Source organism: Undibacterium sp. RTI2.2 (assembly GCF_035018705.1).
Taxonomy (GTDB): Bacteria; Pseudomonadota; Gammaproteobacteria; order Burkholderiales; family Burkholderiaceae_D; genus Undibacterium.
On record NZ_JASJXN010000004.1, the window covers coordinates 1 to 53666 of the forward strand.

Sequence of the window (53666 nt, forward strand, 5' to 3'; positions counted from 1 at the left end):
TGCGGGAGTAGCTCAGTTGGTAGAGCGCAACCTTGCCAAGGTTGAGGTCGAGAGTTCGAGACTCTTCTCCCGCTCCAGATTTTGAAGGGAAGCAGAGCTTCCCTTTTTTATTCAGTTATATGCTGAATAAAATTTTAGTAAGATTAACCGCGTTTTAATGTAAATAATTTAACTGGCGTCAGCAAGTAAAAATTATTTGAATTAGAATAGCAACCCTTGGCGGGGTAGCAAAGAGGTTATGCAGCGGCCTGCAAAGCCGTTTAGAGCGGTTCGATTCCGCTCCCCGCCTCCAGAATTTACTTGTTAAATCAAGGACTTAGCCCACTTAACCAGTGGGCTATTTTTTTTGTTTCATCGAAAAAAGTTCAATTAAATCCACCTAAAGTCAGCTAAAAACAGTGTTTGGGGTGGCATGCCACCCAACCAAAAGCTCATTGGTCGTCAATGCGGGTTAAAAAGAGGAACGAAAATCATGGCTACAAAGCGTAAGCGAGGAACCGGCTGGGAGTACATCGTCAAACGTAAAGGCTTGCTGCCAAAACCGTGGAGCAGAACTTTTCAAGATGAAGTCGAGGGCGACGAGTTTGTCGCAAAGCTTGAGGCGCTTTTAGACGCCGGTATCGTGCCAAAAGAAATGCTGGATGACGAAAAGTCCTACAAACTTGTTGGCGACGTCATCAGGGACTATCTAATCGCGTCCTCAGTCAACGATTCAGATAAGAAGCTCCTCAATGTTGTATATGCCCGAATCGGCGCTTATAGGCTCTCTGAGGTCAACTACACATGGGTTGAAACATGGATTTACACCATGAAGACGCAGCTCAATTTAAAACCAGGCACAATTCGCCATCATGTAGGTGCTTTGGCGCGATGCTTTGATTGGGCTGCAAGAAAAAATGTTTCGCAGCTAATGACCAATCCTATCAGAATGCTTCCCAAAAATTACGCTCAATATAACGATAGCGACGCAATCGCGGCCATTGCCAATAATGACGAGTATGTAAAGCAGGAAGATGATGAACGCGACCGCCGCTTAGAGTCTGGCGAAGAGAAACGGATTCGTGATGTGCTAGACCGAATTAAGAGCGACAACAAAGAGCGTCCGTTTGCTTTGCCATATCAAGCGGCGTTGGAGTTGCTATTTGACTTGGCGTTGGAAACGGCGATGCGTATGCGTGAAATCTATACTCTAAATATTCATCAAATCGACTTCCAAGAAAAAACAATTTTTCTCTATATGAAGAAGTCAGATTATGCGACTAAGGTCAAAAAGCTTAAGCGCCAAATCCCGCTGTCTTCTGTGGCCATTCCAAAAATCAAAGAGTATATGGAAATTGTGGCCAGACAAGAGCGCGGTATGGCGGGATTTAATTTTGATTCTGGTCGCTTATTTCCTTGGGCTGGCGTCGATGAATCAGAGCGAAAGTTTGCTCAAATTACTTCGCGGCTTTCTGGGCAGTTCACTCGCATATTTGTTGAAGCAGAGTGCTTCGATCTAAAATTTCATGATTTGCGCCATGAAGCCACGTCAAGGTTTTTCGAGCGGACAAAGATGACCGAGTCCAAGATTATGAAAATTACTGGTCACAGCAGTAGTCGAATGTTAGCCCGATATACTAATTTGCGCGGAAGCGAACTAGCTAAAGAAATGTGGTGATTAATATTGGCTTAAATCAGGCAGAGGTTTTCTAGTCTTTACTTTTGACTTTGACACGCTGGGCATAATGTTAGAGACTGCCGCGTCCAAATCTTGCGATACGGTCGCTCGTGCGCGCCGCTCTCTGACTTGCTTACGCACTTCCGCTTGGAGATATTCTACGAGGTCATTCTCTAAGAAGACCCACTCGCGACCGATCTTCGCGCCAGGCAATTCACCACTTCCGGCGAGTGTTAGCGCATGTGTTCTTCCAATGTTTAAAAAAGCCGCAGCTTCGTCAATTTCAAATGTTTTCATATTCCTCTCGCCAACCTGCGAAAGGTGCAATCTTATACAAAAATCCAAGTTATAACAAGTCAGTGCTGACTGATTTATAAAAAGATATGGTTAAAAACATGTTATTTATAATGCGTACTATTACGTAAGTAGTGTAAAAAGACTATTATTTATTTTTGTGGTGAAGTAGACTCAGAGCAAGTTACAAGGTGTAACAATTGACAATTGGTAAAAAATAAACGTGTCATAATTTTTGGTATAAAATTAAAACGAAAACATCTTTTCTAGGCAGCGAATTAAAAAATGAATAAAAAAAAAGGCACTTAATTTAAGTGCCAAATTATTTGAAGTTTAGTAGCGGTCATGAAAATAATTATTTAAGCCTAATTTTTCAGTGCATTTTTTTGGTGACGCTGACTAATCTTTTGAAAAGCTTTTGCTAAAATTTCATGATCTTCCTTGTCTACAAGTCTTGTTTCCTGAATATTAAGATCGCGAACGAGCGCCACAAGATCAAGTTCGTATTTGGTCAAAACGGGTTGCGACAGAATGTCATTTTGAATGGTATTCCAAGTGCCAGGTTCGTATTCCTGCATAACAAGACGATAAAGATAGAGCTTTTCTACGTTAAGCGCTTTTGCCATAAGCGCAATTTTATCAAGCGGGAGCTTACTGGCTCCTTGCTTGATCATTGTGATCATATTTGGCTTTGGGAATCCAACTTCAGAAGCGATTTGCTTTTGGGTCTTTCCGGATATTTCAATTCGGTTGCTGATAAATTCCGCAACGGTAAGTGGAGCAGAGGCAGAGTTGCCTGCATTGATTGATGGATCGGAATCGACGGGAATGTTTGTAGTCATACGGCTCTCCTAAATTTAATTAACGATTTGATATTTTGTTGCCTCGTTTGCATTATAGCTAAAGAAATAAGTCTATGCTTACTTACTTGGGTGATAGTTTAGCAAAAAAAACGAAAATTTAATAATTTTTTATAGCGATTGTATATATATCCAACTGTTTCAATGACGGACTAATAAGACACCTGCGGTAAGACATCAAAGAAATAAGTATAAAAATCACTTTAAAAATAAGTAAGCGCTGAGCTATAATGCAAATGCGTAATTAAGCAAGCAATCTAAAAGAAAGGTACAGAAATGTCGGAGAATATCGGAGCAAGTATGAAAAAAATCACGCATGAGGAATATACAGATTTATATACGGATTCAAGTCTTACAGAAACGATGAATTTAGGTAAGGTTGTCGTGCATCGGATACGTCACGATAAATTAGGCGACGTTACTATTATGATGACGTCCGATGCAGTTTGTGGAATTATCAGCAACAACTAAATAATCAAAGCAGCCCGTGGCTGCTTTTTCTTTGTCAGGCAACATTACAATTATAGATTGCGCATCCTAACTAGCGTCTTTATAATAGCTTTAATCAGTCAACGCTGACTTAATCTAAAAAGGGGAAACTAAATGGATGAGCAAATCCACATTATTCGTGAAGCTGTCGTAAGACTTACTCAGATGTTAGCAGGCAAGGGGATTCAAGTAACGCAGTGCGGAATCAGCGCATACGTAAAATCCGATCACACTGGTCGTCCATTCTTAGTCAATCTTCCTTACATACCAGACAACGCCAAGCGTGACTTGATCGATGCTATTCAAGGCTTCTTGGATCACGAAGTCGCTCATATTTTATTTACTGATTTTGCCGTCATGGGTAAGGCTGGCTCAAATGGCGGCCTGCTGAACGCCGTTGAAGACACTCGCATCGAGCGCGAAATGGCTAAAAAGTTTCAAGGTTCGGCACTTAATCTTGAAAATACTGGAAAATTCTTTCTCGACAAATACGTAACGCCGCGTCTGGCTGAAGCGCGTAAAGCTGGCGACACTAATGCAGAAATTGCTTCACTGATGGTTCCGCTCATTCGTGCTATGTCGGGTCAGGCAATCTTCAAAGAATTTATGAAGACGAACATGGGTCCGATTCAGGACGTGTACGACAAAATTAAAGACCTGACGCCAAAGCTTGAAACCATTAAAAGCACAACAGAGGCTCTGGAAATGGCGAAAACAATCTCGAAGCGTATTAAAGAAGAAGAGCAGCCAGAAAATGAAGAGGCTCCATCTCCGCCAATACCGATGCCAAAACCTAAAGCTAAACCGCCGTCATCAAGCAAAGAAAAGCCAGATGACACGGAAGAGAAAAACGAGGACGAAAAAGAAAACGATCCGAACGAAAGTAAGCCTGACGCAGAAGCGGACGACGGTAGCGCTGGAGACGGCAAAGGCGATGATGACTCTGGCGAGGACAGTGAAGACGGCGTATCTGCTTCCGCACCGTCAGATGGCGATGGAGATGACGAAGGTGACGGAGACGACGACCATTTTGCAGAAGCAGATGGGGGAAGCCTTACAAGTGGAGGGAAAGTCGATATTGCTAAATCTGCGGCAGCGCTTTGGAAAGCTATAGACAAAGAAACCTCCAACGACTACGACAAGTCCGTATCGGCGGCAATTACTGATTCTGCCGCAGCGACAGCAAAAGAAGCCGACTACCTGATTTATACCAAAGATAAGGACGTTGTTGAGAAGCTGCATATTGGCAGAGACTACAAAGACACTATGCTGACCACGTTGGAAGATAAGGTCAACCACATGGTCGGCCCATTGCAGAAAGACCTTGAGCGCGCCATCGCATCACGTTCGTTATCTTCTTACACTGCCGGACATCGCAGCGGTCGTCTTCATTCAGCAAATTTGGCGCGCTTAGCTTTAAATGATGATCGTGTATTTCGCCGTAAGCACGAAGCGACAAGCAAGGACGTTGCGGTTGAGCTGGTTGTGGACTTATCAGGCTCTATGCAAGGCGAAAAAATCACTATTGCGTCGCAGGCGGCTTATGCACTGGCTAGCGTTTTAGAGCGCATTGGTATCAAGAGCGAGGTGATATGTTTCACTACCGGCGAAGCATCTGCGGATGTCAGCACATTAACTGCCGAGCGAATAAAAATTGGACGAAGTTTTAGTCGCTATGAATCGCTGTATATGCCCATTTTAAAAGGCTTTGATGAGCGCATGACAACGGAAGTGCGTAAGCGTTTCGCCTGGGTTCCTAACGTCGATGGAATGATGAATAACAATGTCGATGGCGAGTCTATTGAAGTGGCTGCGCGCCGCCTGCTATCTCGTCGCGAGTCCGGCAAGATCATGATGGTGTTGTCTGATGGTGCGCCTCATTGCGCTGGGGAAACTCGCACATTGCCAGCGCATTTAAAGCGCGTCATCAAGGATGCAACCAAGTCGGGCATCAATGTTATTGGCATCGGCATCGACTCTCACGAAGTCCAGAAATACTACCCGAAGTATTTGGTTTTGAAAAATGTCGCCGACTTGCCGACGGTAGTAATGAAAGAGTTGCGTGCCTTAATTATTAAGTAATTAGGCTACTTTTAAAATAAGTCATGACTGACTTGTTATTCCTGACTTTCATCAGTATCATTGAATCTGTTGAACGAGAAATCATCTTTAAATTAATGGTCAAATGACCGGAGGAAATATGAGCGATAAAATCGAATGCCAACTGTGCAAATCAAAAGAACATTCCATTCGGACACATCTTGCGAAGGCTCATCCTGGCGTTACGCTGGAAGAGTACAAGTCGAAGTTCTCAGATGCGCCGCTGTTGTCTGAGGTGGCGAAAGACCTCATCAAGAAGAAGCAAGCTGAAAAAGCAGCCGCAGCTCCAGCAGACGAGACTAAGGTCGAAATGAGCGGCACTGCCGCCTCAGTTACTACACTGATGCCAAAAGGCGCGATCGTCAAGAGGCCACTACATGAAGTTTTTGACTTGGGTAAAGCGACTGCGGCAATGTCTTCACGCGGCGAACCTATTCCTATTTCGGTATTGACGCCTCACAGTCATCAAAATATGGTGCCGGAAATCTCCGACAACTATGTGTACGACATTGACGAATTAAAGAATGTGATTCTGGCGCAAGAGCTGAATATTCCATGCTTAGTATGGGGTCACAAAGGTTCAGGCAAATCAGAATTGCTGGAACAGGTCTCCGCACGAACCAATCGTCCATCACTGCGCATTCAACATACGGTAAACACTGAAGAAAGCCATATTCTTGGTCAATGGACTGTCAAAGGTGGCGAAACGAAGTTCGAGCTTGGTCCTCTGCCTGTTGCGATGATGAACGGCTGGACCTACTGCGCCGACGAATATGATTTTGGTATGCCATCTGTTCTCGCTGTGTATCAGCCAGTATTAGAAGGTAAAGCGCTCGTCATTAAGGAGGCGCCAGAAGAGTTGCGTGTTATTAAACCGCACAAAGACTTCCGCTTTGTCGCAACTGGTAATACGAACGGTTCCGGCGACGAGACGGGTCTGTATCAGGGAACATTGATCCAGAACAGCGCTAACTATGACCGTTTCGGCATGGTGATCAATAAGAAATACATGGACAAAAAAGCTGAAAGTCAGATCCTTCAGAACCATTGCAAGCTGACGCCGGCCGACGCCGAAAAGATGGTCGAGTTTGCCTCACTGGTGCGCGTTGCTTATGACGGCGCAAAAATGAGCGACACTATTTCGCCTCGCACTTTGATCTACGCAAGCCGTATCGGTGTGATGCGCGGCTCTTTCCGTCAAGGTCTCAACTTATCCTTTATCAGCAAGCTCACGTCACTTGATCGCCAAGTTGCCGAAGGTCTCTCCCAGCGTGTATTTGGCAGCTAAATTATGCATCCGACAATCGAGTTTAAAGATCATGTCGGTCTGGTCCACTTGCAAGCTAAAAAAGGCTTCAAGTGGGCAGATGGGGCTAAAAGTGGTCTGACCTATGATGACATGTTCCAGGAAGCGTCAGTGGCATTTGTAATGGCGAAAGAAGGCTTTAATCCAGATTTGGGTATCAAGTTCTCTGCCTATTTTTCGCAAGTGGCGTTTTCGCATTTCAGAAGAGCTATAGGGCAGATGACTGGCGTAAAAAATCTGAACCCTGAGCAGAAGCAAGAAATCGAGGCTTTAAAAGAAGAGAACCAGCGTCGAGCTGCCGCCGCCTTACCTCCATTGATGGGCTGTAACTATGGCATCAAATCGACAAACTTCTCTGAAATAGGCGCCGAAGATGAGAGCTTTGAGGGTTTTGAATCAACGATTGATTCTGGAATGGATACACCTGAGCAAATTCTGGAGTTCCATCAGATTGTTGAACAGTCTATCGAACGCTTGTCACCAATTGCGCAACTGATCGTGGAATGGTTACGCGACCCGCCAGCGCAATTGATCGCCGAGCTTGACTGTCAGATAGCTCACGCTGACCAAATGGAAGAGACGGGCAGCAGTCAAGCGGCTTGGCGTTTTCGAGAAGGTCTAAGTATTAGTAAGGTTGGCAACTTCTTGCAAATGCTTGGCGATATTCCAAGAGGCAAGTTGGTATTGGCAGAAAACGAACTGCTAAACGTAGTCACGGATATTGAAAAGGCGTATCGATATGGAAGTTGAATTGTTGAAAAGCGTGGCGCCAGGTTGTTTCGGGTCAGCAAGCGTGTATGGATCAGATTCTAAGACATGCAAAGCTTGTATGGCTTTTGAAGAATGCGGCGAGCAATCAATCAAGACGCTGGAGTCGATTCGCGCACAGATTGACGTTCGTGACTTGCTGGCTCGTCACTCCAAGACAAGAAGCTTATCGAATATGCAGCCTCCCAATGTCAGTCAGCCTGTCGACTCTTCACCTATTCCAGTTAAGCAGCCAAAACAACTTGCTTCGGTGATAGAAAGAAAAACGCCAACGCAGCGCGTTAATTTTCATATCAGCGAAACGGACTTGGGCGTGCTTGCGCGTATGGAGCAAGCCAGTACAAAAGTCGCTAAGCAGGCGTTGGTTTTATGCAAGCAAGACAAGATCAACGAGTGTCGCAGCCAGCTACCTAAAGGTGTCAATCCCTTTACTGAGAGCGGGCCACGTTTCTTTCGTATCGCATGCGACATGCTGATTAGTGGCGGGTTCACGAAAGCGTCTTTGAAAGCAAAGTTCATAGAGGAGCTTGGTTGGAACGAAGGCACCGCAGGGCCTCATGTTGCCTTAACTGTAGGGGTATTAAACGGCTTTGGTATCGTCAAAGTATCGTTGCCTGACCTCTTTATTCTTAATCCAGAACTCAGTCGATAAACTACAGACTGAGCGCAACAACCACAAAGGATTCTTTAATGGATATATCTCATGCCTTGAGTGTAAGAAGCGACTTCTCAATTGGCAAATCATTACTCCAGGTCGATCATATCGTTGACAGTGCTAAGCTGCATGGATATGAGTCTGTAGCTATTTGCGACAACATGTCACTGCATAGCATGGTGGATTTTGCTAATCGCGCCAATAAAGCAGCGATTAAGCCAATCATCGGCTGCGTTTTACGCGTCGTGAATGACCCGACATATCGTAAGCCAGCAAAATCGACTGGCATTAAAGAGCTACCTAACCGCATGGTGACGATTAAGGCTTACGCCAAAAACGAAAAAGGTATTTCATCGTTGATGAAGTTGCTTTCTAAGGCGAACAGCAAAGAATATTTTTACTACTACTCACGCGTTGGATGGGATGACGTTTTAGATCTCGAAGGCGTTGCGATCACAACCGGCGACTTTGAGAATTTGTGGCATCACGAAAATGCACATGATATTTTGGCGAAACTAATAACTCGCTTTGGTCGTAACGATGTCTTTGTCGAGCTAGTACCAATCAATACGCCACTATTTGATACGCTGAATGAGAAGGCGCTACGCTCAGCAATCACGCATAAAGCGCAAACGCTGGCGACCTATCCTTTCTTATACCGCGATGATGCAGACGCGTCCACGCTAGACGTTCTCAATGTCATTACAACGCAAGAGAAAATGTCTACCACGTATCGTCCTAAACAGTTCATTAAGGACTTCGGCTTCAGACCGCCTCTAGCAATTGCGAAGCGTGTGTCTGAAATGGCAAAGCGTATTGTCACACATTACAAATTTGCGCCGACAGAAATAGCCCCATTAGTACGTGAGTCCGTCACCAACATTGGCGTGTTTGCAGAAAACTGCAATTACAGTTTTAAGAAACAGCCAGTGTCTTTGCCACTAATGGCAGCAAATGAATTTGAGGCACTGGGCAAGAAGTGTATTGAGGGCTGGAAGCGTCGTTTCTCACGTCCGGTTATGGGCTATCTTCCAGACGCGTCTATTCTTCCTGTGTACAAAGAGCGCTTGTCCTATGAGTTGTCGGTCTTGAAAAAGATGGGCTTCGCTGGCTACTTCTTGCTCGTGGAAGACTTAGTTATGTGGGCAAAAAGCAATGACATTATCGTGGGTCCCGGACGCGGTTCAGTAGGTGGTAGCTTAGTCGCATACTTAATTGGCATTACTGATGTAGATCCTATTCGCTTTAATTTGCTCTTTGAGCGCTTCATCAACCCAGAACGCCAAGATTTACCCGATGCCGACTTAGACTTTATGTCCACGCGTCGTCATGAGGTGATCACATATTTGGCGACCAAGTATGGCACCGATCGCGTTGCTGGCATTTCAAACTTTTCTACACTGGCGTCTGCCTCCGCATTGCGTGACGCCGGACGCGTACACGATATTTCAGCGCTTGATTTATCAGCGACGAAGCTAGTGCCTAAAGAGCATGGCATTTCATTTACGCTGACTGAGGCGGCAAAGGTCGTGCCGGAGCTTGAGCGCTTTCGTGACACGCATACGAATATTTGGAACCACGCATTAAAACTAGAAGGCGTTATGCGTTCATTCGGTAAGCATGCTGCCGGTGTTGTTGTTGCTGGTGAGCCGCTGATTAATCGCGCCGTAGTTGAGACACGCGAGTCGGATGATGGTGTTCCAGTAGTCAATTGGGATAAACGGGTTGTCGAGGATTGGGGCTTAGTCAAGATGGATATTTTGGGCTTATCCACACTCGACGTATTGGAAATAGCTCGACGTTACATTAAAGACCGTCATGGCGTAAATGTAGTTTATTCAGAGCTGCCTCTGGAAGAGAAAGACATTATGGATTCTTTTGGTCGAGGCGACACAACTGGCGTGTTCCAGTTTGAGTCGGGCGGCATGAAGAAGCTATTACGTGATTTGGCAACGGGTGGGCGACTGACATTTGAAGATATAACAGCGGCGACCGCTCTGTATCGGCCTGGTCCGATGGACTCTGGCTTGATGGAGGATTTTATTCAGATTAAGCAGGGTAATAGAGACCCATATTACGACCATCCAAATATGGAAGCCGCTCTAAAAGACACTTACTCTGTGATCGTTTATCAGGAGCAAGTAATGCAAGTGGCGGTTGATCTTGCAGGCTTTACTAAAGCAGAAGCGGATAACCTTCGTAAAGCAATGGGCAAAAAAGACAAAGACAAGATGGCGGCAATGCGCGATCAGTGGATTGTTGGCTGTAAGTCAAAGTCAGGACTCAATGAAGTCGAGTCAAGTAATCTGTTTGACAAGATCGAAGCCTTTGCTGGCTATGGCTTTAATAGATCACATGCCGTCGAGTATTCCTGTATTTCATACTGGACGATGTGGGTTCGGGTTCGCTATCCGGCTGAATACTTCGCCGCATGCTTATCAATTGTCGCAGATGACAAGCTAACTGGCTTAGTTAATGACGCTCGCGAATATGGCATTGAAATACTGCCGCCAGACGTGAATAAGTCCACAGACCGATTCACGATTCCTGATGATAAGCATTTGCTTGCGCCGTTCTCGTCGGTAAAGGGCGTATCTGAGAACACCGCCAAAGCGATCATGAAGCTGCGGCATGACGCTCGTGAGGTCTCACTCGATGCGAAGGGTAAGAAGGTGTTTGGCGCACGTCTGGGTCGCTTTGAGTCGTTTGAACATTTCTCAACCTTGGCAGCAACTAAAGGATCGAAAGTGAATGTCGCTGTCGTGGCATCGCTAGAGAAGGTAGGAGCATTTGCCGCAATCGAGAAAGGTTTGCCAGCAAGGCATCCTGACCGTCGCCGCGACCAGACAGAACTCATGCCAGGATTAATCATCGACGCCGTTAAAGCAGACCGGACGACAGACGTGACGGACAAGTTCGTGCGAGCCAAAATCATTCACTTAGTTCAGGACTACCGCTCTTGTAATGGCTGTGATTTAGCAGACCAGCCTCATCCGGCGATTCGTTTGAAGTCGAATGTTAAGTTTATGGTCGTCTCGGACTGCCCTTCATGGCAAGAGGAGAAAGCGGACAAGCTTCTCGAAGGTGAGTCAGCGGAGTTTGTGAAAGCGGCAATCAAAGCGGCAGGGTTGTCTCCTGGCGATGGCTACTTTACGACGTTGGTAAAGGCAAAGAAGAGCGAGAAATTTCTTACTAATGCGCAACTTAATGGATGCTCTCAATTCTTTGACCGTGAACTAGAGCTGATTAAACCGGCTGTAATCGTAGCGTTAGGATCGGCAGCAATCAAGCGGCTCGTGCCGGGCATTAAAGGCAGCACTGCGGAGCTGGCGGGTAAGGTGATCTATGACTCTAAGCTCAACGCATCGATTGTGTGTGGCATTAATGCGCAGCAAATCATCTTTGATGAAACTAAGTTAGACATTTTGCAAGCTGTATTTGAAAAAGTTGCCGATATTATTTCTTAAAATAGTAAGTCATGACTGACTATAATAGTAACACGTTAATTTTAACCGTATAACCCATTAGGAGATCGCTATGGCGACAAATGAAGCTTTGATACAAGACGACGAACTGGACGCGTTAATGGCCGAACTCGAAGCAGAGACAGCGGATATGGTCGTGCAGCCGGTAGTGAGCGCGGCTCTCGCACCAGTATCGACACCGGAACCGGAAGTCGTTAAATCTGAGCCAGAGCCGGTAAAGCCCGTTGTGGCTCAGACAGAGAAAGAAGCACCTTGGGAGGATAAGACGCCAACCAATAGCGAAGACGATCTGGAAGCAATGTTGGCAGAAATAGACGCGCAGCCAGAGGAGCCAAAATTGGCTTCGGCTCCCGCACCTGAACTGAAAGAGGTGGTTGCTCCACCTGTTGAAGCTGAAAAGAAAATCCAACTCGTAACAACGACACCGGCTGCAAAAGTTGCGGCGTCAGAGCCAGTTGCAACATCAGCAACATCAGCAACGCCAGCACCTAAAGCCACATTGAAGCATTACATTGATGCGGATCGTTTTGCGCGTGATATGAAGATATCGGAGACGACATTGGATAAAGCAATGATGGAGCAGGCTTCTTTACGTGCTTATCACGGATCGGAAGCCGCTTATGCAGAGGCACAGCATGCTCGTGTAAAGCGACGCTTTGAGGTGAAAGAGGCAGAGTTGTATGCAAAGCACCGTCGTGCCTTCGCAGAATCAGGCGAAAAAGCGACAGAGCGCATGATCGAAGTAGCGGTCAAGCTCGATCCTAGCTGGATTGCTGGCGTCAACACAGTCGTCGAGGCAGAAACTGTCGCCGCAATCTGCAAGACATGTTCTTTGAGTTTGAATGATCGCCGCGACATGATTATTCAGTTGGGCGCTGATCGTCGGGAGGAGGGCAAGGGCGCCGCCCGAATTTTGGCCTCTGCTAACAATTATGACGACACTCGTCAGCGCGCAATGGATGCGGCTCGTCAATTACAGAACGCAGGTTAAATATCCCAAGTGACTTATTTTCCTCTAAAAGTAAGTCACCGCTGAGCTATAATAAGTAAGCTGAACGACGAAAGTCTAAAAGCAATCCTCTCACTATCACCACACTACGAAAGACTAAAAATGGATATTAAAAAACTTCAAGAATTAATGGCTCAGAAAAAAGCTTCAATGAAAAAAGCAGAAAAGACCGTCAAGGTTGCTTCTGGCAAGAACCGCATTCGTTTGCTGCCAGGCTGGCGTAAAGGCGAAGAATACGTGTGGTTTCATGACTTCGGTCAACACTTCATTAAAGATGCCGCAGATCAAATTAAGGCAGTTTATCTGTGTACTGACGCCACGTTTGAAAAACCTTGCGAAGTTTGCGCTGCGTTGGCGACTGCACAACACGCCATTACAGATGATGCGACGGCCGAAGTTCTGGCAAAAGCAAAGGCTTCTCGCACTGTGTTGATTAACGCGCTGATGCTAGATAGCACAGAGCCAAATACACCCGTCATTCTGGAATTGAAGCGTGGTGTGTTCGGTCAGTTGGTTGACATCGTGGAAGAGTGGGGCGCAAGCGTACTCGATCCAGTTGAGGGCAAAGAAATCGTCATTACTCGCGACGGTAAAGGCTTGAATACAAAGTATTCGGCTCAGATTAGCCCGAAACAGTATCAAGTGCCAGCCGCTTCATTGATGAAGTTGAATGACTTGGACGCTTACGTTAAGCAAGAGTCCGATGAACAGCAACGTCGTGCAATCGCCGCAGTCAACAGCGTTGCAGGTTTCTTGCCTTCACCAAGCGATATCCCTGCCACGTCACCTTCTCGCTTAGCGCCAAGCTCCCGTCCTGCCGCTTCGACGGATTTTGACGACGTGACTGAGTTCACAGAGACTCGTGCCAGCACTTCCAGCGCTGACGCAGACATTTCTCTGGACTCTGATCTGGACGCATTGTTGAGCGATTTAGGCTAATCGGTAGCGTCTGCACAGGGTCGGTTCCTTAACGGGTTCCGACCCTTTTCAATTCAAGAGCAAGGAGAGGCTATGAGCCACACATTATTGATCGACGGTAACTCAATTGGCTATGCAGCGCAATCGGCAGTCAGGTTGACATCGGGCGGAATGGAAACGCAAGCAGCGTTCGGCATCATTAAGACGGTGCGTGAGTTACGTCAAAGTTACCCAAAATTTACACCATTGTTCCTCTGGGACGGTCGTGCTGACTGGCGCTTTGCGCTGCATCCGGCATACAAGTCAAACCGCGATAGCGATCCAGAGAAAGTGCGTAACAAAGAAGCTTACGCTAAGATGAGACCTTACATCGCTCGTCTATTGCGCCACTTAGGTGTGCGTCAAATGACGGCAACCTTTCATGAAGCGGACGACCTAGCTGGCTACTTCGTACAGAAGCTATCGTCCGATCCAGAAAATCAAATTGGCTTAATCACCGGCGACCGTGACTGGTTGCAGTTGGTGCGCAAAAACGTGTTTTGGCGTGACATGCGTGACGACAGTCGCCTGATTACCGCTAAGAACTTCTACGACAAAACAGGCTGCAAAACGCCATTCGCTTTTCTCGAAACCAAGATTCTTGAAGGCGATACCTCCGACGTGATCTCAGGCGTGGGTGGGATTGGTGCGACAGGTGCGCCAGAGTTCATCGCTGAGTTCGGGAGTGTGCGCGAGTTTTGGCGTCGCTGTGACAGCGGTGAGTTCGTTCCCAAGTACAAAAACCATAAGAACCTCTGGCAAGGCACTAGCCCGATCACGTTAGAGGAACACATGGGCCAGTTTCCAGCTAATGACGGCAGTGTCGATGAAAAGGTCTACGCCAAAAGCCAAAAAAAGCACCGTGACGCTTGGATAGGTCAGGGTCGCTCGATTTACAAGCGCAATTTCCAACTGATGCAATTGCTTCGCGTCACACCGCCAGAAAAGAAAGACACACAAGTCGATCCTGGCAAATTCGATGTGAGGGCTTTTGCCTCTGTTTGCGAGGAGCTTGCATTCACTTCCATCTTGAGAAATCTCGATGAATTCACTTCCTTCTTTAAAGGTTAAATATGTCCTCAGTTAAATCCAAACCTACCGGTTCCGTCTCTGACTTAATCAGCGCGCTCGACGCTGCATTAGGAGCGAACGACGCTAACGCATCTGTCACGCAGTTCATTGACACCGGCTACGCGCCACTCAACTACGCTATCTCAGGTCGCTATGACGGCGGTCTGCCGTTCGGTCGTATGGTTGAAATGTTTGGCGAGTCATCCTCTGGCAAGACCGCACTGGCAACTGAATGGATGGTCGCGGCTCAGAAAATGGGCGGCGTGGCTGGCTTTATCGATTGGGAGCGCTCATTCGACGTGGGTCTGGCAGAAGGGTTCGGTCTGAACGTTAATCGCCCTTACTGGCTCTACAACAAGGCTGAAACATGGGAAAGCGGTAATACGTGGGCGGCGAAGGCGTGTCGTGCGATTCGCGCCTCTAAAGCTATCCCGGATGACGCGCCAATTCTGTTCGTATTCGATTCAATCGCGTCCGCTATTCCAATGTCGATGCTGTATGACTCAAAAGGCGCCAAGCGTGAAATCGAGTCCTTCACCATGAATGACACGTCGGCGCTGTCTCGTGTGACGTCAACTACTTTGAAAGTCATGGCGCAATACTGCGAAGAATACAACGCCACGTTCTTATACCTGAACCAGATTCGTCTGAAAATCGGCGTAGTGTTTGGCGATCCACGTACAACGCCAGGTGGTAAGGCGATGGAGTATTACGCAACGAACCGCCTGTCACTTGGTCGCGAAAAGATCATGCAAGCCTCTGCCGGCGGCAAAGAGTTTGTCGGTCAGAAGATCAATATTGAAGTGACGAAGTCCAAATTGACTAAGCCTTTCAAAAAGTGCGCGATTCGCATGGACTTTGATGAATTGGGCGTGGCGCGTTTTGACCCGACTTACTCTTTGGTTGAGTTGCTTCTGGAAAAGAAGAAGCTGGTATCTCCCGCCAATGGTTATGTCACATGGGATGGAAAGCGCCTGTCAAAACGTGCGATGGCTGAGCTGATCGATAAAGAAGGTCGGATTGGTGAATTGAACGCGATGTTAGAACCAGAAGCAGAAGATTCCACGCTGCCGGTCTAGCCCAAGTGGAAGTTCTCTCTACAATGTGACTGACAGTGTTGTCACATTATGGAGAGAACTATGCAAGTACAAGTAATTGGATTTATTCCACCAATGAAAGGTCTTGAGGATTCATTTAACACCTTTCGTCTTGGTGGAGCATTAGCAAAACGCCTTGAGGTAGGACATGAAGTGCTATTGATGGACGAAAAGACAAAGATAGTCTTCGGCAGGGCAGAAGTAAAAGAAGTGGTAACGGGAACCTTGGGCGAGCTTTGTTTGGTTCATGCTCACAAAAATCATTTAGAGATTAGTAACGAAGAAAGTGGCGCCTCAGAGCGCTTGTTTAAATATTTACAGCGCGTGTATGGACCTCACATCGCCACTGCGACGAAAAAGGCATGCGTTCTATATCTGAAAAGGCTTGAATAATGGGACTGAAACTAACAGACACGCTTGATTTTGGAAAACATAAAGGCAGCAAGATCGAAGACGTCTATAAAGCGGACGCTGGCTACCTTGTTTGGCTAAGACAGGAGCGACACAGTAAGAACGGCGAGACAAAGTTCTTCGCTCCTGAAATGCATATCTTATTGGATGACTGTATTAGAAATTCAAAGTCTCTTCGGAGTAAATACTCGGTATGGGAAGTGACCGTGCCGGGTATTGAGATTGAGCCGAGCGTCGAAGTGCAGGCGGCAAGATCCTTATCGGCACAAGCCTATCAAGAGCAATGGGGCGTCTACTAATGCCCTCCAAGCGTGAGAAGCATAGCGTCAATGGCAAATTGCTTGGCGTCTGGTATGAAAGCGCTGACGGCAAGAAAATGTATCTTGCGCATAGAACGCAAAAGCAGGTCTATCGCGAGCGAAACGCTTGGTGTATGGATTTGTCTATTTTAGAGCGCGCTAAGCTGCGTGGCGTGACTGCGATCGGAGTAGTGCGCAAAGAAGGTGGCCAGCGTCTTGTTTGGCTTACTCATATCAATGACTTTTACGATTCGCCGCATAGCTTCAGCATCTTTCACGGCTCAAGACAATTAGGTTTGCCAATGAAGCGATTTAGAATTGATCCTCTTCGTAGTGAAGTTGTGATCAATGTTGCCGTGAAAATTAGATAGTCAGTCCTGACTTACTTAACTATAATATTACTTTATAGAGAGGTAAAGAATGATTCTAACAACAGCGGCGTTATGCCTCGCAATTAATATTTATCAGGAGGCTCGTGGAGAGCCAATTCTGGGCCAGTATGCCGTAGCGTCAGTCACGATGAACAGAGCGAAAGAGCCTGATAAAGTTTGTAAAACCGTATTAGCAAGAAAACAGTTTTCGTGGACGACCAAGCTTGTTAAGGGCGAACGACTCTTAAAAGCAGGCGAGCCAAAAGATAAAGATGCATGGAGAACGGCGCAAATCATCGCGAAAGTAACGCTCGAAGGTCGCATGATGGATATGACCAAAGGCGCTACTCATTACCATGCAGATTACGTGCGACCGTATTGGTGCAGCTCGATGAAGGAAACGAACGTGCTAGGTCGTCATATTTTTTATAAAGTAAATCAGTCACAACTGACGTATATAGGAGCAATATGAAACCTTATGGAGTTATATCTGATACACACAATCACAATTGGTCAGCTTTTGGCGTTGTGAATGCGGACGGCGTGAACAGTCGTCTTCGTTTTACCTTAGACGAAACTAAGCGCTCAGCCGAAGAAGTGAAGAACGCCGGTGGCAACACTCTGTATCACGGCGGTGATTTGTTTCATGTTCGCGGCTCTATTGCGCCAAGCGTATTAAACCCGACGCTTGACTGCTACAGCGAGATTATCAAGTCAGGCGTCAATATTGTGATCAATGCCGGTAATCATGACTTGGAAAGCAAAACGGCAGCACGAGTGTCGTCTGCTATTACGGCGCTTGAAGGCATCGGCTGTGTTGTGATTAATTCGCCTTGTTATTACTTGGATGACGTAGTGGTTATTCCCTGGATTCAGGACTTGAACGAACTCAAGCGCTTGATCGAACATGTTGACCCTGCCGACCGTCCTCATTGCGACTTGCTATTACATGCGCCGATCGACGGTGTCATTCCTGGCTTGCCTGATCACGGTCTCAACGATGCGTATCTGTCGGGTCTCGGCTTTCGCCGTGTTCTCTCTGGTCACTACCATCATCACAAGCAAATGGCCGGCGAAGTCTATTCAATCGGCGCGCTCACACATCAAACATGGGGAGACGTTGACACGAAAGCTGGGTTTCTGATCGTCACTGAGAGCGAAGTGAAGTGGTTCGCCACACATGCACCGTCATTTGTCGAAATTGATGGCTCAACCGATCCAGACGAAATCCCATTGATCGTTGATGGCAACTTTGTGCGCGTTCGTATCGATAACGCTAAAGCGTCGGATGTGGAGAGCATGCGTCAATACATGATCGAGTGTGGCGCAAAGGGTGTCAACGTGCTGCAAATGACATCTGCCGCGATCACCGCACGAGCTGGCGGCACAACGCTGAAAGCTGGCGTAACGGTAGAGGCAAGCATCAATGATTTTGTGAATGCGCAAGCCTTCAAAAACAAAGCAGCGGTTGCGACTTTGTGCCAAGACATTTTGACATCTGTACGGAGTGCAGAGGCATGACAAAGGGCGAAGAATTTGACGCATGGGTGGACGAGTTCGAAGAGACGCTTTTGTGCGATTTTGGAATTGACGTCGATGACACCGGCTTATCGCATGAAGAGTTGCTTTGCATGGCGGACGAACCGGCGTATCAAGCAGTGGCTCGCTTTGCAGAGAAGCGCAACTTAACCAACAAAAATGAAGGACGCTTTCTATGAACATTACAAAATTAAATATTTGCAACTTCCTGACAATCGGCGAAGCGAGCTTTGATCTGGATGGTCGTGGCTTGATGCTGATTCAAGGTGAGAACGAAGATGACACGAGCGCGAAGTCAAACGGCGCTGGTAAGTCTTCCATTGTTGACGCGCTGTGTTGGGCGCTCTATGGCACGACCGCTCGTGAAGTCACCGGCGATGACGTAGTCAATGAGACTGCCAAAAAGAATTGCAGCGTCAGCGTGGTTCTGGAAGACGGCGATGACGCCTACACCATCAAACGTTACCGCAAAGATAAGACGATGAAAAATCAACTTATCGTCCATCGCATCCCTAACTATGGTGTCGCTGTTGATCTGTCTAAAGGCACAGACAAAGAAACACAGGAAGTCGTGAATAAGATTATGGGTTGCAGCCTTGATGTATTTGTTGGCTCAATCTATGCCGGTCAAGAAAAGATGCCAGATCTTCCCAACATGACCGACAAGCAATTGAAGCTCTTGATCGAGGAAGCAGCCGGCGTTGAAGAGTTGGCGACAGCATACGCAGAAGCGCGGACTCGTTCCACACAAGTCAACTTAGAGCTGTTAGGCGCAGAGACAGAAGCGAACGTACTCACTGCTCAATTGGCGACCTCAGAAGCGGGTCTGCTCAAGGCGCAGACGGACTTTGATCAGTTCGAAGCGAACCGCAAGGATCGTGCGCGTGAAGAGTTAAAAGCGGTATCGCCGATACAAGACAAAATTAACGAAGAAAAAGCGAAGGTCGCCTCAATTGATGCGCCAGCTTTATCAAAGCGTAAGACAGAGCTGGAGTCGATTCTGGCAAAGCGTAACGTTGAAGAGCAAGGCTTGCGTGAACTCGCTATCGCTGAGCGCAGTATCAGCGACAAGGTAACGCGATTTAGATCCACAACCGAGATTGAGAAGGGCGCCCTCAAACGCCAAGAAGACTCTATCGCGTCGATCAATTCACAGGTAGGGACGCCATGCGGTTCATGTGGCAAGGTCTATTGTGAACACGATCTGGAAGAGGCGGTCAATGCGCGTAACGCGGCGCTTACCTTGCAAAAGAAATCGTTGCTACAAGCCGCCACAGGGCTGCGTGACGCGTTAGCCGAGCATGAGGTGGCAAAAGCGAAGGTCGCGACATTCCAAGCATCGATGTCTGACGTAACGGCGGTGTCCGAAGAAATGCGCAAAATCGACACGCAATTGCGCCTTTCGACCATGTTTGATGAGGCGCAAGCAAAGTTGTTGGCTGCAATTGATGAGGTGAAGAACAGAGCGAAGACGAAAATGTCTGAGCCGAACCCCTGGAAGAATCTGATCGAGACGCAAGTGGAACAGATTGAAGCGCTCAAGGTAAAAATTCACAATGTCCAAACTAGCATCGCGACTTTAGAAGACAAAGCCGAAGTGTATATGGACGCAGTCAAGGTATTTGGACCTGCTGGCGTTCGCGCTCACATTCTCGATACAGTCACGCCTTTCTTGAACGACAAGACCGGCGAATATCTCGATGCATTGTCAGATGGCAATATTCACGCCGTCTGGTCAACCTTGTCGCGTACAAGTAAAGGCGATATGAAAGAGAAGTTCAACATTGAAGTCACCAATGACAAGGGCGGCAAGACTTTCAAGTCAATTTCTGGTGGTGAGAAGCGCAAGGTGCGTATCGCTACCGCAATGGCATTGCAAGACATGGTTGCATCACGCGCAGCGAAGCCGATCAACTTATTCATGGCGGACGAGATTGATCACGCATTGGATGAGCCGGGCTTGGAGCGTTTGATGACTGTTCTGGATAAGAAAGCCAAAGAGCGCGGCACGGTTCTGGTGGTCAGCCATAACAGCTTGTCGGACTGGATCGACTCGGTCATTACGATCAAGAAGACTGGCGGCATTTCAACCGTATCAGGAGCAAACGAACGTGGCGTCATTCTCTAGCGCGCTAGAGGCGTTATTGAATACGCCAGGCATGTCAACAGATTCGTCTAAATACAAAGCTCTTCTTGGCGGCAGCAGGGTGGCGTCAATGTTGGCGCCAGAGAAGCTTCGTGGCGTAACAGCAGACTTGGCAATTGTTGATGATCTTTTAAACTACAAAGGAAAGAATGTGGATTTAGAGCAAATTTCAAATGAGCTTTCGGAAAATCTGAATTTCACCAAGACGCCAAACGTGTCTTTGAGAGCGCCAACTAATCTGACGGTAGTGTGTCCGAAAGGCTTCTCTAAACAGTCACATATTGGGGGTGAGGAGTTCACCATCACCGATGCGCGGGTAGGCAAAAAAGGCAAGATCATTCTGTCTCTGCGTCCAAAAGATGCGACTAATTATTCTCATGCCGAAGTTCTCTTGGATGACGCTAAGCAGCAATTGAATGGCGTCATGGAGACATTAGAGACGGCTCTGCCTGGATTCGATGACTTTATCAAAGGCGTCAAAGTTCTTGAAGTTCAGAAGAAAGAAGTCGCCGAAGTCGCCGTCAAGATGAAAGATTACCAAGACTTCGGATCATGGTAGAGCAAGGCATTTAACCGATTCACTCACCACAACTCAACCAGACTTTTGTGTCTGGTAACAGGAGAAACACATGAATACAAAATTGAACATCGTTGGCTTTGACCCAAGTTTAAGCAATTGGGGCGTCGCTCTTGGAACATTGGACATCGAAACTATGAAGGTCGAGATTACCGACTTAAGCGTGATCCAGACCGATCCTGAAAAAGACAAGAAGATGCGTAAGGTCGTGCGTAAGAACAGCGAAGACTTAGAGCGCTCCAAGATTTTGCACAATGGTGTCGTTGAGGCGATGAAAGATACGTTTATCGCCTTTGTGGAGGTGCCGGTCGGTAGTCAGTCAAGTCGTGCGATGGCGAGTTACGGTGTCTGCATCGGCGTATTGGCTACGATTGCGTCCGCCATGCCGGTGATTCAGGTCACACCGACCGAAGTCAAGATGGCTGGCTGCGGCATCAAGACTGCGACAAAGGAAGAAATGATCGAGGCGATGATGAATAAGTATCCAACTGCACCTTGGCCCACCAAGGTCGTCAAAGGTATCGTCACGCCAATCTTCAGCAAATGTGAACACATGGCAGACGCAGTTGCGGCAATCGAAGCGGGTATCGCAACGGATGAGTTCCAAGCAACAATCGCTATGTTTAAATCGATGCCAATGTTTAAGCGCGCATTCGCCGCTTAGATTGTAAGCGATGACTGTCTATAATTGATTGAACCGAAAATAAGCAATTCTATTTTTTTATCCTTATAGTCAGTCACAACTGACGTATATATAATTATTCTCCACCTTTTACAAAGGAAATAAATGAACGTCACAAAACGCGATGGATCGACAGAACCGCTCAGCATTGAAAAAATTCACAAGGTAGCGCAGTGGGCAACAACCGGACTGGACGTCTCTCAATCAGAGCTAGAAGTCGAAGCGAACCTATTATTTTTTGATGGCATCAAAACAGCGACCATCCATGATGCACTCATATCTGCCGCAGCCGGTCTGAACTCAGTTGAGGCTCAGGACTATACATTTGTCGCGGCTCGACTCTTGCTGCAAAAATTGTATAAAGAAACGTCTGGCTCAATCGAGTATCCACATCTGGCATCCTACATTCATTTTGGCGTATTCATCAATCGCCTCAGTCCCAAGATGACGCAAGTATTCGACCTTGAAGTGTTAGACAATGTAATCGATCCTAGCCGTGACATGCTGTTCACGTACATCGGCTTGCAGACGATTGCCGATCGCTATTTGATACGAGACGACGAGGACGAAATCATTGAGCTGCCACAGCACTTCTTCATGCGTGTGGCAATGGGCTTGGCGCAGAACGAATCGAACCCGACATCGGCAGCGGTGGAGTTTTATAACGTTCTGTCATCGCATGAGTTTATTAATTCCACGCCGACATTATTCAACTCTAGCACTTTGCACGAACAATTGGCGTCATGCTTCCTGAATACGGTAGCAGATTCTATTTCCAATGACGAGGGCAAGCACCGTTACGCCTCGATCTTTGGCACGATTGAAGAGTGCGCTAACTTGTCCAAGTATGCAGGCGGCATTGGTACGGACTGGCACCGCGTTCGTGGCACTGGTGACCGCATCAAGGGAACAGACGGCAAATCCTCTGGCATCGTTCCTTACTTGAAGGTCTATAACGATACAGCGGTAGCGGTCAATCAATGTTTTGCGCCAGATACATTAATTCGGGTTCCGGAAGGTGTAAAGCGAATTGCGGACATAAAAATTGGCGATTTAGTTCTGGGTCAACGTGGCGCATATCGTGAAGTACGCGAAGTTATGTCTTACAGCCAGAAAGATGCGATGGTTTCAATAAAGCCGAAATACGCACTAGAGCCATTAATCGTCACATCTGGACACCCTATTTACGCGATTCAAGGTATTGAAGAAAATCAATCACTTGAAAGAACGCTTTCCCAGATCACGGCAGGTAAATATGCGGCAGAGTGGGTAGAGGCTGGCGAGTTGAAGAAGGGCGACTATGTTGCTCAGGTTATTCCTGACGAAATAGTGCCGGTTGAGGGCTTTACCGAAGATGATGCACGTCTTTATGGAATCATGTTAGGCGACGGTCATTGCGCTAAAAAGTCGATGATTGACTTTAAAGGTGATGACGTGACGGCGAAAGAGTGGGGTGTTACAGGTTCTTCGTCAGAGGAAAAGACTTTGGTTTTTGTTGCTGAATATTTGACAGCGCGTGGCTTAAAGTATGGCTATTCGACCGTAGGAAGTGGCGCGACGCAAATTAAGTGGTCATTCGGTGGAAAACAGCAAGAGCGCGATTCGTTCGGAAAGTTTGTCAGCGGTGTAAATTGTCTGCCATTTGATTACGAAGACCTTTATGACGGGGATGGAAATAAGCGTATCAGCCAAAGACTTTCTCATCTGCCACTTAATCAGGCATTAGCGATTGTTCAAGGTTTAATCGACTCAGATGGATGTATCTCTCGCGGTAAAGAAATCTCCTTTACAAATACTTCTATCAAGCTAATTGAAGGCTTGAGATACCAGCTTTTGCGGTTGGGCATTCCTACTGCCGGCAATAAGAAGGTGCGTAGTAACGAGCATCTTGGATACGATTCTATTACAACTTCGTGGGACGTGCGCATTCCGGCGTTTGCTGAATTGGCTCAAATTTTTGGCATTCCGTCAGTGACGAAATTTAACTGGTTCAGAATTGATAATATGATCTTTGGGCGAGTTTCTTCAGTTACCGAAATTGAACCTATTTCAATTGTGCATGATCTGAAAGTGGATGGTGACGCCACTTACTCGACAACTTCCGCCCTAGTTCACAACGGCGGTAAGCGTAATGGCGCTTTTGCCGCATACATTGAGCCAATGCATCCAGACTTGTATGACTTCATCGACTTGAAGAAAGAGTCCGGTGATGATCGTCGCCGCACCCATGACATCTTTCCAGCATTGTGGATTCCCGACCTGTTCATGCAGCGCGTGAAAGATCGTGGCGTCTGGAGCTTCTTTAGCCCTAACGTCTATCCAGAGCTGCATGAAACCTATGGCGACTTATTTGAGGCGCGTTTTGAGCAGTTAGAGCGCGAAGGTAAGTTTGTTCGCCAAGTGCCTGCACTCGATGTATGGAAGAAAATAATCAATGGTTTATTCGAGACGGGCCACCCTTGGCTGACGTTCAAAGATACCTGCAACCGCCGTAATCCACAACAGCATGCAGGCATGATTCATAACTCCAATCTGTGTACAGAAATCACTCTGAACACGTCGGACGACGAGACTGCCGTGTGTAACATTGGCTCGATCAATATGTCGAAGATCAAGTCTGATGAACATTTACGGAAAGTCGTGAGAACGGCAATGCGTATGTTGGACAACGTGATCGACATTACATTCTATCCATCTGAGCGCGCAGCGAATGCCAACAAGCGTCATCGCCCTGTAGGTCTTGGCGTGATGGGCTACACCGAGTATCTGGTTAAGCGCGGCATTGATTGGGAAAGCCAAGAGCATTTGGAAGCGGCTGACGAATTTATGGAAAAGTTCTCTTACTACGCCATTGAAGCGTCAAGCGACTTGGCGGCAGAGCGCGGTCTATATGAGTCATTCAGCGGTAGTTTGTGGAGTAAAGGCATCCTACCGATCGATACAGCCAGCGCTAAAGCTGTCAGCTTGACGAATCGCAAGCATGCAATGAACTGGAACGCTTTGCGTGAAAAAGTTCAACTGCAAGGCATGCGTAACAGCAACACGATGGCGATTGCGCCGACCGCAACAATCAGTAACATCGTCGGCACGACCGCAACTATCGAGCCGATCTATCAGCGTGAAGTGGCGAAAAAGAATATGTCCGGTCTCTTCATTGTGACCGATCCTTGCTTGCGTTATGGCGACCCGTCTCTGTGCAAAGAGGCGTTCGACATCGACCCGATCAAGTTAATTCTTGCAGCCGCAGTGCGTCAGAAGTGGCTTGACCAGGCACAGTCCACCAACATTTTCGTCAAAGGGAATGTCAAGGGACGTGACTTGGACAATATCTACATGACCGCTTGGGAATATGGCTTGAAAACGACGTATTACTTGCGTGGTCAGTCAGCCGAAATGACGAAGTCTGTCATCGCTCCGGTCGCTGCTCCTCAAGAGCCAGATGAGCCAGTCAACAACTTATGCAGTCTGGACAATCCGGACTGTGAAGCGTGTCAATAATTAATGAAAGGGCGAAAGCCCTTTCTTTTTCCATGAAAGAGATTATGAACGTTAAAGATTTAATCAACCAACGCCGGCTTATTAATGGACCAAAGGACAAGCTTATGTGTGTCAATCCATTGAAGCATAAGTGGGCGTGGGAAATGCTGGATACATTTGAAAAGAACACTTGGTTCCCAAAGTCAATTGCAATGGGTCGCGACATTCAGGACTATAAAGAGCGGCTTGATGATGCTGAGCGCAGCATGTTCGACAAGGCGACCGCATTCTTATCGAATCTGGACGGCATTCAGTTCGACAACCTGATCACCAATATCGGCAGTCATATCACTAGCCCAGAAGTGTCCATGTGTATTGCCAGACAAGCGTATGAAGAGGCGAATCATGTACGAGCTTATGCCACCATCATTGAGACGGTCTCACTAGATCCTCTTAAAGTGTATGGCATGTATGAGAGCGACGATATTCTGGCGAAAAAGAATGCGTTCATCATGGCACAATCGGCAGCGTTAGGGGAGGGCGAGTTCACCGCTGAGAAATTTGCTTTAGCCGTGATTGGCAATATCGTTCTTGAAGGCATCTATTTTTTCAGTGGCTTTTACTCTTTCTACCTTCTTGCAAAGAACGGCAAGATGTTAGGAAGTGCCGATCAGATCAAGTACATCGAGCGTGATGAGCTGGCGCATTTTGAGTTTTTCATTCACATGTTTCACACGTTGCAGGTAGAAGAGCCACAAGTCTTTACGCCAGCATTCAAAGAGAAGGCACTCAATATTATTCGTCAAGCGGTCGAGCTTGAGACGGCGTGGGGTAAGCACATTATCTCCGGTGGCGTATTAGGTGCAACAGACGCAATTATCACTGAGCGCATCAAATACCTGGCGAATTTACGTGTAGCACGTCTGGGTTGGGAGCCTTTGTATCCTAACGTGAAAAATCCAACACCGTGGGTCGAGAAGATATCTGCCATTAATGGTGTGGAGTCGAATTTCTTTGAAGCTCGTCCAACCGACTATCAAGCCGGTGGCGCACTTGAATGGGACTTATAATTTCCATTAAAAGATCAGTCAGCACTGAACTATAATATAAGAGAGCGGGGCATAAGATGCCCTGCAATCTAGGAGATATGAATGAGTAACGTGTTTGAGTTTAAACCGCGCAAAGCAAGCGCGGTAAGTAGTGAACCAGCAAAGCGAGTGGCGAGTGTAGAGGTAGCGCAAACGCAGCACAAACCGCAATCAAAAGATGAAGCCGCGTTGACTATTGTTAGCGCACTTTCATTTTACGCTCAACAAGGATTCGATCATGGGGAGAGAGCGAGACAAGCTCTTCACACGATGAAAGCGGCATCAGAAATAGAAGCACCGCAGGACGAACGAGCGTAGCCGATCCCATTCCAACACTCGGTCTGTATCGTCTTATTTATCAACTTTTAAGGGTTAAACATGAAGAAAATACTTTTAGCATTGGCGATTGCTTCCGCATTATCAGCTTGCGGTAGCAGAAACGACGACGCGCGACAACCAATTCAGTATGCACAGCAGGCTCAGCCGCAATACGCATCACAAGCGGCGCCCGTAATCGTGCAGCAGCCACAACAAAGCTCTGGCACTGGCGATATGTTGATGGGTGCAGCAATTGGCGCAATGGGTATGCATCTGTTAAGTGGCAACAATAATTCTTCGCAACAGACGCAGGTAGTTGAGAGGCGCACCGTGGTCAACAACTACATCGAGCGGCCAGCAACGCAAGCGTCAACTTCTACGCCTACGCCTACGGTCAAGCCGGTAGTTCCAGTTGTGTCTCCTAAGCCAGCGGCTCCAAGTTACGCCAGTGTGTACAAGGCGCCAGCACCGAAGCCTGCCGCACCTTCTTATGCCAGTGTGTACAAGCCTTCTGCGCCGAGTTACAGCAGCTCGTATCGCTCATCAACGCCAACACGCAAGTAATGTCGGTTTGGATGCACGGAGAAGGAATCGCGATCCTTTTCTTCGTTGGTTTTATTAGCGGAGTTGCCACGACGATTTACGTGTGGCGTAAATTAAACAAGTCTTACAAGAAAGTATCAGGATGACCTCTACTGTAAAAGTCGTAGAACACACTTTAGCCGCTAATGGAAAGCAGTTGATCACTTTCGTATTGCGGTATCCGAGATTTATTCATGCGGAGCTGATGACGCATCGGGTATTCAGTCGTAACGCTTCATCTTCACGAGCCATTCCGGTTAAGAAGATGATCGCTCAAGTCTGGAACGATCCAGCGATGCCTATTCATTGGGGTGCGAATCAGCCTGGCATGCAGGCTCGTGCAGAGTTGACCGGCTTTAAACGAAACGTCGCAAAAGCTTGCTGGCGCTTGGCTGGTAAAGTCGCCGCAAGTATCGCATGGGTAGCGGACAAAGTTGGCTTGCACAAACAAGTCGCTAATCGAATCTTGGAGCCATTCCAGTACATCAGCGTTGTTCTAACTACGACTGAAATGAGCAATTGGAACGAGTTACGCGCCCATCCTGATGCGCAGCCGGAGATTCGTGATTTGGCAATGAAAATGATTGTAGCTGCCGGACTTAGCGTGCCTGAAACTCGCGGCCCAAACCGTCTTTATGCGTCTGGTTGGCATTTGCCTTTTATTACTGAAGCCGAACGCCTTGTGTGTAAAGAATGTCCTATTTTCTTGGCAAAACTATCGGCAGCTCGTTGTGCGCGTGTTAGCTATTTGACACACGATGGGGAAAAACCTAGTGCGGCAAAAGATATAGCGCTCTTTGAGCAATTAGTCGGTAGCGTTCCATTGCATGCCAGTCCGACCGAGCATCAAGGCTATTCGGTTTATAGCGCTAAATCCACATGCAAGAACTTTGTCGGCTTCGGGCAGTTCCGCCATCTGGTCGAGCATTGCGTGTTCCACAATCAAGAATTGGTCGATTGGTAAATTTTAATATTCGTACTTAATAAAAATCGTAGTAATTCTCAACAACACAGAAAGGCAACAACATGAACTCAAAAGACTATATTAAAAACGCCACCGCAACCGAAAGCGTTCCTGCGTCTATTGAAATTGACCAAGTGATGCTACACGCCTCACTTACGCTGATGATTAAAGCGGCAGAGCTAGGCGACCTTATCAAACGCAAAATCTACTACGGCAAGGCATTCGATCAAGCGAAGCTAAAAGAAAATTTGTCTTATGTGACTAGCGTCGCCAATTTTATTAGCGAGGGTCAAGAGGCTGGCGTTGATTTCAATACACCTAAAACGCAAGAAGAGGAAAGACAAGGTCTGCCAGCCGAATTGCGAGGCATAAGCTTAAACAATATTAATCCTCGCTTACTGCATGCAGCGATTGGCTGCTTTACTGAGTCTGGCGAATTACTCGATTCGGTTATAAAACAATATGAGACCGGCGTAATTGATCTGGTGAATTTCAAAGAAGAAGTTGGCGACTTGCAATGGTATCAAGCTATCGGGTGTTCCGAAATTGGCGCTGATTTGGACGAATTGCGTGACGTAAATATCGCTAAATTGAAAGCGCGTTACCCAAATAAGTTTTCTAATGAAGCGGCGCTGAATCGTGATCTGGTTGCTGAGCGCGCCATTCTCGAAGGTGAGCAGCTTATATATCCAGGTGGCGGCGAAATTAAGCCATCAACCGGCGTTCTTCGGTCAGCATGAGCTTGATTGGTCTTCTAGGTAGCCACCGCACTGGCAAGACCACGCTTGCAAAAGTCTACGCTGAAAAACATGACTTGATCTTTGTCGAGACTTCGGTCTCGTCAATTTTCAAGCAAATGGGGTTGGACCCGGCTGCAAAGTTCAAATTTAAAGAGCGATTAGAAATTCAGGAAGAAGTTCTTCGTTCTGTGGAGGAGATTTACAACCGGATTGATCCTAGCGTGAGCGCAATCGCTGACAGAACGCCACTCGACATGCTTGCATACACGATGAGCGAAGCGATTGGCGACTCTGTAGGTAAGCGTGAGCAAGCGAAATTCGCTTCCTATGTACGTCGATGTTTTGAAGTGACGAATCGTCGGTTCTCCAGTCTTATCTTGGTACAGCCTGGCATTCCGGTCATTGCGATGCAGGGTAAGGCGATAGCAAATGAAGCCTACATGGAGCATTTGAACTCGCTGATGCTTGGACTCAGTCTTGATGAACGGATAAAAGTTCCTCACTTCTATATTCCGCGAGGTGTACTTAGTCTTGAAGGGCGCGTGACGGCATTGGATGGTGCGGTCAACATGGTAACAAGGTCGGCGCAACATGAAGTCGAGCAGTACACGGCTTCGGGCGGTAAGTTTCAATAGGCAATGTGCTTGGGTATGTTTACAAGAGTGACTATACCCAAGCGTGAATTTATACAATTTGTTTGTCAGTAAGTCACACGACTTGCAATCACTGGAGATTAATAGAATGAATACGAGCAAGGTATCTACTAGCATTATGAAAATCACGCCAACGATAGCGGCTAATCTTTTGAAAAAGAATAAGCCAGATAATCGTGATGTTAGACCTGGAAATGTCGCCAAGTTTGTCAAAGAATTAAAGTCAGGCAATTTTAAAACAACTCATCAGGGCATTGCCTTTGATCAAGATGGCTTTTTGACTGACGGTCAGCATCGATTGCATGCAATTGTTGAGTCTGGCATACCAGCAGAAATGATGGTGACAAAAGGCTTAGATCGTGATGCGTTCTCAGTTATGGATGTCGGCGCTCGGCGTACAGCGGGTAATATTCTTCATTGTTCTCCAAAGATCGCACAAGCTGTTAGTTTGGCTATTCGCATGCTATCTCCAGGCGGCAATTCGTCCGCTGTGACGCCATCTGAGCTTCAAGTGGCATACGAAGCAATCGGCCATTTGGCAGAAGAGCTTGATGCGGCCTGTAATTCAAACTCTGTCTATTTTTCATCAGCGCCAGTGCGTCTCGGTGCAATCGTTTTGATGTTAGAAGGCTTTGATAAAGATTACATTCTTAAACAGTATGCAAGCCTATGCCGCGCACATCTGTCAGACCTGACGCCAATTACTGAACAATGGATGGCGCAGCACGTAAGAGGCTCAATCAAGGCGATAGACAAATACGATACATTAGGTCGTGCCTTGTTCGCGCTGAACCCCAAGAATCGTAACGCACTGCGCTTGAAGACGCCTGACGCTCACACTGCTGCTCTGTATGCGACCGGCGTATTGAGTCGGGTAATTGGCTAGGCTAATTTAAGGTTTGCGTTAAAAGTAAGTCATCGGTGACTATACTTTGTTGACGCAAACCTTTATAATTTAAGAATGAAATGCGCAGCGTTGCGCAAGGGGGCATAAATGACCACATTACAGATTTTTATCATTGCCATCTGGTTGTGCATCTTACTAGGCTTATTTAGCTTCGTCATTGTATCCAGTTTCGGATACAGAATGCTATTGGAAACTATTGCGACCATGATGTTTTATGTGGGCGTGATTGTCTCAGTGATTATCTTCGCTCATGAGTGGATAACAAAATGAGTGACGTTCCAGTCTTACGCGAAGAGTTAGACCGCAAGTCGCTGGAGACAGCTCAATGGTTGCTGAACTCGTTTCAAAACCATAGCATCACTGCCGAGCAGTTCAGCATTGGGCTTGATACGTTATTCATGGCGGTGTCCGGTCTGGTGGATGAAGAATTGATCGACCTCATTACGGCATGCGATCAGTACACCAAGAATTTGAACAATGTCGTAAAGGCGCATTTCTGCAAAGACAGATTCACGCATTCGGTTACTTGGAAAGTGGGCGAGACTTCTTTATTGATAGAGAAACGCCAGGATGGAAGCATTTACGACGAAGAGACAAAACACTTCGGATCAGCCGAGATTGCGAACAAAGCCATGCAACTGATCGAAAACAATTACATCAAAAGCGGCTGTGAAAAACTTTAGGAGGGGCCTATGCCTGTTGCTTCAACGTCTATCGCGGCATTTAAGACAGCGCCGATCAAACCGATGCGTGACATGGTCTATGAAGTGATAGAGAGCTATGGCGCGTCAGGATGCATTGCAGACGACGTTATCGCGTTCTTTGCAAAGACGGACAAGACCAACACCGGACGCATCACTGGGCGCTTCTCAGAGCTGGAAAAAGAGAAGCGCATCGTGAGAGTAGGGGATACACGGTCGGGCATATCGGGCAAACAGCAATTAGTGATGCGAGCCACGGTTCACGCTGCCGGTATGAAGGTAATGACGCCAGCGAAGGTTGCGCGGAAAACGGGATTCTTGGCAGGCATGATGTTCGCTGCAAGACTGGTGGCAAAAGAGACTGATATCTCAGTGGCAAAAGGGGCGCTCAAGCGCGAGTTATTAAAAGTGGCGAAAAGGTAGAGCAAATATGGATAAAGATATTAAGTCGCCAATCAAAAGTGGCTGGCGCAATAACATCAATGGGTATGTGGAAGGCTGCGTGAAAACTGAGGTAAAGGTTAGCCAAATTAACCTTTCTCTTGATCAGGAGACCGCATGGGCGCTGTGCAATTTACTGTGTGACAGCGAGTTAGAAAAGTCAGGCGCAATAAATAGACCGCAATTTCCGATGATGTCTAACCTCGGCGCTGCATTGGGGCGAATGATCGACCATAGCGCCGCAAACAACAGCGGTAGAAAGGTGATAAAAACATGAGCGACGATAAACAAATTGATAGGTTTTCAAATTGGCTCGCAACTTCAAGATACAAGCAAGTAATGCGGACGAGCGCCCACGAAGACACCATGATGGAAAACGCCTGGTGTGCGGCGTTGGCATCGCATCCTAAAAAGGATCTCAAATGGAGCAATTTCAAGCCGGACTTACTGATCCAGTTCATCAAAGAAAACTCGAATTTTGATGCCAAGCTGACCGAAGAAATGCTTAATTTTGCCATCAACAATTGTGGCGAGGGTTCGCAGACAAAGCCATACCAAGTCGAGGTTGCGTCATGGATGAAAGCGTGTTTCGGCGATGTAATTTCCGCCGACACAATCGAGCGCAATCATCGCTTTCTTGAAGAGGCGCTTGAACTGGTTCAGGCATGTGAATGCACTCAGAGCGAGGCGCATCAATTAGTCGATTATGTCTTTAACCGACCGATCGGCGAGAAGACTCAAGAGGTTGGCGGTGTAATGGTCACTCTTGCCGCATTGTGTCAGGCGCAATCAATTGACATGCAAGAGACGGGGAGAGTTGAGCTAGAGAGAGTCTGGACTAAGGTTGAGCAGATTCGAGCAAAGCAAGCATCAAAGCCGAGATATTCGCCACTTCCTATTTCGCAGCCAGTACAGGAAAGCGACTACGAATTTGAGGCTTTTGGTGAACCGCATGTATCAATACCATATATTGAGCTTTTTAATTTACGTGCAGAGAATGCAAGACTTAAATCTGAGTCAGTGCAGGTAAGCGCGGAGCCATCTAATGAAATTATTATCGACTGCATAAAAGATTTTAAATATAAATACGACGATGGCGTGCCATTGTTAAGATTTCAAGACAGCCCACTGTTTGCTGAGTTTTGTGTGCGAATTTATAGAATGGGTTGGGGTGATTGCAATGCGTCCAGAAAGTCAAAGCCAGTAAAGGTAAGTGCGGAGCCTGTCGGTTGGCTTTCGTGGGTTGGGGATAAAAACAAAATTCATTCAAGTGCGTCATACACTGACTATGAGCCACTTGCTTATGAGTCACGCGTAAAGATTTATACAGACGCGCCGAATACCGAAGCACGAATGACAGAACTCGAAAAAGAACTGGCGCACTGGAAGAGCAATCATGCCGACGTAGTCAAGCGCCTAGCGATAGCGACACAGCGCCTAGACTTGCCTGTTGAAAGAATTCTGGCGATGCGGGAAATGGAAACGTTGCAAACAAAAGTGGCGGAACTCGAAAAAGAAAACGCGCTGCTTAAAGATGTGGAAGCCAGCTTTGCACATTTAAGCGAGGCGCTTCAAGCTGATTGCGCAGCAATGAAAGAAGAGAATAAGGAGCTGCGAGCTTTATTGTGTATTCGTTCAGCTTCGCCAACACACATACCTTATATGGACGACGGAGAGATGCAAGATAACAGTATGCTACCGCGCATTGACTACAAGCGAGACTCCGTAGAAGCCATTAAGCGAAAGCTGACAGCTCGGACAGTGGCTAAATTGAAAGGCGGTGCAGCATGATCCCGTACTTTAAAAAAACAAAAAAGGTGATCAAACATGAAAAAGCTAAAAGTTGGCGACACTGTATCGCTCAATGATCATGGGCTACGCCAAATTTATCTCACGCCAATTGGGTGTGACGTGCTTATCGACACGAACTCCTCTGGCGAAGAACTATGCACCGTCACCGGATACCATGCCTGGGCATCGCTGCATAACAAGGACGATCATCGCGTGTTTGTTGACGTTGTCTATAAAGGTACGACTACGCCTAATGCCCGTCTTTTAAACGAAGTAAAGCCAGCCTTTTAATTAAGAGCGGCTATCAAGGAGTGAAGAATGAAAGCGACTATTAACTCAAAAGGCGTTCTGACTGTAATGGCAGAAACAGAATTGGAAGCGTATGCGCTTCGCATGTGGTGCGTCCAAAATTATGTGCAATCTCCAAACATATCTGAGACTACAGTTGCCGCTTACATGGTCTTTAAAGGTGAATCGATGATTGTGCATGGCTTTCTTGAAACATAAGCATTTATCGACATTTTTTTGCTATAATAAGTAAGTCAGCACTGAGTAACAAAAGTTTATTTAACTAACTAGGAGTAATAACAACATGGCAAAAGTAACAATGCACAAAGCGAACGACGGCACACTGTTTGATAAAGCGAAAGACTGCGAGGCGCACAACTACAAACTTCGACTGACTCCGATTGTGAAAGAGTTCGCCGAAGGTCTGACTAGCGACAACAATTCCGGCGTTTGTGAAGCAGATCATGGAGGTTTAGCTGTATTCGTTTATAACCTGCCTGAATTTATTTGTCATAACGCCGACAAAATTCGCAGCATGTTGGCAAATGCCTCAGTAGTTCGTAAGCCTCGTAAGCCAGCGAAACAGATCGTAACGCAAACAGTTGTCGCCTAACGTAAAGCTTTGACCGCTAACATCAGTCAGCACTGATTGACTGATGTTAGGAGTGAACGTTTTACCAGTTTCATAAATCGGCAAAGTTGCCATTAAAGGAGAAAATCATGTCGAACAAACGCATCACTAAAGACCTATTCGCAACAATCGTCAGCAGCGCCATAAAAGGGGCTTATCAAAGTGAGTTTGACGAAATCACTAAGCGCCAAAAAGAAATCACATTGAAAGTCTATCGTCTTCTTGTTACGGAAGAGCAAGAGAAGGCTATGAAGAAGTTACCTCATGGCTTCTTCAATGTCACGTCAGGACGGCAGGGCATATATGTTTCTGCCGGTAGAGGCGATGACGCCAGACGCACAAAATTTTCCGCTCATTTCGGCGATGGTTGCCGTATGCCTGCCAATAGTTCTGGCTTTAACTCAATCAACGTAACGAGCGACGAGATATATAAGGAGTTTGAACAACTGAAGCAGGATGAAAGTGAAGTTCGTTCCAAGGTCGCATTATTAGAAGAAAAAGTTAAGGCAATTGTAGGCTCTGTTTTTACCGTCAAAAAGCTCATTCTTGTGTGGCCCGAAGGCAAAGTTTTCATTCCAGAAGAAGCGCTCGTTGATCGCTCAGAGAACCTTCCTGCCTTAATTGTTGATGGCTTAAACAATTTATTGATGTCGGCACGTCCAGGTCTTGAGCTGACAGCACCTTAGTAGCAAGGCAAAGCGTCCGGCAAGCGTATGTCGGACGCACACTCTCCAAGAGTGAAATTAGATAATTTGTATGTCGAATGACAAACAACTAGCGAGAAAGAAATGACAAAAAATCCTCTTACTTCTACAGCCACACTACAACCTAACTTTGAATTGCTCAAAGACGCCTACTCAATTATCGATGGCATTCCAGATAAGCAATTTGATCTTGACCGTGTCGTGTCTAAGGGTTATGCCAAAAAAGCTGATTGCAACACCATCGCTTGTGCTATCGGATTCTTAGCGATGCACCCACAATTTAACGCGCTTAGGCTGTCATACAGTCCGCCAAATGGTCTTCAATTCAAGGGGAGACAATTAGATAGTTACAAAACGGTAATCAGTAAAGTTTTTGGCGTAAGCGAAGACGACGCTCGAAACCTGTTCGGCGCCGCATACTCAAGCGACTATGATCCGCTTTTCTCGGATCGCTCACATAAGAAGCTTTGGCAGCACCGCGTTATGCGGTTCTTAGAAAAAAACGGTCAGGTGAAATCATGAGTGGCCCGAACTTTGAACTTCTGAAAGATGCCTACGCCATCATTAGCGGTATTCCAGAAAGCCAGATTGACCTTGGGAGTATTACGAAGAACGACTGTACTGAGGCAAGCTGCAGCACCATCGCTTGCGCTGCCGGTTACTTGGCGATGCATCCTCAGTTTAACGCTCTTGGTTTATCGATCGGCGGAAAAGGCGAATTAGTATATAAGAACCGAATTAATTGGAACTATATCGATCCCCTGAGTTCGATCTTTGGCTTAACTGAGAAAGACGCGACAAATCTGTTTTCGCATGTTGACGGAAGTAGATATGACGCTGAGATTCTTGACGCTTCGTCAGACAAAGCACTGTGGCTCAAACGCGTTGAAGCTTTCTTAAAGGAAAACGATCAATGGCGCGGTCTTGAAGAAAAGAGCGCAAAATGAAAATCATTGGCTTCGATACAGAGACGACAGGTCTTAAACCGATGGACGGCGACAAGATCATCGAAATCGCCTTGCTGACTTACGATTCCGATACACGCAAGCTGATCGATAAATACGTCCAGCGTATTAACCCAGAGCGTCCAATCTCGGCAGGCGCGCAAGACATTCACGGCATCACGTTTGAATCGCTTGTGTTGATGCCGAAGTTCAAACAGATAGCGCATGAAGTGAAGAGCCGGTTGGACGCTGCTGATTTGCTTGTAGCGCATAACCTGAACTTCGATGCCGAGTTTCTTATCTGCGAGTTCGCCGCATGTGGTCTTCCTATTCGGGATATGCCAAGCATCGACACAATGACAGAGGCGCGTTGGGCATGCGCAGAGGGTAAATATCCAAAGCTGAGCGAATTGTGTTTCGCGCTTGGCGTGACCTACGATCAAAGTGCCGCTCATGCCGCAGATTATGACGTGGACGTCATGATGCAATGTTTGTGGCGCGGTCTGGATCGTGGCTTCTATCAATTACCGGCAGCGTTGAAGGTGGCAGCATGAAGAGCTATACATGTCCTCAATGCGCCAATTACCTGATGGGTAGCGACGGCGAATGCCATGACTGTCACTGTGGTTGGAAGCAGCCAGACGAAGTGATCAATCATGATGCCAGAGTTGAAGAGCTAGAGCGACGCGTCGAAGAGTTAGAAAAGCCTACGAACCTCAATGCGCCATGCCAAGCCAGGCTGACCGCTTATGGCGCACAAGTATGGAATGCGCAATATGCGAAGACTCCGATAGAGTTCAAGCCAGAGCCGGTCAAGGCGAACGATCTGATTAAAACTCAGCTTTGGCTGTTAATGCAGGTTTATGGCGCTGGTTTGTATCTCAGTATGCATAAAAGCAAACTGCCTTTCGTTAACAACGAAATTACGATTGGAAAATCAGTATGAGTTCAACTGCCTTTGCCGTCATGTTCGTCACAGGGTCACTTATCGCCGGGATTATTGGCTTAATTGGTTCTTATGTCTTGCTTTACCGCGCAGTTTTATATCGTCTGAAAAGCTATCGCTGGCGCAGCGAAGATGTGGAAACTACTGCGGCGCTGACAAGCGTTTTTATATTTGGCGTTGTTGCGACGATGATCGGCTTTGTTGGTTTGTGGGCTTCTCAATGAAAGGCGCCAAAGCATGACTAAGCCAACAATCTCAAAAGGCGTAGCCGACGTCTATCACATCAGAACGCCAGATGGTGATTTCGCCGCAGTGTATATCGAGCATGGGTCTTATGCGAGTCACGGAACAACAAATTATTGGGTTCGAGTCGCATCAACGGGATCTTTTGGCACTTATGGCACATATTGGAATTCTGTCGGCAGCGATCATGTCAGCTTCCTAACAGGAATCGACTTCGATTACGCGATGAAAAATCTAACGTCCTACAAGCATCGCGAGTTCGATTTGGACGAGTCGGTTAAACAGGCAAAGGTATGGCTATTTGTAGAACGCCGTAGAGAAGACCTGACGAAAGAAGAGGCGAGAGAGGCTTTTGATGTGTTGCTTGAGGTATCTGGAACAAACTCTAAAGACGCGTTCGTGAACTCTTTACTTGAGTCTAACTTGCCATTCTTTAATGAGTGTTACGAGTGGATTGTCTGCGAACGCTACAAGTCCGACTGCGTTGGCTTCTGGGAAAACATCTGGAGCGTCTTGGTCAAACAATTACAGGAAGAGAAAAATGCAAAACAATGAAACTAAAGCTGCGATGGAGAAAACAATCTGGCTCCCGGACCCGCACCAGATTTTTATCCATCGTAACCGAAACTATTTTCACTCGCTGTTTTTAGGCTTGACGAACCCGCTCTGGCATCTGCCGTTTATGATCTTTCATATCTTGATCAAGCCTGCTTTCAAGGGCGCCTTTTTTATTTTGAGCTATTGGGCAAGAACGACGGTAATGGGCTTGTCTGGCTCGCTCATTACCGTAGATATGAACCGTCCGAAGATAGTTGTTCTTATTGATGGTAAGCCGCACGACGACTCCGACTAAACGGGTTGTAGTTCCAGTTTCTACAATGCAAAATAACGATCTGAGCATAAAACAAAAAGAGGTAACTATGGCGCTACTTAAACGCAACGACAAATACGTTAAAGGCATTCTTTCAGCGCTAAGCATAAAACCGACCGCATTCATCGCCAAAGGTAAGTTCTCGCTGGTCTATCAAGATGCTTTTGAGGATTGCGTATTGAAGTTGTCTGCTGAGCGGCTGACGGATCGTTATTTTGAAACCATGCGCGGACAGCACTTCCCGCAACGCATGGCGGTTCTTTACAAAGGGCAGAGAATGATTAATGGCGCAGACACATTGATTGTGTTGAGCCGGCTTCGCAAGCTCTACAACGTGCGCCAATCAGAAGCAGCCTTGCTATACGCTAAGTTGATCATTAGCGAGGCAAGTGCAGCGCGCAGCCGGTTTATATTCGATCCAAGCGTAAGTGATGCTCAACTGAATTACAGGACGATTATGGAGGTTGCTAAGCATACGGCGTTCCCACATTTGTTAAGTGTCGCATTATGTGAATTGGCAAAATTTGCACGAGACACGCCGAATTGTGCATTGGACTTCCACTTGAATAACTTTATGGTGGATGATAGCGGTCTATTAATTTTCTCGGACCCGTTCCAAACACACACATGAAAAAGATCACTTTTTTGGCATTAGCATTATTGGTTAGTGCGGTCGCGCAGGCAGACGTAACAGGCGATCGACGTTTTAACATGTGTCAAAAAATAGGCAATATCGCACGTCAAAATGTAAAAGCTAAAACAAACAGCAACTACAAGCCGGAGCAGATAGTAGGGCGGGGCTTCCCTCCCAATGTGCGAGAGATAGGATTTTGGGCAGTTGACTTTGCTAAACACACCGATATGGACGAATACGACGCCGAGCTGTATGTGCGCCGAAAGTGTTTGAGCTATATCAATGAAGCGATGTATGGCGACGCAATCGCCAGACCGTTTAAACGAGAAGATATTAAGTGAGGTAAGAATGATTGGCTATTTTGATAAAACAGGCGCCCGTATAGAGAAATTGAAGTGGGCTGCGCTCTCTAAAGACGAGAAATACACGACGGTCAAAGCCTACGACAACGGCGTCGTGAATGTGCATTTGAAGTGGATTGGTCGCGTCCCTATGAACGACTGTTTGCCTGAGTATTATTGGTTGTTTGTGATCTTGGTCAAGAACTACAGGCCCGACGGCACGATGGTCAATGATCCAGTAGATAACGATCAATATTTTCCAACAATGGAGGACGCAGTAGAGGCGTATGAGAAGTTTTTGCTTAAATGGACATCGTCAAGTTTGAATGACGATATGGAGTTTGAAGAAGTAGACAATCGGCTTGCGCCACCGGTTCCAGAGTTGCCACCTGATCCAAATAGACCAGAGGGCGGACAATTTGAAATCGATGGCATGTCTTGCGCTTGGTAAAGGAGAAAATAAATGAAGCTAAATTTAACAGATAAGTACGAAGAAATAATTAACACGCTGTATGTCATGTCGGCTGAATTGGACCTGGACGAAAATTACATGGATATTTTGTCCGATCCAGAGAGCGCAACGCAAGAAATGATCGACGCAATGTTGCCTTTCAAGTCCAGTCTAATGAGTGAACTAGAAACACAGCGATTAAAGCTGGCTGCTTGTGGAGTGTGCGCCATGTCAAACACGGTAGAAAGCGTCAAGACACGCCTAACGCCAGACAACCCATATTATTCAGCAAGCTACGCCGACGTATGCAGAGCGGCCGATGCGGAGGCTACGAGCCGAGAACGAAGCGCTAAAGGCGCAAATTGCTCAATTAGAACTGGATGCAGCTAGTAACAGAGGCGACATTGTGTCGCAAGAATAATCGTCGCGATATAATCCGTTTAACACTATTGGAGGTTTTATGAATTTAAAAATTAATACCGCTTGCGACAACGCGGCATTTGACGATGGCGAACAATACGAAGTCGCCAGAATCTTAAGAGCCTTAGCGGATAAATTAGAAAATGAAGGCATGCGCAATATGCCGCTTCGAGACATAAACGGCAATACAGTAGGCGACATAGAAGTCTTAAAGTAATTCGCAATCGATCCAAAAGCGGGCGATCTTCGGGTCGCCTTTTTTATTGCACGTCGCCGCAGTTCCATACGGCGGTAGCCATCAAAAGCGCTTTTTTGTCCAATAGTGGTTTGAGATTATATGTCTGTCGGTTGCAGAGACAAACGCGAAAAACGAGATTGAAAGTAGCCAACCAAATCGCTTCTTTGTCCACGATTCGAGTGAGAAACTGAAATTGTTGCAGAACACTAATTGAACATCAAATTAAACTTTTTTGGAGAAACAAAATGACTACATCTACCGCCTTAGTTGGTTCAATGGAAGCAAGCGAAGAGCTGCTGTTGGATTCTTTACTAAGCGAACTCAATGAAGAGGACATCATCGAAGGGCTGGACACGGTTGAGCCAATCATTGTCGTCGCCGCTACTGCAACCGCTGCCGCACCGATTGAAGTGGAAAGCGACGAATCCTTGCTTGACGACGCCATCGCCGAAGCTGAATTGAAGACTGCAAAAGCCGAACTGTACGCTGACCAGAAGTCGCCGGCAGTAGGCGAGGGCGAAGTGCCAGAAGCGCTGACCAAAGGTGCGAAGGCTAAGAAAAGCAAGAAGGTAAAAAAAGCCGCAGAAGAGGGCGCAGAGCCAAAAGCACCGAAAGAGCCAAAAGCGCCGATGGCGACACTGGTCAATACGAAGCCCGGCGCGCTGCTGAAAATTCGCTTAGGTGCCAAGTTGGCAGATTACCTGACCTTTAACGTTGCCGACATGGAAGAGCAGTCCGAACAGAAGCGCGCCAACTTTATCGACAAGATGAACGACCCTGACGCCATCGCCGACAAGGTACGTGAAAAGGTCTTGCAGTTCTTTAGCTGGATGCTCAAAGCTGACAAGCCAAACGAAGTGATCCGTCGTGCCTTAGTAGTCTTGAAGCGTGACGGTGAATTGACGTCTGGCGACAAAGGTAATCTGCAACTGGACTTGTTAGCGAAACCTTATAGCTTGGGAACCGCTCGTAGCCAAGCGAATCAGGTTTTCATGCTGTTTCCACTGTTAGAAATCACGATGAAGGAGAAGGGAAAGATGGTTGCCAACCCTGACTCGACCTTGCTGATGACTGCAAACGCCATGCTCGGTCTGTAATTGAATTGTAAGGGTGGCAGACGCCACCCGTTTTTAACTTTGAAGAGGTAATGATGGAACAAAAGCTTAGATCGCTCTCGGTTGAGGCGCTGATATCGCTAGGTGACGCGGTTCAGGCGGTATTGAAAGAGAAACTGCCTATGATGCTGCGTGTTGGCAAAATATGCACCTTTGTCGATAAACAAGGCGAAACTACCGCGATTGTAATCACCAAGGTCAACCAAACGACATATAGCGGCTACATCTATAACCTGGAGCGCGGAACGCATCATCATAATCAAAGGTGGAAAATCTCTAAGTCAATCTGTAGACCATACTTTCCACCGTCAATACCTAAACCGATGCCAACTGGTGTCGGGAAGGACAAACCGGCAGTTGCCTCTCAATGGTAATAAATGGAGCTTGAAAGCTCCTTTTTCATATCTGGTGTCGTCCGAGGCTTGTACTCACAATCAGCGCTAACTAAGGTCGAAGGCGAGAAAAACGGTTCGTTTAATCGCGCTATGAGCTTCTTCCGGTAGTGAGTTGATATGTGAGTGACAGTACGAAAACAAATAAAGGCATGCTCTTATAAAAATAAGTCACAACTGACTTGTATCGAGCGTCAATGTATAAGATAATTCGGCTGTCGTCGCAAATAAGCGGCAAAGGCTACTTTCTTGGATACGTCACAACTGACTGTAATATCCATAAGTGAGCAGTCATACTAACTCTATCGAAACAAACAAAGAGAGCGAAATGCAATTGACTCCAAACGCCAACTGGCAAACACAGGCTCGCGGCTCCAATGACGCCGAGTATCAAATCTATAAAACCGCCGCAGAGCAACTTGGTTGGGTGGTTAAGACTTATGAAGAGTGGCTAAACAGTTAGCCAACACAATGCCGCAATTCAGTCTTCATACTGTCATCGCTGAGCGAATGACTCAGCGACAAAACTAAGGAATAGTCATCATGACAATGAAAGTAACTCCAGCAAAAACCGCTCGCGCTATTACTCGCCATAAAAACCTGATTCGTGCCTTAAAAGAATCGGTTTATGCCAAGCGTCATGTGCCTCTCGAAAATCAAGGTGACTTTGTTAAAGAGCGATCTTTGGAGCGCCTGATCGGAATGGCAGAAGGCATAAACGCTTTAATGGAGGCAGTTCTGTTCGAGAACAATTGCTATAACGGATTTTCTTATATCGGTCTTCCAAAAATTGTCGATGGGTACGAAGTTGCTCCGATCATTGGTGACGCTCATCCAGAGTATGACGATTGGGCGCGAGAGTACATCATTTTTAAGCCTCTATAAATCAGTCATCACTGAGCTATTCATCCAATCCAATTTAATGTAAAGGACAACCATGTTCGATCACAATCCAAATTCAGTCGTTGCAAACGGCATCGACTACCAAATGACAACGCACTTTGGCGCGGTCTTGTTTCATGACCGATCTGAGCCAGTTTTAGAGTTCAAGATTGGCAAGCCTGCCTGTATCGCCATCAGCTCCGCTAAGGGCAAAGTAGGCGATCTTGAGTTTGAAAACGAGCAGTGGACAATGTACGAGTCGCCAATACGCACACGCACACCGCTTGGGACTTCCAGTTCGGTGACGGCGATTCGTCTCGCTGCCGAAATGCTTCTGTCTTAACCAGCCACCGATTAACGCAGGTAGCCACCACAACGCCTCAGTTTGACTGAGAAGATACTCATATCGAAACAACAAAACGAGTTTAAAAATGATACATACGATATTTGAATGGCGCGAAAATAGAGAATATGGCGAAGAGGGCTGGATCTTAAAGGGTTTTCCTAACTTCAACGCATCAAGTGGAAGAGGCGTCGCGCACGACACACTAGAACACTTCAAGGATGGCGACGGCTCTCTGGCTGACGAAATGATGGCTTTCGGCGCAATGCTTCACATAAGGGGCGAAAGCGGCTGGTTTGCCTCTCTTCCAACCCGAGACAATCGCTTAGATAAGCAAATGGGATTCGATATTGCGCGGTTTCTTCAGGAGCTTCGTTCAGGCAATGTTGATCTAAGAAAGCCGCCGCGCACATACCGCCTCAAAGATGCCGACCTTGAAAGTGACTTATTTAACATTATCAAAGAGGGCGTCAAAGAGGCTAATCAAGGAAGAGATAACGACGCAGAAATTTTTCAGCCAGGCTTAGTAACGGACAAGATGATTCATTGGATGCGAGTCGGATACAGAAAAGCGTTAAAGCGCTTCAAAGGCAATAAGCCACACGATATCGCATATTGCTTCGACACAATTGCCAACAGAGTTGATCTTGGATTCGACCTTGGTGATATCGGCGACGAATTGCATGTTTGCGTCAATACTGAATCGTTGGCAGTAAAAATCTACAGTAAAGAAATTTATTAACAAAGTAAGTCACCACTGAGATAGGATAGGCAAAAATGAGCAATACACCAGTTTACATTAAGCCAACAACAGCGCCAATCGCCGACCTAATTGAGCAGCTTAATAAAGCGATGCAGGAAAAGTATGACGCCGATTACAGTTTAGCAATTACTCACGGCGACGGCGTGATATCGCTAAGAACAAACATAACTGGCTTCGTTTCGCCAATTGTCGAGCCGCCAAAACAAAAGCAACAAGTTGCCATGATTAAGTTGCTGGTTCGGTATGACGCAGGTTGGATTGTGAATCGTTCCGCTCACTTTGACTCGGAAATATGGACGAAACGAGACCAGTCTTGGATCAACACGATGATGGAGTGCGGCGACAACGAATTAATTGTTGGCGACCATGCTTATCAGTTGGAAATGGTTGAGGTTGATGGCTAACCCTGCTGAAAAAAACTCAAGGCGAGAAAAGCCCATTGAGGACGTGGTGGAGTATGGCGAAGATACTTTTACATGTCATCACTGTAATTCTGCCATTGGCACGGAATGTCTTTTTACGGACGGCTCCTGGCGCGGGCGGTGCTGCCACTGCGGTCAAACCTACGACATTACGACCGAGCTGGAAGATATAGGCGAAGACGACGAGCCGGTATTACGTGACGCCAGTCAATCTGAAATCGAACGCTTGTTCGGCATTAAGCCAAGCCCTTACGGTAAAGACTTTGGAAGCTTCTAGGATAAAAAATGAAACAAGCTCCACTTTTTAAAGTTGGCGATCTCGTTATTTGGACCAACGAGTACGGCGTCAATCTTGGGATAAGAAGAGTGACGGAAGTTACGGAAGATAAATTCTCATATCAATACTTTCTAAGTCCAAATGAAGCAGGTTGGTCGCCTATACGAGAAAGAAACTTGGCGAAGGCAAGCTTTGAATACAAAACATACCTTGGCAGCTTTTAATATTAATAGGATAAAAAATGATTGAAATTACACTTGAAGATTATGGATATCCACAATCTCTCGAAGAAGAAAATGTTATTCGGCTGATGGTGAACGTCGTGCCTCGCATTGGCGAAACTATAACTCTGCACAGAGATTTAATCACCGACTACTGGATGGCTGGAGGTCAAGAGCTTGAGAATTGTCGCGCAGATATCTTCATGCCAGAGAATAACGCACATTTTACCGTGGACTATATCACGCACGATTTCGATAAAACAGGCAAGCAACGCATTCTGCTTGGTGTTGAGATTGAATCGGGTGAAACAGAGTAGGGACTCGAATAAGTTCCCAATGAATCGCCATAAATCGCTTGCGATAATAACTCTATCGAAACAAACAACAGAGAGAAACAAAATGAAATGGATTATCACAGAAGATAAATTAGACTCACTTTCAAGCAGCGTTGTCGGTTATGGCGACTACATCGAAAATGGCATGATTGTGAACATGTCAGAGACAGTGCCGAACCCTAGATCGCGTCTGGAAATTATCAAAAAAGAGCTTTTAAACGAAACAGACTTCCCGTTCGAGTTTCAGCTTTTGGATGACGACGACAATCTGTATTTCGTTGGACGTTGTGGCGACCTGGACCACGCTGATGGCGATCAAGCATTCGCACCGCAAGATTGGGCAGAGAATCTATTTGGCACAACGACAATGACTTATCGCAAACTCGGAGAAACAGAATGGCAAATACTGTAAAGGCTGTGTCAGACGCCGATTTTCTCAAAGAGGCTTTGAAATGGTACTCGGCTCAATTTAAAGCCGAGAAGGGCGATTTCAACAGAATGACCGGCGTTTGCTGGGCGGTTTATGAAGCGGGTAAAAATTTGGCATGTCGTCCGAATGCTAACTATTGGGCTTTATTAAAGACCGAACAGCGTCTTAGTTTCTGGATAGGACAGCTTCTTGGTCCTTCTGTCTATCTGCAAGGCTGGATAGGTAGAGCGCATCCAGAGACAGACCTTCTTTGGAATGAATTATCCAATGAAGAGCTAAACATCAAAATGGCACATACACGCATTGCGTGGATGAAATGGATGATTCAACACTGTGAAGAATTGGACGGCAAATGAACAAAATTACCATCAACGGCTTGAACATTTCAGGCGCTCGCAGTATCTCAATAAATAATGGACGCGTAGTAGTTAACGGCAAAGACGTAACGCCGGACTCTAAAGAGATTCGCATCGAAGTGCATGGCGATATTGAAACCATTAATGCGGACGCATGCGAATCAATTTCAGTGACCGGAACAGCAGGCACAGTAAAAACGCTATCTGGAGACGTTCGTTGCGGCAATGTTAGCGGCTCTGTCAAAACAATGTCCGGTGATGTTCATTGTGGCGCCATCTCCGGTGATGTCGAAACGATGTCGGGCAACATTAGGAGAGAAAAGTAAAATGATTACACCTTTTCAGCGCGCCACCATGATCAGCTTGGCTGAGCGTCAAGCATTAGGGCAGTTCTTAAATGACTGGCCCGCCGGTCTCAACTTTCAGCAAGTCATGAACATGATGCATGGCGACGTACCAAAGAACGAACATGGACGCTACGTGATCACTATTTGGCAACCGCTCGAAGATCATGATTTTAAGCAAGTCGCCAGCTTTATCACAGAAGCCAAAGACAACCTCGTCGGCATGATGGAACATCTGTTCACAGAGCTGGAATAACCAAACACGAATTGAAAGGTAAAGCACATGGACACCGAAGTAGAAGAATGCGCAAAGAACCAGGCTGAACAAGTGGCACTCAGCACATGGCTAGATGAATATCCGAACGACAAATCGTTTGATGAAATCCTCGAAGCGATCGGCAAGGGCGACTATCTTCCGGACGATGAAGGCGATAATCAGATCTTGTTTCGCTACATGGTCGAGAGCCTAGATGGCCCAACCGTCGTAGGCATTATTGATGATACTTATCATAGCGTTTTAGAAGCCATTAATCACACCGTTAACGAAATGTTCTAAGGCTTAAAGTTGTCAAAGAGGCAGGATTATTCCTGTCTTTTAAGCAACTTTATTAATCCAAGGCTAAGTCATTGATTTTAAACAATTATTTCAATGTTGTCCGAGAAGAAACTCGCAGCCAAGTCGTACCTAGCCTGATTAAATCATTAACATCTAATCGCTTCTTTCAAATCATAACCGGAAACCGCATTAATCAGCGCGGCATGACGTTTAAATCTCTTTTACATAACCGACTAAGTCTAACAATTTAAAGCGCTCAAACAGCGTTTAAATCAGTCGGCAATCTTACTTCAAAAGAACTACCGCCTGTCTCATTGTTTTAATATAACTAAGTCAGCACTGACAAACAATTCACCTTTAAACCGATATGAACTTTCCATCACTCAACACTAGAAATCACGCAAGCTTGGATTACTTCTCGATCCAAATTGATAACCTATTTGAACTCAATGAGCCGACACTACCTGGCAACTTCGCAATGAATGAAAGCAAACGCGAAAGAATAGAGCAAGAGCTTAGCGGCTCAGCGGGCGGATTAAGTAAAGAGAATAACAAGCGGAGATAGAAATAACTCAACATTGCAAATTGGCATTACAATTAAATTCTTAACATCTAATGAAGGAACTGTATGAGCAACAACAATAACAGCAATGTCGTTTGGACTTTGGTTGGTTTGTGTATTGGCGTATTAATTCTAGGTTACTTGGCATTAAAATCTGTCGCAGACATGCTAAGCGTGGATATAAAAACTCTTGGATGGATGATTTTCTTCGCCGCAATAATAATTTGTCTGATAGTTTTAGCTATTGCATTTGAGTTTAAATGTTGGCTACCTTTCACCCTTGCAGCGGCGTGGTTCATTATGACGCCAGCTTTGAAATATTGGTCAAGACTCTCCGTTGATGTACTCAGCGAGCAGGCTGGAATTGAAACACTTGATCCAGTATATGACTGGTACGGACGACTTGGATATCAAGGTCTAATCATTGCAGGCTTAATTATTGTTGGAGTAGCGGCTCGTGGACTCTTTTGCCCGAACAGGTAGACAAAGAACTCTACCGGCATAATTCTCACCCTATAAAGACAACTAGGACAATTAGAGAAGACACGTAAGACGCTCAGGCTGACATCGACTATATGCAAACGTCAGGCTTTTTCGCTTGATGTCGGTAGAAGGGTAGGTCTATAGGTAGATGTATGAGGGTGAAGAGGCGAGTGGAGTAAGTTGTTAGTGAGATTAGGATATTGTGTGTTTGCGTATGCTTATCTGTGCTTTGCATGCGTATGTGGAAGGATTGCCTGGCAAGGTGTTGTATTCATTAAAAATTACAACAGACCCGGCAATCCTTCCTCGCTCAACGCATCAATCAAATATCAATCAACAACTGGCACGTCGCCATCTTTAATTTAGTAGCCTACACCACCACTACACACAAGCCACCGTCTCGCCTACACAGAAAAGCTCATAGCGGACACAGTTATTGTAGTCCAGCCCCATCTTACCCAAGGCGCCCAAGCTTTAATTTGCCACTTGCATGATAAGTCACGGCTGAGCTATAATCGCCCCATATTGTTTGCCGTTATGTCCCTTGAGCCTGAAACTAGGCTTTAAACAGAGTCGGGAGTGAGTTGGTCTTTTGGGGGATTTGTTCTTAAATGTGGGGTTGCCATACGCAGAGAAGCTTCTGATGTGGCCCTAGCAAGAACGAATCTCTCCTTACTTTTCTATAGCGTTGTTGGCTAAGGGGGGTAAGGGGGGATTTGTTCTTTCCTAGGGTTCCTCATCAGAGGGCAGTTGTAATTCTTCAATTCTTAATTTAATGCCGAACCTACGTCCAAAGTCCTTCTAACCCAAGGACTTTCTTGTTTTAAAGGCTTAGCTTCGGCGACAAAATATTCCAAAGTTTTTATGACTACACAAGCCAAGGCGTCGAATCCTTGGCTTTTTACTTACCAGGCTGCAAAAATCGTCGCCGCGCTCATCCTTGACATGCCTAAACGGTGTGTTTGTTTGGTGATCCTAGGCTTTTACCAAATTGAATCGAACAAAACTCGAAGGCTGAGCCTAACAAAGTTCGGTTTGGCTCGTTTTAACCCGCCACGCGCATGCCAATATCTGCGCTTCATACTTCATTCATCGAAACAACACAACGAAAGAAGATATGAGCCTTCCATTCACTACAGACCGGATCAAGACATACCGCACAATCAGCAAGCGCTTAGGCGTTCAGGTAGTTGCCAGGCTCTTCGCTGAGTTTGAGGTGCCGGTTGAGCTGGCTGTGAAGATCTTGGCGAAGAAAGGCTGATCATGAAATCACTCAACGTTATTAGCGCGGCAGGCAGATTTGCACAAAATTGGATCGCCGGCAGTCATCTCTATGTCTTGGAAGAAATAAGTAATGAACCGCACGAAGTATTGGCTCTAGTTGTTGCCTACATTGTGGTGGCTTTACGTGACAATCCGGTAGAGCAACAGAGCTTCTTAATTGCCTTGCAGAATCAAGTAGAAAGAATGAAATTATGAAACGCCTTCTCATTCTTATCACAGGCAAATACATCGAAGAGCTGGCGATGTACAGGACACTTCAACGCATAGGCCGTCAGGCTACTCGCAGGCATTACCCTTGACCCTTGCAGGCTGTAGGCACTACCGGTTAGGACGGTAGGCTTTCAGGCTCATCACGCTCTCAGGCCGTATGCGCTCAGGCCAATGAATCACTTCTACATAGATCTCACGCTACAGGCTATGTACTTTGCTAAAGATGCCAAGGATTAGGGCACAGCATTCTCACTTCCAATTATCACTCTTACGCCAATACAGAAACACGGTAAGTCACTTAATCGTTTTCTCGTATATGCGAGCCAATTAAACGCCTTGGCCATTCTTGATTTGTAGCCATCGAGCTTGCCTGCCGCCGCTGACTAACGCCTGAGTGTGATCGTCATACTTCAGTTGTCGAGCAAATAACAACGACCGCAACTAATTAACCTTACGGAGAACCTATGACTAAGCCACTTATCGTCGCATCAAACGCTATTGCAGCACCTACATGGACACATCAGGACCTCTATTTAGCGTCAAGCCGAGCTGAAGCTGAGCTGGTCGGCACCGATCACTTACAAGAGCAGGAAAATGATTACTTAGATGAGATGCAAGAGATGGCGGACGTGTCTCATACGCGTAGTCGTGGACGCTACTTGCGTAGTGCCAAGCTTAATCACATGCATTAAGCCTGAATGATTGAACTAGGGTGGGGCGCATCGGTCGCCCCTATTGTTTTAGCAAGACTTTTCCAAGGCGACATTATTTGCAATAGAAGGCTTTGCCTTGGCGACGATATTTATCAAGATTTTCATGTAGGTAAAGCTGAGCGAAGCCGACAGAATATTCCAAAGTTTTATTAAGCGCCTAGGGAGCGGCGTGAAAGATGCCTTGGCTAATTGCCACCCGCCGACGTCGCCTTGGTGTCGTCAAATTGCTTAAATCCTAGAAAGTGCAAGTCGATCGGCAATCGTCACGTTGCCGCAGACTCTCCAAAGATCACACTATATAAATACATGATGCGCGCATGCGTGCGAATAACATTAAATAACGGTAAAAGTAAAGATATATTTTGCATGTACCATATTTACAACGATTAGATAAATATATAAATACGTGTAAATAGTTGTTGCACATAAGTCGGTACTGACTTATAATTTAATCACTCGCTAATCACTAGCAAGTAAAAAAACCTAACTTAATTTAATCTAATCGAAAGCACAAAATGTCTACAATCGCAAAAACATCGAAAGTCACAAAAGCAACTACAGCAACAACAAAAGCAGTTAAAACACCGAAAGCGAAAAAAGCGGTAGTTGTTGCAGTCGATACAGTGCAAGCGGTAGAGCAAACATTCACTACGCGGTTCGTTGAAGTCTTACAAGCACGTAACGCAGAGCAGTACAGCAAAGATACAGACCTTGCAATAAACGCTGTCAAGGGTAGCAAAGCGGTCGACCTTGCTATGTCAAAACCTGAATTTAAAGAAGTGGCATCCAATTTGCTTAAAAATGCGCGCATTGCAAGCAATAAACAAGATAAGTCTAATTTTATTGCGGTCAAAGTATTAGTCAAGATTGCACATTGCTTGAATGCAATCGGTCAAAACATGAAAAGCACACTCGACCCTTATTCGCGCACAATCGCTGAAAACCTGATAGCTTTAAACGGTATCTCAAACAAGTCTTGTCTAGTATCGTTATCTCGTTCGGTAGAGTATAGCGAACTAGAGCAACAAAGCGCACTTGTAAAGCGCTATAACTGTTCAGCGAATACAGCAGGTACGCAAGCAAGCTCCACTCGCATGATGCTGCATTACTTAGATATTGCGAACGTGCAAAAATCGAAAAATGGTGACGTTATAACACTCAAAGAGAACGACCGCGCAACTACTTTCGCAGCGCTTTTTATTAGCTAAGTAGTACGTCACCGCTGAGCTATTTATTACCGCTTGCGATACATGCAAGCGGTATTTAAGTAGTTTGATACGTGCAAATATATTTTACACGTATGACGCAGAGTATGATATAATTGTGACTGAGAAGTGAAAGTCCTAGAAGAATTGCAGACCCTTGGTGGCCCTGCCTTCCTCAACTTCCGACCTCCAAACCGCATCCTTATAGAAATCCCAGGATTGCCACATGCCTATCCTTATAGAAGACAAAATATAAGACTTTGACCTCCATAAGCCATTTTAAGTTGAGGTTACTTTTATGCCAACAGTGTGCCATGTGACAAGAGTATATTCAAAGAACTTCTGATTCATTTCAGAGCTGCAAAGTTTAGCCAATTCTCTGCCAACGTCCGTAAACATAACCGACCCCATTCTTAGATCATTTTCTATATCTCTGGGAAACTCCAATGCGACCGTTCTCTCGAAATACCTTAACTTGAAATGTGCGCCTTTTATCTTTAAATTATATCCATTATTAACGCCAAGTGTGACTAGACCGATTACGTCGAGATGTTGCAAGCTTTTATAATCAAGGCCGCTTTTGGTATAAATGTCATTCGTTATATCAAAAACTACTGGCGATATTTCATCATCGAAAGTCCAAGCGAACTGACATAGGCTATTAAATAAAGCCGCTTCGGTTTTATTCAACATTGACACTAAGTTGACCGTTCTTTTAGAAAATGTTCCAGGCGACGTAGCTTCACCCGCTAGTAACTTAGCCCAAAGAGATTGCATTTCCTCGTCTGAGACGATATCGCAATGTTTGAAAAAATGGCTAATCCAATCGTTATCCATTTCTTCAGGCTTGGCGTCAGGTGGAAGCATTTCGATAGCAGAGGCTAAAATAGCCTCGATATTTTTCTGGCTCTTTTCTCGCTGTTTAATAAATGTAGAAATAGCCCTTTCTTGTATTTCGGTAAGCTCAATTTGAGATTTCAGCTCAATCTTATTTGCTTCGGCCTGCGCTTTAGCGATACGTATAATTTGATAAGGTTCAGCGACCATACCAATGGCGCTACTGACTTTTTCTATCAAAACTGGCCCCATTTTTGAGAGCGGCACTGCTAATGAGCCAAGAATGGCGCCTGTTACCGGGTCCATATTTTCTCCAATTAAATAAATTGAAATTCATTTTAGCATTTGGTAAAAGTCAACGCTTTAATCTCAGATTGCCATTAATGAAAGTCGCTAACTAGCAGGCTTTCAAAATTTGATCACACCTCCGACGACTACAATCCACCTGAAATGCGGGTGTCCGTGTTCACGATAATGGGGAATCACGATGATCTTTGGAGTCTTAAATCAAAAAGGTGGGGTTGGCAAAACAACCTTATCAATCAATCTGGCGGCGGAGCTGGCGCGTTATGGGGAACGTGTACTGGTGATCGATGCAGATCCACAACAGAGCGCAACCGCCTGGCAAGCGCAACGTTTTGCAGAGCCACTATTCGTCGTCGTGGGGAAACCTACCGCGACCATTCATAAAGAAATCGACATGATGAGTAAAGGCTATGATCAGGTCATCATTGATGGACCTGCCAGAGTAACCGACATGACGCGCTCCGCGATTATGGCTTGTGATGTTGTGATCGTGCCGGTGCAGCCGTCACCCTATGATGTCTGGGCCAGTGAGGAGGTCATCAAGCTCATTCAGGAAGCGGTCGTGTACAAGGAAAAGCTGAAATGCTGCATTGTGATTAATCGCAAAATCGCAAACACAGCCATCGGGCGCGATGTACGAGAAGCGCTGGCGACCTACGGCGTTAAGGTGTTGAACGCTTCCGTGACGCAACGCGTTGCATTTGCAGAAGCGGCAGCAGAGGGCAAGACCGTGTATGAGGTGAACGAAGGCAGTCAGGCGTCAATTGAAATGGCAGATTTGCTACATGAGCTGATGGAGTTTGCAAATGAGTAAGAAGATTAGTTTTGGAACTCGCCAAAACTTACCGACGCCAGATCAGTGGGTAGAGAGTAAGCAGGTTGTCGTAGTGGAAGCAGAACCGACCAAGCGACTGACATTGGATCTACCTAAGTCGCTACATGGTCGATTTAAGGCGGCTTGTGCGCTTAGTGGAGAGTCAATGTTGGAGGTTATTTTGAAGCACCTTGAGGAGAAATACCCTTCGGGCTAGGCTTCTCAAAGAGTAGTTGCGCTCGCCATGTCTGGGCAGAAGCTTTGCCAAATACGTCAAGCTCTAGTCCAGACAGAATGATGAACTCGGCGCCCATGTGAATGACCGCTGCGTCTACCAGTGGAGGAATTAAGTCTTGATTGGCAGAGCCATGTGAGACATCGTATAGGTTCGCCTGGTGAAGTCGGCGACGTAGAAGAGGGTTCTTACACTCACCGAATGCAAGCTCGCCCAGAACCGGATAGACCATCGAGTGACGCCATTTAGGAATTAGCTTACCGTCTTCCCACAGTCTAGTCACCCAAGCTTTCATATTCGCCTCATTTAAATCACTTGGCGAATTATACTGTGAATATATACAGTAGTTACCAGATCTCCGCAAATTGAGTCGTCGGAATATCTTGAGAGATCGGCTTCATGTCTTGGTCAAGCTCGACCCACATGCCAGAAGCC

76 protein-coding genes and 2 tRNA genes (1 of these 78 running past the window's edge) are annotated in these 53666 nt (G+C 46.3%); 74 read left to right on the forward strand and 4 right to left on the reverse strand.

The features are described from left to right. Position 1 precedes the first annotated feature (1 nt). The 3 genes from QN395_RS02890 to QN395_RS02900 all read left to right on the forward strand — a co-directional run bounded on the left by QN395_RS02890 (position 2) and on the right by QN395_RS02900 (position 1657). Positions 2 to 77, forward strand: a tRNA-Gly gene (locus QN395_RS02890). Positions 78 to 218: 141 nt separating this feature from the next. After that, positions 219 to 292, forward strand: a tRNA-Cys gene (locus tag QN395_RS02895). A gap of 120 nt (positions 293 to 412) precedes the next feature. Continuing rightward, positions 413 to 1657, forward strand: coding sequence for a site-specific integrase (locus QN395_RS02900; RefSeq protein WP_323492886.1), 1245 nt, complete (start codon positions 413 to 415; stop codon positions 1655 to 1657). Here QN395_RS02900 and QN395_RS02905 read toward each other — a convergent pair whose 3' ends face one another. After that, positions 1658 to 1954, reverse strand: a complete 297-nt coding sequence (locus QN395_RS02905) for a helix-turn-helix domain-containing protein (RefSeq protein ID WP_322118586.1) — start codon at positions 1952 to 1954, stop codon at positions 1658 to 1660. A 362-nt stretch (positions 1955 to 2316) separates the two neighbouring features. Beyond that, entirely contained in the window at positions 2317 to 2793 is a 477-nt protein-coding gene (locus QN395_RS02910) for a helix-turn-helix transcriptional regulator (RefSeq protein ID WP_322118587.1), read from the reverse strand. Between the two features lie 318 nt (positions 2794 to 3111). On the opposite strand from QN395_RS02910, the gene QN395_RS02915 reads away from it, so the two are divergent. The 68 genes from QN395_RS02915 (at position 3112) to QN395_RS03250 (ending at position 51042) form a co-directional block, all read left to right on the forward strand. Continuing rightward, positions 3112 to 3282: a hypothetical protein gene (locus QN395_RS02915; protein WP_322118588.1), complete on the forward strand. Its 171-nt coding sequence runs from the start codon at positions 3112 to 3114 to the stop codon at positions 3280 to 3282. A gap of 132 nt (positions 3283 to 3414) precedes the next feature. Next, positions 3415 to 5382, forward strand: coding sequence for a cobaltochelatase CobT-related protein (locus QN395_RS02920; RefSeq protein WP_322118589.1), 1968 nt, complete (start codon positions 3415 to 3417; stop codon positions 5380 to 5382). 118 nt (positions 5383 to 5500) lie between these two features. Next, the gene (locus QN395_RS02925; protein ID WP_323491614.1) at positions 5501 to 6688 is read left to right on the forward strand and encodes a MoxR family ATPase; all 1188 of its coding nucleotides are present in this window, start codon (positions 5501 to 5503) and stop codon (positions 6686 to 6688) included. 3 nt (positions 6689 to 6691) lie between these two features. Then, a complete protein-coding gene (locus tag QN395_RS02930) occupies positions 6692 to 7456 on the forward strand; it encodes a hypothetical protein (RefSeq protein ID WP_322118591.1) in 765 nt (254 codons plus the stop codon). A 79-nt stretch (positions 7457 to 7535) separates the two neighbouring features. Next, positions 7536 to 8126, forward strand: coding sequence for a hypothetical protein (locus tag QN395_RS02935; RefSeq protein ID WP_322118592.1), 591 nt, complete (start codon positions 7536 to 7538; stop codon positions 8124 to 8126). Positions 8127 to 8164: 38 nt separating this feature from the next. Beyond that, entirely contained in the window at positions 8165 to 11596 is a 3432-nt protein-coding gene (dnaE, locus tag QN395_RS02940; RefSeq protein ID WP_322118593.1) for a DNA polymerase III subunit alpha, read from the forward strand. Positions 11597 to 11666: 70 nt separating this feature from the next. Beyond that, complete coding sequence (locus tag QN395_RS02945) at positions 11667 to 12605, forward strand: hypothetical protein (protein ID WP_323491615.1); 939 nt, start codon at positions 11667 to 11669, stop codon at positions 12603 to 12605. A gap of 168 nt (positions 12606 to 12773) precedes the next feature. Beyond that, complete coding sequence (locus QN395_RS02950; RefSeq protein ID WP_323493090.1) at positions 12774 to 13562, forward strand: hypothetical protein; 789 nt, start codon at positions 12774 to 12776, stop codon at positions 13560 to 13562. A gap of 72 nt (positions 13563 to 13634) precedes the next feature. Then, positions 13635 to 14651 (forward strand): hypothetical protein, encoded by a 1017-nt coding sequence (locus tag QN395_RS02955; RefSeq protein ID WP_323491617.1) that lies wholly within the window; start codon positions 13635 to 13637, stop codon positions 14649 to 14651. Between the two features lie 2 nt (positions 14652 to 14653). After that, positions 14654 to 15730, forward strand: a complete 1077-nt coding sequence (locus QN395_RS02960; RefSeq protein ID WP_322118597.1) for a hypothetical protein — start codon at positions 14654 to 14656, stop codon at positions 15728 to 15730. Between the two features lie 60 nt (positions 15731 to 15790). Beyond that, positions 15791 to 16141, forward strand: a complete 351-nt coding sequence (locus QN395_RS02965) for a hypothetical protein (RefSeq protein ID WP_322118598.1) — start codon at positions 15791 to 15793, stop codon at positions 16139 to 16141. Then, positions 16141 to 16458 carry a hypothetical protein gene (locus QN395_RS02970; protein ID WP_323491618.1) on the forward strand — a complete coding sequence of 106 codons (318 nt, stop codon included), beginning with the start codon at positions 16141 to 16143 and terminating at the stop codon, positions 16456 to 16458. The genes QN395_RS02965 and QN395_RS02970 overlap by 1 nt, the downstream gene beginning before the upstream one ends. Next, complete coding sequence (locus QN395_RS02975; RefSeq protein WP_322118600.1) at positions 16458 to 16829, forward strand: hypothetical protein; 372 nt, start codon at positions 16458 to 16460, stop codon at positions 16827 to 16829. Before QN395_RS02970 ends, QN395_RS02975 begins: the two co-directional genes overlap by 1 nt. Positions 16830 to 16878: 49 nt before the next feature. Next, positions 16879 to 17301 (forward strand): cell wall hydrolase, encoded by a 423-nt coding sequence (locus tag QN395_RS02980; RefSeq protein WP_323491619.1) that lies wholly within the window; start codon positions 16879 to 16881, stop codon positions 17299 to 17301. After that, positions 17298 to 18350 carry a metallophosphoesterase gene (locus tag QN395_RS02985; RefSeq protein WP_322118602.1) on the forward strand — a complete coding sequence of 351 codons (1053 nt, stop codon included), beginning with the start codon at positions 17298 to 17300 and terminating at the stop codon, positions 18348 to 18350. The genes QN395_RS02980 and QN395_RS02985 overlap by 4 nt, the downstream gene beginning before the upstream one ends. Continuing rightward, on the forward strand, positions 18347 to 18547 hold the full coding sequence (locus QN395_RS02990) for a hypothetical protein (RefSeq protein WP_322118603.1): 201 nt from the start codon (positions 18347 to 18349) through the stop codon (positions 18545 to 18547). Before QN395_RS02985 ends, QN395_RS02990 begins: the two co-directional genes overlap by 4 nt. Continuing rightward, a complete protein-coding gene (locus tag QN395_RS02995) occupies positions 18544 to 20496 on the forward strand; it encodes an AAA family ATPase (RefSeq protein WP_323491620.1) in 1953 nt (650 codons plus the stop codon). Before QN395_RS02990 ends, QN395_RS02995 begins: the two co-directional genes overlap by 4 nt. Next, entirely contained in the window at positions 20480 to 21073 is a 594-nt protein-coding gene (locus tag QN395_RS03000; protein ID WP_322118605.1) for a hypothetical protein, read from the forward strand. Before QN395_RS02995 ends, QN395_RS03000 begins: the two co-directional genes overlap by 17 nt. Before the next feature lie 70 nt (positions 21074 to 21143). Continuing rightward, a complete protein-coding gene (locus tag QN395_RS03005; protein WP_322118606.1) occupies positions 21144 to 21755 on the forward strand; it encodes a hypothetical protein in 612 nt (203 codons plus the stop codon). Between the two features lie 123 nt (positions 21756 to 21878). After that, positions 21879 to 25271, forward strand: coding sequence for a ribonucleoside-diphosphate reductase subunit alpha (locus tag QN395_RS03010; protein WP_323491621.1), 3393 nt, complete (start codon positions 21879 to 21881; stop codon positions 25269 to 25271). A gap of 44 nt (positions 25272 to 25315) precedes the next feature. Next, positions 25316 to 26320 carry a ribonucleotide-diphosphate reductase subunit beta gene (locus tag QN395_RS03015; protein WP_323491622.1) on the forward strand — a complete coding sequence of 335 codons (1005 nt, stop codon included), beginning with the start codon at positions 25316 to 25318 and terminating at the stop codon, positions 26318 to 26320. 81 nt (positions 26321 to 26401) lie between these two features. Next, complete coding sequence (locus QN395_RS03020; RefSeq protein WP_323491623.1) at positions 26402 to 26656, forward strand: hypothetical protein; 255 nt, start codon at positions 26402 to 26404, stop codon at positions 26654 to 26656. 60 nt (positions 26657 to 26716) lie between these two features. Continuing rightward, on the forward strand, positions 26717 to 27220 hold the full coding sequence (locus QN395_RS03025; RefSeq protein WP_323491624.1) for a hypothetical protein: 504 nt from the start codon (positions 26717 to 26719) through the stop codon (positions 27218 to 27220). A 121-nt stretch (positions 27221 to 27341) separates the two neighbouring features. Further along, positions 27342 to 28202 carry an FAD-dependent thymidylate synthase gene (locus tag QN395_RS03030; protein WP_323491625.1) on the forward strand — a complete coding sequence of 287 codons (861 nt, stop codon included), beginning with the start codon at positions 27342 to 27344 and terminating at the stop codon, positions 28200 to 28202. 62 nt (positions 28203 to 28264) lie between these two features. After that, positions 28265 to 28942 (forward strand): hypothetical protein, encoded by a 678-nt coding sequence (locus QN395_RS03035; protein ID WP_323491626.1) that lies wholly within the window; start codon positions 28265 to 28267, stop codon positions 28940 to 28942. After that, positions 28939 to 29577: a hypothetical protein gene (locus QN395_RS03040; RefSeq protein ID WP_322118614.1), complete on the forward strand. Its 639-nt coding sequence runs from the start codon at positions 28939 to 28941 to the stop codon at positions 29575 to 29577. The genes QN395_RS03035 and QN395_RS03040 overlap by 4 nt, the downstream gene beginning before the upstream one ends. Positions 29578 to 29683: 106 nt before the next feature. Further along, positions 29684 to 30481, forward strand: a complete 798-nt coding sequence (locus tag QN395_RS03045) for a hypothetical protein (protein ID WP_323491628.1) — start codon at positions 29684 to 29686, stop codon at positions 30479 to 30481. 287 nt (positions 30482 to 30768) lie between these two features. Then, entirely contained in the window at positions 30769 to 31185 is a 417-nt protein-coding gene (locus QN395_RS03050) for a hypothetical protein (RefSeq protein WP_323491629.1), read from the forward strand. Between the two features lie 9 nt (positions 31186 to 31194). Beyond that, positions 31195 to 31626 carry a hypothetical protein gene (locus tag QN395_RS03055; protein ID WP_323491630.1) on the forward strand — a complete coding sequence of 144 codons (432 nt, stop codon included), beginning with the start codon at positions 31195 to 31197 and terminating at the stop codon, positions 31624 to 31626. 7 nt (positions 31627 to 31633) lie between these two features. Beyond that, positions 31634 to 31921 carry a hypothetical protein gene (locus QN395_RS03060; protein WP_322118618.1) on the forward strand — a complete coding sequence of 96 codons (288 nt, stop codon included), beginning with the start codon at positions 31634 to 31636 and terminating at the stop codon, positions 31919 to 31921. Next, positions 31918 to 33435, forward strand: a complete 1518-nt coding sequence (locus QN395_RS03065; protein ID WP_323491631.1) for a hypothetical protein — start codon at positions 31918 to 31920, stop codon at positions 33433 to 33435. Before QN395_RS03060 ends, QN395_RS03065 begins: the two co-directional genes overlap by 4 nt. 36 nt (positions 33436 to 33471) lie before the next feature. Beyond that, positions 33472 to 33726, forward strand: coding sequence for a hypothetical protein (locus tag QN395_RS03070; protein WP_322118620.1), 255 nt, complete (start codon positions 33472 to 33474; stop codon positions 33724 to 33726). A gap of 27 nt (positions 33727 to 33753) precedes the next feature. Beyond that, positions 33754 to 33942 carry a hypothetical protein gene (locus QN395_RS03075; protein WP_322118621.1) on the forward strand — a complete coding sequence of 63 codons (189 nt, stop codon included), beginning with the start codon at positions 33754 to 33756 and terminating at the stop codon, positions 33940 to 33942. 85 nt (positions 33943 to 34027) lie between these two features. Further along, on the forward strand, positions 34028 to 34336 hold the full coding sequence (locus tag QN395_RS03080) for a hypothetical protein (protein ID WP_322118622.1): 309 nt from the start codon (positions 34028 to 34030) through the stop codon (positions 34334 to 34336). 107 nt (positions 34337 to 34443) lie between these two features. Continuing rightward, a complete protein-coding gene (locus tag QN395_RS03085; RefSeq protein ID WP_323491632.1) occupies positions 34444 to 35040 on the forward strand; it encodes an Nmad5 family putative nucleotide modification protein in 597 nt (198 codons plus the stop codon). Between the two features lie 102 nt (positions 35041 to 35142). Further along, positions 35143 to 35580 (forward strand): hypothetical protein, encoded by a 438-nt coding sequence (locus tag QN395_RS03090; protein ID WP_323491633.1) that lies wholly within the window; start codon positions 35143 to 35145, stop codon positions 35578 to 35580. Beyond that, positions 35577 to 36005, forward strand: a complete 429-nt coding sequence (locus QN395_RS03095) for a hypothetical protein (protein ID WP_323491634.1) — start codon at positions 35577 to 35579, stop codon at positions 36003 to 36005. The genes QN395_RS03090 and QN395_RS03095 overlap by 4 nt, the downstream gene beginning before the upstream one ends. Beyond that, on the forward strand, positions 36002 to 36556 hold the full coding sequence (locus QN395_RS03100) for a 3'-5' exonuclease (protein WP_322118626.1): 555 nt from the start codon (positions 36002 to 36004) through the stop codon (positions 36554 to 36556). Before QN395_RS03095 ends, QN395_RS03100 begins: the two co-directional genes overlap by 4 nt. Next, positions 36553 to 36948, forward strand: coding sequence for a hypothetical protein (locus QN395_RS03105; RefSeq protein ID WP_322118627.1), 396 nt, complete (start codon positions 36553 to 36555; stop codon positions 36946 to 36948). Before QN395_RS03100 ends, QN395_RS03105 begins: the two co-directional genes overlap by 4 nt. Further along, positions 36945 to 37172: a hypothetical protein gene (locus tag QN395_RS03110; RefSeq protein ID WP_322118628.1), complete on the forward strand. Its 228-nt coding sequence runs from the start codon at positions 36945 to 36947 to the stop codon at positions 37170 to 37172. The genes QN395_RS03105 and QN395_RS03110 overlap by 4 nt, the downstream gene beginning before the upstream one ends. A gap of 13 nt (positions 37173 to 37185) precedes the next feature. Further along, on the forward strand, positions 37186 to 37746 hold the full coding sequence (locus QN395_RS03115) for a hypothetical protein (RefSeq protein ID WP_322118629.1): 561 nt from the start codon (positions 37186 to 37188) through the stop codon (positions 37744 to 37746). Beyond that, positions 37733 to 38044: a hypothetical protein gene (locus tag QN395_RS03120; protein WP_322118630.1), complete on the forward strand. Its 312-nt coding sequence runs from the start codon at positions 37733 to 37735 to the stop codon at positions 38042 to 38044. The genes QN395_RS03115 and QN395_RS03120 overlap by 14 nt, the downstream gene beginning before the upstream one ends. Before the next feature lie 25 nt (positions 38045 to 38069). After that, positions 38070 to 38693 (forward strand): hypothetical protein, encoded by a 624-nt coding sequence (locus QN395_RS03125; protein ID WP_322118631.1) that lies wholly within the window; start codon positions 38070 to 38072, stop codon positions 38691 to 38693. Further along, positions 38690 to 39037, forward strand: coding sequence for a hypothetical protein (locus tag QN395_RS03130; protein WP_322118632.1), 348 nt, complete (start codon positions 38690 to 38692; stop codon positions 39035 to 39037). The genes QN395_RS03125 and QN395_RS03130 overlap by 4 nt, the downstream gene beginning before the upstream one ends. After that, positions 38991 to 39488: a hypothetical protein gene (locus tag QN395_RS03135; RefSeq protein WP_322118633.1), complete on the forward strand. Its 498-nt coding sequence runs from the start codon at positions 38991 to 38993 to the stop codon at positions 39486 to 39488. Before QN395_RS03130 ends, QN395_RS03135 begins: the two co-directional genes overlap by 47 nt. 12 nt (positions 39489 to 39500) lie before the next feature. Then, entirely contained in the window at positions 39501 to 39878 is a 378-nt protein-coding gene (locus QN395_RS03140) for a hypothetical protein (RefSeq protein ID WP_323491635.1), read from the forward strand. A 70-nt stretch (positions 39879 to 39948) separates the two neighbouring features. Next, positions 39949 to 40125 (forward strand): hypothetical protein, encoded by a 177-nt coding sequence (locus QN395_RS03145; RefSeq protein ID WP_323491636.1) that lies wholly within the window; start codon positions 39949 to 39951, stop codon positions 40123 to 40125. Positions 40126 to 40391: 266 nt separating this feature from the next. After that, on the forward strand, positions 40392 to 41243 hold the full coding sequence (locus tag QN395_RS03150) for a hypothetical protein (protein ID WP_322118635.1): 852 nt from the start codon (positions 40392 to 40394) through the stop codon (positions 41241 to 41243). A gap of 53 nt (positions 41244 to 41296) precedes the next feature. Continuing rightward, positions 41297 to 41635, forward strand: a complete 339-nt coding sequence (locus tag QN395_RS03155) for a hypothetical protein (protein WP_323491637.1) — start codon at positions 41297 to 41299, stop codon at positions 41633 to 41635. A gap of 346 nt (positions 41636 to 41981) precedes the next feature. Further along, positions 41982 to 42116, forward strand: a complete 135-nt coding sequence (locus QN395_RS03160) for a hypothetical protein (RefSeq protein WP_323491638.1) — start codon at positions 41982 to 41984, stop codon at positions 42114 to 42116. An 80-nt stretch (positions 42117 to 42196) separates the two neighbouring features. Beyond that, positions 42197 to 42538 carry a hypothetical protein gene (locus tag QN395_RS03165; RefSeq protein WP_323491639.1) on the forward strand — a complete coding sequence of 114 codons (342 nt, stop codon included), beginning with the start codon at positions 42197 to 42199 and terminating at the stop codon, positions 42536 to 42538. Positions 42539 to 42590: 52 nt separating this feature from the next. Then, on the forward strand, positions 42591 to 42878 hold the full coding sequence (locus tag QN395_RS03170) for a hypothetical protein (RefSeq protein ID WP_322118637.1): 288 nt from the start codon (positions 42591 to 42593) through the stop codon (positions 42876 to 42878). A gap of 88 nt (positions 42879 to 42966) precedes the next feature. Next, complete coding sequence (locus QN395_RS03175) at positions 42967 to 43620, forward strand: hypothetical protein (RefSeq protein WP_322118638.1); 654 nt, start codon at positions 42967 to 42969, stop codon at positions 43618 to 43620. Between the two features lie 35 nt (positions 43621 to 43655). After that, a complete protein-coding gene (locus QN395_RS03180; protein WP_323491640.1) occupies positions 43656 to 44045 on the forward strand; it encodes a hypothetical protein in 390 nt (129 codons plus the stop codon). Further along, a complete protein-coding gene (locus QN395_RS03185) occupies positions 44038 to 44340 on the forward strand; it encodes a hypothetical protein (protein WP_323491641.1) in 303 nt (100 codons plus the stop codon). The genes QN395_RS03180 and QN395_RS03185 overlap by 8 nt, the downstream gene beginning before the upstream one ends. An 8-nt stretch (positions 44341 to 44348) precedes the next feature. Next, positions 44349 to 44564: a hypothetical protein gene (locus QN395_RS03190; RefSeq protein ID WP_322118641.1), complete on the forward strand. Its 216-nt coding sequence runs from the start codon at positions 44349 to 44351 to the stop codon at positions 44562 to 44564. 17 nt (positions 44565 to 44581) lie between these two features. Then, positions 44582 to 44878 (forward strand): hypothetical protein, encoded by a 297-nt coding sequence (locus QN395_RS03195; RefSeq protein WP_322118642.1) that lies wholly within the window; start codon positions 44582 to 44584, stop codon positions 44876 to 44878. Between the two features lie 82 nt (positions 44879 to 44960). Then, complete coding sequence (locus QN395_RS03200; protein WP_322118643.1) at positions 44961 to 45308, forward strand: hypothetical protein; 348 nt, start codon at positions 44961 to 44963, stop codon at positions 45306 to 45308. Next, on the forward strand, positions 45293 to 45682 hold the full coding sequence (locus QN395_RS03205) for a hypothetical protein (protein ID WP_322118644.1): 390 nt from the start codon (positions 45293 to 45295) through the stop codon (positions 45680 to 45682). The genes QN395_RS03200 and QN395_RS03205 overlap by 16 nt, the downstream gene beginning before the upstream one ends. After that, complete coding sequence (locus tag QN395_RS03210) at positions 45679 to 46008, forward strand: hypothetical protein (RefSeq protein WP_322118645.1); 330 nt, start codon at positions 45679 to 45681, stop codon at positions 46006 to 46008. The genes QN395_RS03205 and QN395_RS03210 overlap by 4 nt, the downstream gene beginning before the upstream one ends. A 1-nt stretch (position 46009) precedes the next feature. Then, positions 46010 to 46282, forward strand: a complete 273-nt coding sequence (locus tag QN395_RS03215; RefSeq protein ID WP_322118646.1) for a hypothetical protein — start codon at positions 46010 to 46012, stop codon at positions 46280 to 46282. Positions 46283 to 46309: 27 nt separating this feature from the next. Then, positions 46310 to 46582: a hypothetical protein gene (locus QN395_RS03220; RefSeq protein ID WP_322118647.1), complete on the forward strand. Its 273-nt coding sequence runs from the start codon at positions 46310 to 46312 to the stop codon at positions 46580 to 46582. Between the two features lie 628 nt (positions 46583 to 47210). Next, positions 47211 to 47627 (forward strand): hypothetical protein, encoded by a 417-nt coding sequence (locus QN395_RS03225; RefSeq protein ID WP_323491642.1) that lies wholly within the window; start codon positions 47211 to 47213, stop codon positions 47625 to 47627. Positions 47628 to 47835: 208 nt separating this feature from the next. Continuing rightward, on the forward strand, positions 47836 to 47988 hold the full coding sequence (locus QN395_RS03230) for a hypothetical protein (protein ID WP_323491643.1): 153 nt from the start codon (positions 47836 to 47838) through the stop codon (positions 47986 to 47988). A gap of 756 nt (positions 47989 to 48744) precedes the next feature. After that, positions 48745 to 48888: a hypothetical protein gene (locus QN395_RS03235; RefSeq protein WP_323491644.1), complete on the forward strand. Its 144-nt coding sequence runs from the start codon at positions 48745 to 48747 to the stop codon at positions 48886 to 48888. A gap of 2 nt (positions 48889 to 48890) precedes the next feature. Further along, positions 48891 to 49106, forward strand: coding sequence for a hypothetical protein (locus QN395_RS03240; protein WP_323491645.1), 216 nt, complete (start codon positions 48891 to 48893; stop codon positions 49104 to 49106). Between the two features lie 479 nt (positions 49107 to 49585). Beyond that, on the forward strand, positions 49586 to 49813 hold the full coding sequence (locus tag QN395_RS03245) for a hypothetical protein (RefSeq protein ID WP_322118651.1): 228 nt from the start codon (positions 49586 to 49588) through the stop codon (positions 49811 to 49813). Positions 49814 to 50349: 536 nt separating this feature from the next. After that, positions 50350 to 51042 carry a hypothetical protein gene (locus QN395_RS03250; RefSeq protein WP_323491646.1) on the forward strand — a complete coding sequence of 231 codons (693 nt, stop codon included), beginning with the start codon at positions 50350 to 50352 and terminating at the stop codon, positions 51040 to 51042. Positions 51043 to 51318: 276 nt separating this feature from the next. On the opposite strand, the gene QN395_RS03255 is transcribed toward QN395_RS03250, so the two are convergent. After that, on the reverse strand, positions 51319 to 52182 hold the full coding sequence (locus QN395_RS03255) for a DUF2806 domain-containing protein (protein ID WP_323491647.1): 864 nt from the start codon (positions 52180 to 52182) through the stop codon (positions 51319 to 51321). Positions 52183 to 52363: 181 nt separating this feature from the next. Here QN395_RS03255 and parA point away from each other — a divergent pair, with 181 nt between their 5' ends. Both parA and QN395_RS03265 read left to right on the forward strand, forming a co-directional pair. Beyond that, positions 52364 to 52996: a ParA family partition ATPase gene (gene parA, locus QN395_RS03260; protein WP_323491648.1), complete on the forward strand. Its 633-nt coding sequence runs from the start codon at positions 52364 to 52366 to the stop codon at positions 52994 to 52996. Next, positions 52989 to 53213 carry a plasmid partition protein ParG gene (locus QN395_RS03265; RefSeq protein ID WP_323493091.1) on the forward strand — a complete coding sequence of 75 codons (225 nt, stop codon included), beginning with the start codon at positions 52989 to 52991 and terminating at the stop codon, positions 53211 to 53213. Before parA ends, QN395_RS03265 begins: the two co-directional genes overlap by 8 nt. Here the strand turns inward: QN395_RS03265 and QN395_RS03270 are convergent. Continuing rightward, a complete protein-coding gene (locus QN395_RS03270; protein ID WP_323493092.1) occupies positions 53173 to 53514 on the reverse strand; it encodes a hypothetical protein in 342 nt (113 codons plus the stop codon). The genes QN395_RS03265 and QN395_RS03270 overlap by 41 nt on opposite strands. 100 nt (positions 53515 to 53614) lie before the next feature. Between QN395_RS03270 and QN395_RS03275 the strand changes: the two genes are divergently transcribed. Beyond that, a protein-coding gene (locus QN395_RS03275) for a hypothetical protein (protein WP_323493093.1) crosses the window boundary here: on the forward strand, positions 53615 to 53666 show its 5' portion. Its footprint extends 92 nt past the window's final position; 52 of the gene's 144 nt are visible here — the first part of the coding sequence; it begins with the start codon at positions 53615 to 53617; its stop codon lies off the right edge, out of view.

Excerpts from the sequence above, each read along its gene's own strand:
- QN395_RS03155 (WP_323491637.1), top strand. The coding sequence starts at position 41,297 with ATGGAACAAAAGCTTAGATCGCTCTCGGTTGAGGCGCTGATATCGCTA.
- QN395_RS03070 (WP_322118620.1), top strand. The coding sequence starts at position 33,472 with ATGAAAAAGCTAAAAGTTGGCGACACTGTATCGCTCAATGATCATGGG.
- QN395_RS03200 (WP_322118643.1), top strand. The coding sequence starts at position 44,961 with ATGAAATGGATTATCACAGAAGATAAATTAGACTCACTTTCAAGCAGC.
- QN395_RS03235 (WP_323491644.1), top strand. The coding sequence starts at position 48,745 with ATGAGCCTTCCATTCACTACAGACCGGATCAAGACATACCGCACAATC.
- QN395_RS03010 (WP_323491621.1), top strand. The coding sequence starts at position 21,879 with ATGAACGTCACAAAACGCGATGGATCGACAGAACCGCTCAGCATTGAA.
- QN395_RS02975 (WP_322118600.1), top strand. The coding sequence starts at position 16,458 with ATGCCCTCCAAGCGTGAGAAGCATAGCGTCAATGGCAAATTGCTTGGC.
- QN395_RS03065 (WP_323491631.1), top strand. The coding sequence starts at position 31,918 with ATGAGCGACGATAAACAAATTGATAGGTTTTCAAATTGGCTCGCAACT.
- QN395_RS03215 (WP_322118646.1), top strand. The coding sequence starts at position 46,010 with ATGATTACACCTTTTCAGCGCGCCACCATGATCAGCTTGGCTGAGCGT.
- QN395_RS02915 (WP_322118588.1), top strand. The coding sequence starts at position 3,112 with ATGAAAAAAATCACGCATGAGGAATATACAGATTTATATACGGATTCA.
- QN395_RS02965 (WP_322118598.1), top strand. The coding sequence starts at position 15,791 with ATGCAAGTACAAGTAATTGGATTTATTCCACCAATGAAAGGTCTTGAG.
- QN395_RS02945 (WP_323491615.1), top strand. The coding sequence starts at position 11,667 with ATGGCGACAAATGAAGCTTTGATACAAGACGACGAACTGGACGCGTTA.
- QN395_RS02930 (WP_322118591.1), top strand. The coding sequence starts at position 6,692 with ATGCATCCGACAATCGAGTTTAAAGATCATGTCGGTCTGGTCCACTTG.
- QN395_RS02980 (WP_323491619.1), top strand. The coding sequence starts at position 16,879 with ATGATTCTAACAACAGCGGCGTTATGCCTCGCAATTAATATTTATCAG.
- QN395_RS03085 (WP_323491632.1), top strand. The coding sequence starts at position 34,444 with ATGTCGAACAAACGCATCACTAAAGACCTATTCGCAACAATCGTCAGC.
- QN395_RS03195 (WP_322118642.1), top strand. The coding sequence starts at position 44,582 with ATGATTGAAATTACACTTGAAGATTATGGATATCCACAATCTCTCGAA.
- QN395_RS02970 (WP_323491618.1), top strand. The coding sequence starts at position 16,141 with ATGGGACTGAAACTAACAGACACGCTTGATTTTGGAAAACATAAAGGC.
- QN395_RS03250 (WP_323491646.1), top strand. The coding sequence starts at position 50,350 with ATGTCTACAATCGCAAAAACATCGAAAGTCACAAAAGCAACTACAGCA.
- QN395_RS02960 (WP_322118597.1), top strand. The coding sequence starts at position 14,654 with ATGTCCTCAGTTAAATCCAAACCTACCGGTTCCGTCTCTGACTTAATC.
- QN395_RS03045 (WP_323491628.1), top strand. The coding sequence starts at position 29,684 with ATGAATACGAGCAAGGTATCTACTAGCATTATGAAAATCACGCCAACG.
- QN395_RS02920 (WP_322118589.1), top strand. The coding sequence starts at position 3,415 with ATGGATGAGCAAATCCACATTATTCGTGAAGCTGTCGTAAGACTTACT.
- QN395_RS03060 (WP_322118618.1), top strand. The coding sequence starts at position 31,634 with ATGGATAAAGATATTAAGTCGCCAATCAAAAGTGGCTGGCGCAATAAC.
- QN395_RS03180 (WP_323491640.1), top strand. The coding sequence starts at position 43,656 with ATGAGCAATACACCAGTTTACATTAAGCCAACAACAGCGCCAATCGCC.
- QN395_RS03135 (WP_322118633.1), top strand. The coding sequence starts at position 38,991 with ATGGCGACGCAATCGCCAGACCGTTTAAACGAGAAGATATTAAGTGAG.
- QN395_RS03175 (WP_322118638.1), top strand. The coding sequence starts at position 42,967 with ATGATACATACGATATTTGAATGGCGCGAAAATAGAGAATATGGCGAA.
- QN395_RS03055 (WP_323491630.1), top strand. The coding sequence starts at position 31,195 with ATGCCTGTTGCTTCAACGTCTATCGCGGCATTTAAGACAGCGCCGATC.
- QN395_RS02900 (WP_323492886.1), top strand. The coding sequence starts at position 413 with ATGCCACCCAACCAAAAGCTCATTGGTCGTCAATGCGGGTTAAAAAGA.
- QN395_RS02905 (WP_322118586.1), bottom strand. The coding sequence starts at position 1,954 with ATGAAAACATTTGAAATTGACGAAGCTGCGGCTTTTTTAAACATTGGA.
- QN395_RS03100 (WP_322118626.1), top strand. The coding sequence starts at position 36,002 with ATGAAAATCATTGGCTTCGATACAGAGACGACAGGTCTTAAACCGATG.
- QN395_RS02910 (WP_322118587.1), bottom strand. The coding sequence starts at position 2,793 with ATGACTACAAACATTCCCGTCGATTCCGATCCATCAATCAATGCAGGC.
- QN395_RS03165 (WP_323491639.1), top strand. The coding sequence starts at position 42,197 with ATGACAATGAAAGTAACTCCAGCAAAAACCGCTCGCGCTATTACTCGC.
- QN395_RS03225 (WP_323491642.1), top strand. The coding sequence starts at position 47,211 with ATGAGCAACAACAATAACAGCAATGTCGTTTGGACTTTGGTTGGTTTG.
- QN395_RS02955 (WP_323491617.1), top strand. The coding sequence starts at position 13,635 with ATGAGCCACACATTATTGATCGACGGTAACTCAATTGGCTATGCAGCG.
- QN395_RS02950 (WP_323493090.1), top strand. The coding sequence starts at position 12,774 with ATGAAAAAAGCAGAAAAGACCGTCAAGGTTGCTTCTGGCAAGAACCGC.
- QN395_RS02995 (WP_323491620.1), top strand. The coding sequence starts at position 18,544 with ATGAACATTACAAAATTAAATATTTGCAACTTCCTGACAATCGGCGAA.
- QN395_RS03140 (WP_323491635.1), top strand. The coding sequence starts at position 39,501 with ATGAAGCTAAATTTAACAGATAAGTACGAAGAAATAATTAACACGCTG.
- QN395_RS03220 (WP_322118647.1), top strand. The coding sequence starts at position 46,310 with ATGGACACCGAAGTAGAAGAATGCGCAAAGAACCAGGCTGAACAAGTG.
- QN395_RS03190 (WP_322118641.1), top strand. The coding sequence starts at position 44,349 with ATGAAACAAGCTCCACTTTTTAAAGTTGGCGATCTCGTTATTTGGACC.
- QN395_RS03150 (WP_322118635.1), top strand. The coding sequence starts at position 40,392 with ATGACTACATCTACCGCCTTAGTTGGTTCAATGGAAGCAAGCGAAGAG.
- QN395_RS03160 (WP_323491638.1), top strand. The coding sequence starts at position 41,982 with ATGCAATTGACTCCAAACGCCAACTGGCAAACACAGGCTCGCGGCTCC.
- parA (WP_323491648.1), top strand. The coding sequence starts at position 52,364 with ATGATCTTTGGAGTCTTAAATCAAAAAGGTGGGGTTGGCAAAACAACC.
- QN395_RS03040 (WP_322118614.1), top strand. The coding sequence starts at position 28,939 with ATGAGCTTGATTGGTCTTCTAGGTAGCCACCGCACTGGCAAGACCACG.
- QN395_RS03240 (WP_323491645.1), top strand. The coding sequence starts at position 48,891 with ATGAAATCACTCAACGTTATTAGCGCGGCAGGCAGATTTGCACAAAAT.
- dnaE (WP_322118593.1), top strand. The coding sequence starts at position 8,165 with ATGGATATATCTCATGCCTTGAGTGTAAGAAGCGACTTCTCAATTGGC.
- QN395_RS03015 (WP_323491622.1), top strand. The coding sequence starts at position 25,316 with ATGAACGTTAAAGATTTAATCAACCAACGCCGGCTTATTAATGGACCA.
- QN395_RS03130 (WP_322118632.1), top strand. The coding sequence starts at position 38,690 with ATGAAAAAGATCACTTTTTTGGCATTAGCATTATTGGTTAGTGCGGTC.
- QN395_RS02985 (WP_322118602.1), top strand. The coding sequence starts at position 17,298 with ATGAAACCTTATGGAGTTATATCTGATACACACAATCACAATTGGTCA.
- QN395_RS03080 (WP_322118622.1), top strand. The coding sequence starts at position 34,028 with ATGGCAAAAGTAACAATGCACAAAGCGAACGACGGCACACTGTTTGAT.
- QN395_RS03210 (WP_322118645.1), top strand. The coding sequence starts at position 45,679 with ATGAACAAAATTACCATCAACGGCTTGAACATTTCAGGCGCTCGCAGT.
- QN395_RS03145 (WP_323491636.1), top strand. The coding sequence starts at position 39,949 with ATGAATTTAAAAATTAATACCGCTTGCGACAACGCGGCATTTGACGAT.
- QN395_RS03075 (WP_322118621.1), top strand. The coding sequence starts at position 33,754 with ATGAAAGCGACTATTAACTCAAAAGGCGTTCTGACTGTAATGGCAGAA.
- QN395_RS02925 (WP_323491614.1), top strand. The coding sequence starts at position 5,501 with ATGAGCGATAAAATCGAATGCCAACTGTGCAAATCAAAAGAACATTCC.
- QN395_RS03050 (WP_323491629.1), top strand. The coding sequence starts at position 30,769 with ATGAGTGACGTTCCAGTCTTACGCGAAGAGTTAGACCGCAAGTCGCTG.
- QN395_RS03255 (WP_323491647.1), bottom strand. The coding sequence starts at position 52,182 with ATGGACCCGGTAACAGGCGCCATTCTTGGCTCATTAGCAGTGCCGCTC.
- QN395_RS03115 (WP_322118629.1), top strand. The coding sequence starts at position 37,186 with ATGACTAAGCCAACAATCTCAAAAGGCGTAGCCGACGTCTATCACATC.
- QN395_RS03090 (WP_323491633.1), top strand. The coding sequence starts at position 35,143 with ATGACAAAAAATCCTCTTACTTCTACAGCCACACTACAACCTAACTTT.
- QN395_RS03030 (WP_323491625.1), top strand. The coding sequence starts at position 27,342 with ATGACCTCTACTGTAAAAGTCGTAGAACACACTTTAGCCGCTAATGGA.
- QN395_RS02935 (WP_322118592.1), top strand. The coding sequence starts at position 7,536 with ATGGCTTTTGAAGAATGCGGCGAGCAATCAATCAAGACGCTGGAGTCG.
- QN395_RS03265 (WP_323493091.1), top strand. The coding sequence starts at position 52,989 with ATGAGTAAGAAGATTAGTTTTGGAACTCGCCAAAACTTACCGACGCCA.
- QN395_RS03110 (WP_322118628.1), top strand. The coding sequence starts at position 36,945 with ATGAGTTCAACTGCCTTTGCCGTCATGTTCGTCACAGGGTCACTTATC.
- QN395_RS03170 (WP_322118637.1), top strand. The coding sequence starts at position 42,591 with ATGTTCGATCACAATCCAAATTCAGTCGTTGCAAACGGCATCGACTAC.
- QN395_RS03005 (WP_322118606.1), top strand. The coding sequence starts at position 21,144 with ATGAATACAAAATTGAACATCGTTGGCTTTGACCCAAGTTTAAGCAAT.
- QN395_RS03105 (WP_322118627.1), top strand. The coding sequence starts at position 36,553 with ATGAAGAGCTATACATGTCCTCAATGCGCCAATTACCTGATGGGTAGC.
- QN395_RS03245 (WP_322118651.1), top strand. The coding sequence starts at position 49,586 with ATGACTAAGCCACTTATCGTCGCATCAAACGCTATTGCAGCACCTACA.
- QN395_RS03020 (WP_323491623.1), top strand. The coding sequence starts at position 26,402 with ATGAGTAACGTGTTTGAGTTTAAACCGCGCAAAGCAAGCGCGGTAAGT.
- QN395_RS03205 (WP_322118644.1), top strand. The coding sequence starts at position 45,293 with ATGGCAAATACTGTAAAGGCTGTGTCAGACGCCGATTTTCTCAAAGAG.
- QN395_RS03125 (WP_322118631.1), top strand. The coding sequence starts at position 38,070 with ATGCAAAATAACGATCTGAGCATAAAACAAAAAGAGGTAACTATGGCG.
- QN395_RS03120 (WP_322118630.1), top strand. The coding sequence starts at position 37,733 with ATGCAAAACAATGAAACTAAAGCTGCGATGGAGAAAACAATCTGGCTC.
- QN395_RS03185 (WP_323491641.1), top strand. The coding sequence starts at position 44,038 with ATGGCTAACCCTGCTGAAAAAAACTCAAGGCGAGAAAAGCCCATTGAG.
- QN395_RS02990 (WP_322118603.1), top strand. The coding sequence starts at position 18,347 with ATGACAAAGGGCGAAGAATTTGACGCATGGGTGGACGAGTTCGAAGAG.
- QN395_RS03035 (WP_323491626.1), top strand. The coding sequence starts at position 28,265 with ATGAACTCAAAAGACTATATTAAAAACGCCACCGCAACCGAAAGCGTT.
- QN395_RS03095 (WP_323491634.1), top strand. The coding sequence starts at position 35,577 with ATGAGTGGCCCGAACTTTGAACTTCTGAAAGATGCCTACGCCATCATT.
- QN395_RS03025 (WP_323491624.1), top strand. The coding sequence starts at position 26,717 with ATGAAGAAAATACTTTTAGCATTGGCGATTGCTTCCGCATTATCAGCT.